This window comes from Pontibacter lucknowensis (assembly GCF_900156415.1).
Lineage (GTDB): Bacteria > Bacteroidota > Bacteroidia > Cytophagales > Hymenobacteraceae > Pontibacter > Pontibacter lucknowensis.
In genome coordinates this window covers 230687-288357 of the sequence record NZ_FTNM01000001.1, presented here as the reverse complement: position 1 = coordinate 288357, position 57671 = coordinate 230687, and the positions used below count along the sequence as shown (strand labels likewise).

Below are 57671 nucleotides of genomic sequence, written 5' to 3'. Positions count from 1 at the left end.
GTGTGTCCTCGTTAGGCGAAAGAGTCGGCTGTGAGTCCCAGGACGGGCTGTTCACGTTAGGCCCCAGGTTCTCGATCTCGTGCCAGCTGCCGTCGGGCTGAAGGGTAGCCTTGTAAATGTCGCAATTGCCAAAGCCGTCCGGTGACTCACAGCGGGCGAAGTACAGTGTCTTTCCATCACGGGTAAGTGTGGCGGAGCCTTCGTTGTAAATGCTGTTGATCGGCTTGCCAAATGACTGTGCTTCTGTCCAGTAACCGTTGCTGTTATCAGAATAGTACAGGTCTTCGTTTGGCTTACTCTCTATACCCTGGAAAGTACGCTTTGAGGTGAAGATGAGCTTATTGTTGTCGGCACTAAGGGTAGGGCCATAGTCTTCGTAAGGCGAGTTGATGCTGTTGCCCATGTTCAGGTATACCCCACGTGGTGGCTGGTAAGTCGAGATGGACTTGCGGTACTCCACCAGTTCATAATAGTAACTCAGCGGGACATAGTAGTCTTTGGTGTTTTGCTCCAGCGAATCGTAGTAAGACTGCACCTGACGCACGTCGCTGCGGTGGTGCTTGAGCACGAGGCGGTAGACCTCCATGGCCTGGTCCATCATGCCCTGGCGCTCGTAAAGTTGACCCAGCCTCCAAAGTAGATTCGTATCCTTGTAGAAGTTCTGAATACCAAAATTGCGCACGTAGCGCTCCAGTAGCGGCAGTGCCTGCCCGTATTGCTTGCGTCTCTCCAGGCGCTGTATTTCCGAAAGCTTCTTGGAATCCTTGTAGAAGGTGATCTTGTTGAGGTTGGGGAATTCCAGGTGCATCTCCTGGTTCGGAGCCTTTTTATTCACCTTCACATCAGGTCCGTCTTGCAATGGCGTATGCTTCAGCTGACCTACGCACAGGAGTGGAGCCAGCAAGAGCAGCAGGGTGAAAGCAGGAGTAATAAGTCGTTTCATCGGCACAGAGCATGATACCTGAAACCAAAGATATTATTTTTTAGCCTATGTTCTGAAACGATTTATTAATTATCCCTTATATTTTGTGAATAAGTGCCAACGCTGCTGCCAGTGCGACAATTTGAGCGGGCGGGCGCACTTGGCACAGCTCTTGACTATTATACACTCCACGGGCATAAAGCGGAATTTCCACTATCTTTATGTCAATTTGGCACTGATACAACCTATGAACTATACACTGAAGAACTTTCTCAACCATCTTTTAATCGGAAACATGTCGATAGACGATAGCGACGATCTGATTCCGGTAATCACCACAGACCCTGACGAAGAAATGCTGCCGGAAGATATGCCGGGCGAGCTGCCGATTCTGGCGGTGCGCAATACAGTATTGTTTCCGGGCGTGGTATTGCCAATTACCGTTAGCCGCAAAAAATCGGTGCGCCTGGTGCGCAAAGCCCATAAAGGCGATAAGATCATCGGGGTAGTGGCGCAGCGCAACACCAACAGCGACGATCCTACGGCTGAAGACCTGTACGACATCGGTACCATGGCCAAGATCCTGAAAATGCTGGTATTGCCGGATGGCAACACGACCATTATCATTCAGGGTCAGAGTCGTTTCAAGATTGATGAAGTGACGCAGGAAGACCCCTACCTGTCTGCCAAGGTGAGCTACTGCAAAGACACCTTCCCGAACAAGAAGAGCAAAGAAGTGAAGGCGCTGGTGCACTCGCTGAAAGACGCTGCCGCCAAAATGCTCAAGCTGAACCCTGAGATCCCGCAGGAGGCGCAGGTTGCCCTGGATAACATTGACAGCCCTAGTTTCCTGACACACTTCCTGTCGAGCAATCTAAACGTGGACGTAGCTCAGAAACAGAAGCTTCTGGAAGTAAACGACGGCGTGGAACGCGGTACGCAACTCCTTGAGATCATGCTGCGCGAGATTCAGTTATTGGAGCTTAAGCAGGAGATTCATACCAAAGTACACACCGACATTGACCAGCAGCAACGCGACTATTTCCTGCGACAGCAGATCAAAGTGCTGCAGGATGAACTGGGGCAGGAGGGACCTGATCAGGAGATCGAGCGATTCAGGGAGCGTGCCATGAAAAAGAAATGGCCAGAGCAGATTGCCAAGCACTTTAACAAAGAGATTGAGCGGTTGGCCCGCCTCAACCCACAGGCAGCTGAATATCCGGTGGCGGTCAACTACCTGGAGTTTCTACTGGACCTGCCCTGGGACGAGACCACCAAAGACAACTTTAACCTGAAGCGCACCAAGAAGATACTGGACGCCGACCACTACGGTTTGGAGAAAGTAAAGGAGCGCATCATAGAGTACCTGGCTGTACTCAAGCTGAAAAAAGACATGAAAGCGCCGATTCTGTGCCTGTACGGACCTCCGGGTGTAGGTAAAACCTCTCTTGGCCGTTCGATAGCCACGGCGCTGGGACGTAAATATGTCAGAATGTCACTGGGTGGTGTGCGCGACGAAGCGGAGATCCGTGGTCACCGCCGTACCTATGTGGGTGCCATGCCGGGCAAGATCATCAGCCAGATCAAAAAAGTAGGCTCTTCCAACCCGGTGATTATCCTCGACGAGATCGACAAACTGGCCTCTGACTTCCGCGGCGACCCTTCTTCGGCCTTGCTGGAGGTGCTGGATCCGGAGCAGAACCATACTTTCATGGACAATTACCTGGATGTGGAGTACGACCTCTCCAAGGTGCTCTTCATTGCCACAGCCAACTCTTTGGACACCATTCAGCCTGCCCTGCGCGACCGTATGGAGATTATCGAGCTGACTGGCTATACCCTGGAGGAGAAAACTGAGATTGCGAAGCGCCACCTCGTACCGAAGCAGGTGAAGGAGCACGGACTGGAGGAGGAAGACGTGAAAATGTCGAAAGCCACCATCCAGAAAGTGATCGACGACTATACCCGCGAGTCGGGTGTGCGAAGCCTGGAGCGCAAGATCGGACAGGTAATACGCAACACGGCCAAGCAGAAGGCGATGGAAGAGGAATATACTCCTTCAATCAAGCCAGAAGATGTGGTTAAGATTCTGGGCCCGGAGACTTTCGACAAAGAAATCTACCAGGACATCGATACAGCCGGTGTGGTAACAGGCCTGGCCTGGACCTCGGTAGGCGGCGACATCCTGTTTATCGAGTCCATCCTGAGCAAAGGCAAAGGCAAGCTTACCTTATCCGGCCAGCTGGGCGATGTAATGAAAGAGTCTGCGATGACGGCGATCTCATACTTGAAAGCCCATGCCGAGCTGCTGGAGATCGACTACCGTTTGTTCGACCAATACGACCTGCACATTCACTTTCCGGAAGGCGCTGTGCCGAAAGACGGTCCTTCGGCAGGTATAGCCATTTTCACCTCCATTGCCTCTGTGTTCACGCAGCGCAAAGTGAAATCGCGTCTGGCTATGACGGGAGAGATCACGCTGCGTGGCAAGGTGTTGCCGGTGGGTGGCATCAAAGAGAAGATTCTGGCTGCAAAAAGAGCAGGTATAACGGATATTATTCTGTGTCAGAAAAACCGCAAAGACATCAGCGAGATACCGGAGCAGTACATCAAAGGCCTGCATATCCACTATGTAGATCGTGTGGATGAGGTGGTGCAGATTGCCTTGCTCAAGCAGAAGGTAAAGCATCCGCTGAAGCTGGTGGTGACGGAGAATGGCAGGAGCGAAGACTAAGTCATGAAGCTGGCCGCTGCCTTTTTACTTGCTGTGCTCCTGGGCTTTCCGCTCAGTGGTTGGGCGCAGGTAGGTGGGCAGCGCGGGTTTCCTTTTTTGCAATTGCCCGGTAATGCGCGGGTGGCAGCCTTAGGCGGTGTGAACGTGAGTGCGCCGGGGCATGATGTGAACATGGTGGCTTCGAATCCCGCTTTACTGAACGAAGCCATGGACCGTCAGCTATCCCTGAGCTATGTGGGCTACCTGGCGGACATCAAGCAGAGTAACCTGGCTTATGCCTTCAACACAAGCAGGTATGGCCGCTGGGCTGCGAGTCTGAATTACCTGAACTATGGTGATTTTGTGCAACGCGATCACACGGGTATGGAAGAAGGCAGCTTTTCGGTCAACGACTATACCCTGGGCATAAGTCACTCGCGGCAGGCGGAGGCTTTTACAGTGGGCGCTACCGCCAAAGTAGCTGTCTCTAGTATGGCAGGCGATAAGGCGGTAGGTATACTGGCCGATGTGGGCGGCGCTTTTCAGCACCCCGAGCACGACCTGAGCATAGGAATGGCCTTTAAGAATATCGGTTACCAGGTGCGCCCCTTCACAGGAGTCGACCGGCAGGCGATGCCTTTTGACGTGCAGCTAGGTGCCAGCTATAAACCGGAGCACATGCCGGTTCGTTTGTCGCTCACCGCACACCACCTGTACAAGTTTGACGTTGTATACCTGGACCCTAACGCTACAGGTCGACTTGACGCCAATGGCAACGAGGTGGAGGAGGAGAAAAAGGTCGGTGACCAGATTGCACGGCATTTTGTGGTAGGCACAGAGTTCATATTCAGCAAAAACTTTCAGGTGCGGGCCGGGTATAACCATTTGCGGCGCAAAGAGCTTCGGCTTGACAGCAATGCTGGAGGTGCCGGCTTCTCAGTAGGAGCTATGCTACGGGTTCGGGCCTTCGAGTTGAATTACGGAAGCGCCTTTTTTCATCCGTCGGGCGGCACGCATTATATTACGCTCAGCACTGATACAGGCACCTTTCTGAAACGTAAGAGTAAAGATTAAGGCAGTTGGTACTATGTGTTCAGCTGCCAGTTTTATAAATTTTAAGTATAGAACATGTTAGATTCAATAGAGCATTTAACACCAGCCCAGATTGTTGAGGAGCTGGATAAATATATCATCGGGCAGAAAGACGCTAAACGAAATGTGGCCATTGCGCTGCGTAACCGTTGGCGCCGTATGAACGCTGACGAGAATATCCGTCGCGAGATTGTGCCCAACAATATCCTGATGATCGGTGCAACGGGTGTAGGTAAAACCGAGATCGCCCGTCGTCTGGCCAAGATTGCGGATGCACCATTCACCAAAGTGGAAGCTTCAAAATTCACGGAAGTAGGCTATGTGGGCCGCGACGTAGAGAGCATGGTGCGTGACCTGGTAGAACAGTCGGTGAACATGGTGAAGACCAGGAAAAAGGAAGAGGTGAAGCAGAAAGCAGCCGAGGCCGTTGAAGATATTATCCTCGATGCACTGATTCCTCCAATACAAGGTGGCCGTGCTACGCCAAGCTTCTCGAGTACCTCCGAGTCAAACGGCATGCCCGACAATGACTATGAACTGAACGAGCGCACCCGTGAGAAATTCAGAGAGAAAATCCGCAACGGCGAACTCGAAGACCGTAAGATCGAGATCCGCATTCAGCAGAGCGCCATGCCAGGTATAGGTGCGATGGGGCCAGGTATGGACGAGGCTTCCATGATGAACATCCAGGAGATGATCAGCGGCATGATGCCCAAGAAGACCAAGAAGCGCAAGGTAACCATTGCCGAGGCTCGTAAGATCTTGCTGGATGAGGAAGCAGCTAAGCTTATCGACATGGACGAGGTGAAGGAAGAAGCGATCTTCAAAGCGGAAAACTCTGGCGTAATCTTCATCGACGAGATTGACAAAGTGGCTAGCTCGAGTAGCAAAGGCAGCGGTCCGGATGTGAGCCGCGAAGGTGTGCAGCGTGACCTACTGCCAATTGTAGAAGGCTCTACCGTGAACACCAAGTATGGTGTGATCAACACAGATCATATCCTTTTCATCGCTGCCGGTGCTTTCCATGTGGCCAAACCGTCGGACCTTATACCTGAGTTGCAGGGTCGTTTCCCGATTCGTGTGGAGCTGCAGAGCCTCACCAAGGACGACTTCTACCAGATCCTGAAGTTCCCGAAGAATGCACTGACCAAGCAGTATGAAGCGCTTCTGAAAGCGGAGGACGTAGAGCTCAGCTTTGCTGACGAAGCATTAGATGAAATCGCCAACATTGCCTACGAGGTAAACTCAGAGGTAGAGAATATCGGTGCCCGTCGTCTGCATACCGTTATGAGTCGTCTGCTCAACGACATCCTCTTCGACGTGCCGGATAAGATCGGTGCCAACGCCCACATTGTGGTAAACCGCGAGATGGTGCTCGAAAGACTGTCGGATATGGTGAAGAACCGCGACTTGAGTCAGTATATTCTTTAGAGTTGAGGAGTTTGAGAGTTTAGGAATTACTATGTATAGCTTTGTAGGGACAGGGTGTGACCTAATCTCGTTAACGTTTTGAATATCTCCTCCAACCTGTCATCTCGACGAAAGGAGAGATCTGGATTCTATCAGAGCCTGAGCAATATTTCAGATTTCTCCCTTCGGTCGAAATGACAAATACGGCTTAAGTTGATGGTATCGGGTCGCGACCTTTCCGATTCATGCACAGGCTTTTGGAGGTGGCAGGCACAACAAGATTTTCTATGCCTCTTATATTAAGATTGCTTTAGCACTCGCGAAAGCTGGCGTTTCTGTAAAAGCAGAGGCGCCAGCTTTTTTGTTTAAAGCGAGTTCGCTATATTCAGTAAAGCGATTGATGTATGAAAAGAACCCAATTTGCTCAGCTTGCAGCTGTCCTGACACTTTTTTTGGTTTTGGGTACTGTTTTGTCCTACTTTCTCCTGTTAGATATGTCCACTTCGAAACATCTAAAGGAATTAAGACTATTCTATAAAATTATGGATAGCTGTGAGTCGGCCGCCGCGAAGGCAGAAGCAGACTACGCAAAAGGTGCTGTCAAAATGTATTTCCCAAGCGGTCTCGAAATGGATCAAAATAGATTTCCTTATACATTTTACAGGCAAATAGAGGAGGAATATGGGATCGAAACTATCTATACAGGTGATTTGGGATACCCTTACTTCAGTTGCTACAACCTCAAAATGGATAGCCTGTTATCCGAGAGAATCGGCCAAAATACAATAGAGAGCCTTTATAGGGAGATGCATCGGGAGCAGTACCCGAATTAAAGTATCCCCACCCAAGCCCTATCCGTAATCTGAAGAGTCACTGTTAACCCCTAAACTCCCATGAACTACTACATCATCACCGGAACGAGCAAAGGTATAGGCAAGGCCATCGCCGAGGAACTGCTGCAGGACGAGAACAATTTTGTGATTGGCGTTTGCCGCAATAGCACCATCCAGCACAAGAACTACCGCCACCAGCCGCTCGACTTCTCGGATATACCTGCCGTGGAGCATAACCTGCATAAGGTGTTTGTACCATTTAAAGATGCCGAACGGCTTGTATTGATCAACAATGCGGGCGTGCTGGGTGACATAGGTTATGTGGGGGAAGGAATGCCGAACGAGCGTTTCGAGTTTGTGTTCGATGTGAACGTGATCGTGCCGGCCATGCTGATGAATACCTTCCTGCAGGTATACCAGTCGCTACAGATTCCGAAAGTGATCGTGAATATCAGCTCCGGAGCAGGCAAATATCCGATAGATGGTTGGGCGAGTTATTGCGCCTCTAAGGCTGCCATTGACATGCTGTCGCAGACGATACAGCAGGAGCAGCATGTGCGGGCTTCAGACGTGCGGGTATACGCCCTGTCGCCGGGTGTGGTGGACACCGCTATGCAGGAACACATCCGGGAGAGCGATGCTGCTAAGTTTAGCAATGTGCAGCGGTTTAGAGATTACAAGGAACAAGGTGAACTGGCCTCCCCAGAAGAAGTGGGAAGCAAAATTGCCTGGTTTCTGAACAATACCGATAAATTTGATGAAGTAATTGTGTCCGTGCGGGACATGTAGTTTTGGTACATCGTTTACATACACGATGCTAGAGCCCTGCCCATGTGGCAGGGCTTTTTCGTCAATAACACTGAGGTATAGAAACCGACTGATGTTTATACACGCATAACCTGCTGATACTGATAAAAATAGTTTCTAAAGCATTATTGCTAATTTGTTATAGTTATGCTAAATTGGTATAGTTATTTTTTAGCTATACCTGAGGCTGTTATGAAAAACCCGATCTGCCCGAAATGTAATGCTTTGGAAGTCGTAAAAAGTGGCATCATCAATGATCGACAGCGCTACCGCTGCAAGAAGTGTGGTTATTATTTCACCGTGAACAAGCTCGGGAAGGGCATAGACAGCTACTATGTCACCAAAGCGCTGCAACTCTACATTGAAGGTATAAGCTACCGTGAGATTGAGCGCATTCTGGGCGTAAGCCACGTTTCTATCATGAACTGGGTGCGCAAGTACAAGATCAAGGCCCCGGAGCAAACAGAATATCATCCCACCTACAAGATTCTGAACCATGCTGAACTGGTGGAGCACATGAAAAACAGCGCTAACCTGAAAGGCGCCGGTATGATGATCACCGAGCTTGGTGACAAGTACATGATGATCAAGTGGAAGCGGTTTAAAGACTAATGTATATCAACTTACCAAATATATACACCTCTTTACCCTTTTTCATAAATCTTCCTTAAAATAGATAAAGAATTCGGGGAAACAGCTGACCTCTCTTCACCTTAACATTTAGTATTCCAAATGAAAAAACTGTTACTATATGTAGCAGCAGGGCTGGTGCTTTGCTGTGTCGGGAGGAGTGCGTCTGCACAGGGCTCCACAGAGTATGGCGCTGGTATCAAGCTGCCTATTAACGAAGACGGATCTAAGTACATCCGCTTCATCACTTGGCATCAGGTATGGGTCAGGTATAACGAGCACAACTCGGGTACCATTCGCAATGGCGAACCGGTTGATAATACCCTGGACTTTGGTTTGCGCCGTTCCCGCTTCCTTACCTACTCCCAGATCTCACCGCGTTTTCTGGTGTTGTTACACTTTGGTATTAACAACCAGAATGCGATCAGCGGCGGCGTGAACCCAGCGTTGGATGGTAAGAAGCCGCAGATCTTTATTCACGATGCCTGGACGGAATACAAGGTGTTCGACAAGGCGCTTTCAATCGGGGCGGGTCTGCATTACTGGAACGGCATCTCGCGGATGTCAAATGCCAGCACCCTCAACTTCATGACCATCGATGCGCCTATCTTCAACTGGGCCACCATTGATGCCGCTGACCAGTTCGCCCGTATGCTGGGCGTGTATGCCAAAGGTAAACTCGGCAAACTGGATTACCGTGTGGCCGTCAACGACCCCTTTCTGACCAATACGGCAGAGGCGATCGGGCCGGCAGCCAATTACAATCCGCAGAACAACAACAAGGTATACCAGGGCTATTTCAACTGGCAGTTCCTGGACCAGGAGTCTAACCTGTTGCCGTTCATGGTAGGCACGTATTTGGGCACCAAGCGTGTGTTTAACATCGGTGCCGGCTTCATGCACAACAAAGATGGCATGTGGCGTGAGCAGAATACCATCAACGGATTTATTGTAGAAAAAGAAAACATCAACCTGTTTGGCGTAGATGCCTTTCTGGACCTACCGCTCAATACCGAACAAAATACCGCTCTGACAGCCTATGGCGTGTACTACAACTACGATTTCGGCAGAGACAACGTGCGCAACATCGGCATCATGAACCCAGCACAGGGTGGCGGTGGCCTGCGCGGTAATGCATTCCCGACCATCGGCACAGGCGACATCCTGTACGGTCAGGTAGGCTACTTACTGCCCAAAGACTTAATAACTGAAAAAGCCCGTCTACAGCCCTATGCCGCCTATAGCTACGGCAGTCTGGATGGCGTGCAGAACAGCCGGGGCGAAAAAGTGCCTGTGAAAGTGCTTGACCTTGGCGCGAACCTCTTGCTTGAAGGACATCACTCCAAACTTACGCTCAACTACCGCAACCGTCCGGATTTTACCAACCCGAATAACCTGAAGTACCGTCCGGAAATCACGCTGCAGGCCATGATTTACCTGTAAGAACCTTAAAAAAACTAAACTATATACCCATGGAAAATAACAAGAACAGAATGCAGGAGTACTGGCAGCGCAACGTCCGGATACTGCTGACGCTATTGGGCCTTTGGTTCGCTGTTTCATACCTATTCGGCATTTTGCTGGTCGACGAGCTTAACCAGTTCCGCCTTGGGGGCTTTAAACTCGGTTTCTGGTTTGCGCAGCAAGGCTCCATCTATGTGTTTGTGGTCATCATCTTCATCTATGTATGGCTGATGAACAGACTGGACCGCGAGTTTGACGTGCACGAAGACTAATCTCCCACCATACAATAGCTAAGACAATGGATATCTTAACCTGGACATACATCATCGTGGGCCTCACGTTCGCCCTGTATATTGGTATCGCCATCTGGTCGCGTGCCGGCTCTACAAAAGAATTTTACGTGGCAGGTGGTGGCGTTTCGCCGCTAGCCAACGGCATGGCAACGGCCGCTGACTGGATGTCGGCCGCCTCGTTCATCTCCATGGCCGGTCTGATCTCGTTTATGGGCTACGACGGCTCGGTATACCTGATGGGCTGGACGGGCGGTTATGTGTTGCTGGCTCTCTTGCTGGCGCCATACCTGCGCAAGTTCGGTAAGTTCACCGTGCCTGATTTCGTGGGCGACCGCTACTACTCCAAAACCGCCCGACTGGTGGCGGTAGTCTGCGCTATTTTCGTGTCATTTACCTACGTGGCCGGTCAGATGCGCGGCGTGGGTATCGTGTTCTCCCGCTTCCTGGAAGTGCAGATCGAAACGGGTGTGATCATCGGTATGATCATCGTGCTTTTCTATGCTGTGCTTGGCGGTATGAAAGGCATCACCTATACCCAGGTGGCGCAGTACTGCGTGCTGATATTTGCCTACATGGTACCGGCTATCTTTATCTCGATGATGCTGACCGGCAACCCGATTCCGCAGCTTGGCTTGGGTGGCACATTGGCCGATGGCACCTACCTGTTGGATAAACTCGACGGTTTGCTCCCTGAGCTTGGGTTCACAGCCTATACCGACGGCAGCAAAGCAACGATAGACGTGTTCTTCATCACTGCTGCCCTGATGGTAGGCACCGCCGGTCTGCCACACGTAATTGTGCGTTTCTTCACCGTTCCTAAAGTAAAAGATGCCCGTAAGTCGGCGGGTTATGCACTGGTGTTCATTGCCATTCTGTATACTGCTGCTCCTGCTGTAGGTGCTTTCGGTATGTATAACATGCTGCAGACTACCAGTAACCAGCCGATTGCGAGCATGCCGCAGTGGGTAAACAACTGGGAGAAAACAGGTCTGATTGGCGTGGACGATAAAAATGGCGATGGTCGCATTCAGTATGTGAAAGACCCGGCCGTGAACGAACTCAAGATCGACAAAGACATCATGGTACTGGCCAACCCGGAAATTGCACAGCTTCCAAACTGGGTGATTGCCCTGGTAGCGGCGGGTGGTCTGGCAGCGGCCCTTTCCACGGCGGCAGGTCTCTTGCTCGTAATCTCCACATCTATCGCCCACGACTTACTTAAGAAATCTGTGATGACAGGTATATCCGAAAAGCAAGAGCTGATTGCGGCCCGTATCGCGGCAACTTTTGCGGTTGTAATCGCAGGCTATTTCGGTATCAACCCGCCAGGCTTCGTGGCCGAGGTGGTGGCCTTCGCCTTCGGTCTGGCAGCGGCATCGTTCTTCCCGGTGATCATCATGGGTATCTTCTCAAAACGCATGAACAAGCAAGGCGCCATTTGGGGAATGATTTCCGGTCTGTTGTTTACGATCAGCTACATCTCCTACTTCAAATTTATCAACCCGGCCGCTAACCTGCCAGAGAACTGGTTCATGGAGATCTCTCCGGAAGGTATAGGCACGGTAGGTATGATCGTGAACTTCATCGTGTCATTCATCGTGTCACGCTTCACCCCAGCCCCGCCAGCCCACATTCAGGAGCTGATCGAAGACATCCGCATCCCACGTGGTGCCGGAGAGGCAGTGGCCGGGCATTAAGGTTGAATTGTTAATTGTAGAATTGGTAAATTGTTGGATGGTTGATTCGGTGGGAATACCATCGGTCAGCCATTCGGCAGTTTGCTGGCTTCCCAGCCCTCGCTCGCGTCCCGCGAGTGTGAGGAATTGGGTGGCGTCTCGCCACCTGTGCCTGGAGGCACAAATTTGCGGCCAGAGTCCGCTGGATAGCTCACACTCGCGGGACGCGAGCGAGGGCATAAGCAGCGACGAAGCTACTTGACTTATGCCAAAAGCTAACTTTCTAACTCACTAAATCACTCAACCACTCAATCACTAACTAAACCCCATGCGTGACCGCTCCAAAGGCAGACGACTCTTTTTCATCAGCGCCCTGTTCATGGTGCTGTTGAATTTTCCGTTGCTTTCGATTTTCAATTCGACGGTGAGCGGCGTGCCGGTGCTATACCTATACCTGACGGTGGTTTGGCTGGCATGCATTGTGGCGATTGCGTTTTTCATTAACCGTCAGGACCCGCGTAAACAGAAGAAATAACCATGAACTACTGGCTTGTCATCGGTGTGTCGTTTTGCTACCTGGCTTTGCTCTTCGGGCTGGCTTCGTGGGCGGAAAGGCGTTCGGCTGCGGGAAGAAGTTTCGTGGGCAACCCCTACATCTATGCGCTTTCCATGGCGGTGTACTGCACCGCCTGGACCTATTACGGTTCGGTAGGCAGAGCCGCCACGACCGGCTTAGGCTATCTGGCTATCTATATCGGTCCGACATTGATGGCACCGCTCTGGTGGGTGGTGCTGCGCAAGATCATCCGCATCTGTAAGGTGCAGCGCATTACCACTATCGCCGATTTCATCTCGTCGCGCTACGGCAAGAACATCACGCTGGGCAGCATTGTCACCATTATCTGCGTGCTCGGCATTATCCCTTACATTTCCATCCAGCTCAAGGCTATTGCCAGTAGCCTGGATATACTCACCGGTATGAATGAAGTGGGCCGGAGTCCGCTCTTCGGCGACACGTCTTTCTACATCGCGCTGGGCCTGGGCCTGTTCACCATCGTGTATGGCACACGGCATGTGGAGGCCACCGAGCGCCACGAAGGGATGGTGACGGCCATTGCCTTTGAGTCGCTCTTCAAGTTGGTGATCTTTATCGTGGCAGGTGTCTTTGTGACCTACGGCCTGTTCAATGGCTTTGGCGACATCATGCAACAGGCCACCCAACTACCCGACTTCGAGCGGTTGATGACCTTCGATAACGACAGCGGTTTTTCGCAGTGGTTCTGGATGGTGGTGCTCTCCATGCTGGCCATCCTGTTTTTGCCGCGCCAGTTTCAGGTGGCTGTGGTCGAGAACGTAAATGAACAGCACCTGAACAAGGCCATGTGGCTTTTCCCGCTATACCTGTTCGCCATTAACATTTTCGTGCTGCCGATTGCTTTTGGCGGCGACCTGTTATTCGGAAACGCAGGTATAGACGCCGACATGTTTGTGCTGGCAATCCCTTTGAGTGAAGGACAATCGCTGCTTGCCTTGATGGTATACCTGGGCGGATTTTCGGCGGCAACCAGTATGGTCATTGTGGCTACGATTGCCTTGAGTGTGATGGTGAGCAACAACCTGGTGATGCCGCTTCTGGTAGCTATACCTGCGGTTAAAAACCAGTATCAGAACCAGCTTACGAAGATCTTACTCTTCAGTCGTAGGCTCGGTATTTTGGTCATTCTCTTGCTGGCCTACCTATACTACAAGGGGGTGGCAGAATACTACTCGCTCGTGGAAGTCGGGCTGGTGTCTTTTGCGGCAGTGGCGCAGTTTGCTCCGGCCATTATCGGGGGGATTTTCTGGAAGGAAGGCACTAAAAACGGGGCGCTGGCAGGTATAGTGGTCGGTTCTGTGCTCTGGTTCTATACCTTGGTGGTGCCATCGATGGTGGGGGTGGGTATGCTGCCAAATAGCATTCTGGAGCATGGTCCGTTAGGTATAGCCTGGCTCAAACCCTTTGAGTTGTTCGGCCTTCAGGGCATGGACTATATCTCCCATGCTATGTTCTGGAGCATGTTCCTGAACGTGGGTTTATACATAGGTGTGTCGCTTTTAAGCAAGCAAACGTCTCAGGAGCGCAATCAGGCAGAGGTGTTCGTGGATATCTTCAAGTACTCCACCGTGTTCGAAAGCTCGATTGTCTGGAAAGGCACAGCCTACATACCTGACATCAAATCCTTGCTGGTGAACTTCCTAGGCGAGAAAAAAGCCGAGGTGGCCATGAAAGCTTACAAGCGCAAATATCCCGAGCCGGAAGACGAAAGCGGTAAGGCGGACCCGAAACTCGTGACTTATGCCGAGAAATTACTGTCAGGTGTCATCGGCTCTTCTTCGGCCCGCATCATGGTGTCGTCGGTTGTGAAAGAGGAGGAGATCAGCATTGACGAAGTGCTTAACATCCTGAAAGAGTCGCAGCAACTGATCTCGATCAACAACGAACTCCGGCGCAAGTCCATGGAGCTGCGCCGCGCCACCGAGCAACTCCGCAGCGCCAACGAGCGACTCAAGCAACTAGACCAGCTTAAGGACGAGTTCCTGTCGACAGTCACGCACGAGCTCCGCACGCCGCTGACTTCGATTCGGGCCCTGTCTGAAATTCTGTATGACAACCCTGAAATGGAGCGCGAGGACCAGGAGCATTTCCTGCAGACCATTGTGAAAGAGTCGGAGCGGTTGACAAGGCTGATCACACAGGTGCTTGACCTGGAGCGCTTTGAGTCGGGCAAGCAGAAACTTAATCTGGGACCTGTGCACATCGAGGAGGTGGTGCGCGAATCAGTGCAGGCGCTGGAGCAACTGGTACAGGAGAAAAACATTGATCTGGTGGTGGACGTGCAGCACAATCTGCCGAGTATAAACGGCGACAAAGACCGCCTGATACAGGTGCTGGTCAACCTGATTTCCAATGCCATCAAGTTCTGCAACCCGGAGCACGGCCGCATTATCGTGTCGGGTTACTACATCGACGGCGACATCAAAGTGAATGTGGTGGACAACGGCAAGGGCATTGACCCCGAGTTTCACAAACAGATATTCGACAAGTTTTACCAGGCGCAGAACCAGAACATCCGCAAACCCGAGGGTAGCGGACTAGGACTGGCTATCAGCAAGAAGATAATTGAATCGCACCAGGGGCGCATTTGGGTGGAGAGTGAAGTGGGCAAAGGCTCTAAATTTTCGTTCGTGCTTCCCGTGAAAGTAAATGTGCCCGCAAACGTATAAAACTATGAGTAGCAAAGAAAAATTGAAGGTGTTGGTTGTGGATGATGAGCCGAGTATACTGATGCCGCTGGAGTTCCTGATGCGCAAGAGCGGCTATCAGGTGTTTGTGGCCCGCAACGGTACCGAGGCCATGGAGAGTGTAGACAAGGAGCGCCCCGATGTGGTGTTGCTTGATATCATGATGCCCGACGTGGACGGCTACGAGGTATGCCGTCACATTCGCGGGCAGGATAATATGAACGGAGCCAAAGTGATTTTCATGAGCGCCAAGACCAAGGACGCCGACATCAAAAAAGGTTATGACGTGGGGGCAGACCTGTACATTCCGAAGCCCTTTTCGACACGTTTTCTGATGGAGAAAATCAAGGAGCTGACGCAGAGTTAATCGCAACAAAAGAATTGGAGATATGGAGACAGCAACCCAAACTTACCGCTCGTATGCCGAGGCCTACGAAAAAAGCATCCAGGATCCGGAAGGCTTCTGGGGCGAACAGGCGCGGCAGATTGCCTGGTTCGAGGAGCCGAAGCAAATCCTGACCACCGACGAAAATGGCTTCTACCGCTGGTTTGCGGGCGGCAAGCTCAACACGGCCTACCTGGCGCTGGATTACCATGTGGAGAACGGCCGCGCAGACCAGACTGCCCTGATTTACGACTCGCCGGTAACCAACACCATCCGCAAGTACAGCTACCGCGAGTTCCGCGACATGGTGGCCCGATTTGCAGGTGCGCTGCACGGTTTGGGTGTGGGCAAAGGTGATACAGTAGTCATCTACATGCCTGTGATACCGGAGGCAGTAGTCGCCATGCTGGCCTGCGCAAGGTTAGGTGCCATCCACTCGGTGGTATTCGGCGGCTTTGCCCCGCACGAGCTCACGGTGCGTATCGACGACGCCCGTCCGAAGGTGGTTATCTCCGCCTCCTGCGGCATCGAGTTCGACAAGCATATCCCTTACAAGCCATTGCTCGACAAAGCTCTGAATGATAGCAAGCACAAACCCGAGCATACCATTATTTTGCAGCGCCCCTATGTGGTGGCTGACATGCAGCCGGGCCGCGACCTCGATTACGTAGATGTGCTGCAGAAGGCCCAGCCAGTCGAACCGGTGCCGGTAGACGCCCACGACCCGCTGTACATCCTCTATACCTCCGGCACCACCGGCAAGCCCAAAGGCATTGTGCGTGACAATGGAGGCCATGCTGTAGCGCTCAAGTTTAGCATGAAAGCCGTATACGGCGTTGATCCGGGCGATGTGTTCTGGGCCGCTTCGGATGTGGGATGGGCTGTGGGGCACTCGTACCTGGTATACGCTCCGCTGATCCATGGCTGCACCACGGTGCTCTTCGAAGGCAAACCGGTACGCACGCCGGATGCGGGTACATTTTGGCGCATCATCATGCAACACGACGTGAAAGTGCTTTTCACAGCTCCGACAGCCATTCGCGCCATCAAGAAGGAAGACCCCGAAGGTATAGAGAAAATCAAGTATGATCTGCCCTCACTCAAGTACCTGTTCCTGGCTGGCGAGCGCTGCGACCCTGCTACTTACTACTGGGCTAAGGATTTGCTGCGCATACCTGTGGTCGACCACTGGTGGCAAACCGAATCAGGCTGGCCGATGGTGGCGAACATGGTGGGCTATGGATTGAAACCAGCCAAGCCGGGCTCAGCGGGACTGCCGGTGTGCGGGTACAAAGTAGAGATCTTGGGTGAGGAAGGGCAGGAGCTTATACCTGCGCAGGAAGGGTATGTGGCGGTAAAGCTGCCCTTGCCTCCCGGTTGCCTGCCCACCTTGTGGGAAGACAATGACCGCTTCTACAAATCCTATCTTGACCGCTTCCCTGGCTATTACATGACCGGCGATGGGGGCTATATGGATGAAGATGGCTATATTTATATCATGGGACGCATAGACGATGTGATCAACGTGTCCGGTCACCGCCTCTCAACCGGAGAGATGGAAGAGATGGTTGCCTCGCACCCCGCGGTAGCCGAATGCGCCGTGGTAGGTATAGCCGACGACCTGCGTGGACAGCGCCCCATCGGCCTGGTCGTGCTCAAGGACGGACAGAACATCAGCGAAGAACAAATCGAGCAGGAACTGATTGCGATGATTCGGGAGAAAATAGGGGCCGTGGCTTATTTCCGCAACGCCCTGATCGTGAAGCGCCTGCCCAAAACCCGCTCCGGCAAAATTCTCCGCAAAATCCTGCGCAACATTGCCGACGGCGTACACTACGCTATACCTTCTACTATCGACGATCCGGCTATACTCACCGAGATTCATGATGACCTGAAGGAGCGGAAGATTGGGAATGCTTTTTTGGAGTGAGTTTGCTCTTATGAATAGGGGAGATATCTTATAACTGCCAATTGGCAGCTACAGGCGAAGTCCCCCTTTGAAGGGGGTAGGGGGATAACAATCGTTCCCGATTTATACCCGAAGGAACAGGTCGCGACCTATGCGAATCGCGCACCACTAACAATCGAAATAAACCTTAAACACCATAAACAAACCGATATCATGCCTAATATTCAAATCAAATCTTATCAGGAATACGAAGAGGCCTATAAGCGAAGTGTGGAAGACCCGGAAGGGTTCTGGTCCGATATAGCGAGCACCTTTACATGGCGCAAGAAGTGGAACACGACACTGGAATGGAACTTTGAGGAGCCGAATGTGAAGTGGTTTAAGGGCGGCAGACTGAACATCACCGAAAACTGCCTGGACCGTCACCTTAAAACCCGTGGCAACAAGCTCGCCCTGATTTGGGAGCCAAACGACCCGAAAGAAAGATTTGTACGCTATACCTACCGCGAACTCCACGAGAAGGTATGCCAGTTCGCCAATGTGCTCAAAAAGAACGGTGCCAAAAAAGGCGACCGCATCTGCATCTACATGCCCATGATCCCGGAGCTTGCTTTCGCCGTGCTGGCCTGCGCCCGAATCGGTGCCATTCACTCGGTCGTGTTCGCCGGTTTCTCGGCCGTGGCCATGGCAGACCGCATCAACGACGCGCAGTGCAGCATGGTGCTCACCTCCGATGGTCTGAACCGTGGTGCGAAGCAGATTCCGGTGAAGCGTGTGGTAGACGAGGCGCTCGAGCGTTGTGACTCAGTGAAGAAAGTGATTGTAGTCGAGCGTCTGGGCTGGGCCGTGAACATGGTCGATGGCCGCGACGTGTGGTACCACGACGAGGTACAAGGTGTAAGCAAAGACTGCCCTGCCGAAGAAATGGATGCCGAAGACATGCTCTTTATCCTGTATACCTCTGGCTCAACGGGCAAACCAAAAGGTGTGGTCCATACCTGCGGCGGTTACATGGTCTACGCCCAGTACAGCTTCAGCAATGTGTTCCAGGTACAGGAAAACGACATTTACTGGTGCACCGCCGACATCGGCTGGATCACCGGCCATACCTATCTGCTCTACGGTCCGCTCTTGTCAGGCTCTACTTCATTGATGTTTGAAGGCGTGCCAACTTTCCCGGACATGGGCCGCTTCTGGCAGGTAGTCGACAAGTTCGGCGTGAACATTTTCTACACTGCCCCAACTGCCATCCGCTCCCTGATGGGTGGTGATATTGATGATGTACTATCCTATAGCCTCGACTCCCTTAAAGTGCTGGGCTCGGTGGGCGAACCGATTAACGAAGAGGCCTGGCACTGGTACCATACCCACGTTGGCAAGGAACGCTGTCCGCTGGTGGATACGTGGTGGCAAACCGAAACCGGTGGGATCATGATCTCGACCATTGCTAGCATCACCCCGATGAAGCCAAGCCACGCCGCCCTGCCACTGCCAGGTATACAGCCGATTCTGGTAGATGCCGAAGGCAAGGAAATTACCGACAATGAAGTAGAAGGTTACCTCTGTATGAAGTTCCCTTGGCCAAGCATTATCCGTACCACCTACGGCGACCACGAGCGTGCCCGCCTGAGTTACTTCTCGACTTACAAAGGCCTGTACTTCACAGGCGACGGTGCCAAGCGTGACAAAGACGGCCTGTACCGCATCATCGGCCGTGTGGACGATGTGATCAACGTATCAGGTCACCGTTTTGGAACAGCCGAGATTGAAGAAGCCATCAACCACAACTCGCACGTAGTGGAGTCGGCAGTGGTAGGCTATCCACATGATGTGAAAGGGCAGGGAATCTATGCTTTTGTGATTTGCAAAGACGTGCCGGAGCGTGAGGATTACCTGCGTGCCGAGATTATCGAAACAGTAGTGGAGAAGATCGGTAAGATCGCCAAGCCTGACAAGATCCAGATCGTAAACGGTCTGCCGAAGACCCGCTCGGGTAAGATCATGCGTCGTATTCTGCGCAAAGTAGCGGAAGGTGACACCTCTAACCTGGGCGATACCTCCACTTTGCTTGATCCGGATGTAGTGGATGAGATTAAAGCGGGTGCTTTATAGAATTTAGATTGATAAGTTTAGTTGAATGCGTAAAGTCCTGCGACGTTTGTTGCAGGACTTTTGCGTTTTGTAAATACCGCCAGTTTAACGTCAGCGCAACTGGTGGTCCTGCATAAGGCCATTTTGTAACTGACATAGTTAAAGTTTTCAGATATAGGTGACCCTGTGCGAAAATCCTGATTCAGGCAATTGCAATCCTCTGCCCAATCCTGTATCTTCAACAGGTATAACCCGAAGCTATGAAGCCCTCCAATGTCATACAGGAACGCGTGCACGAGTTCTTGAATACCTACCCGCCCTTTAACCTGATTGACCCGGAAAAACTGCGGCAATTGGCCAGGCAGGTGCGGGTGCTATACCTGGAGCCGGAGCAGGTTCTGTTCTCGCAGGACGATCCCGCCCACGAACACTTTTATGTTGTACGGCAAGGCTCTGTTCGATTGGAGCAAAAGACGGAGGGTGGCAATCCCAAATTGCTGGATGTGTGCGACGAAGGAGATGTGTTTGGAGTACGGGCACTGATCGCTAAGAAAAACTATTCCTCTACCGCTACCTCAGCCGAAGAATCACTGGTATACGCTATACCTATCGAGGCTTTTGAACCTATCCTCACCGAAAATCCACAGGTAGCGCTTTACTTCGCGGCGGGTTTTGCGGCGGGGCAGCCGGTGCGTAACCCTACCTTGCGCGATGCGCAAAGGGCACGGGTCGGGCTGAGTACCATTGCACCTTCGTCTATACCGCTGCACCTTGAAGACGCCCTTAAAATCGATACGGCTAAAAGCATTGTTGCTTGTCCGCCTGACACCTCCATCCGGCTGGCCGCCCAAATGATGAGCGACAAGGATTCCAGTTTTATGATGGTAGTGGACGGTGAGGCACGACCCTTGGGAATTCTGACCGACACCGACCTGCGCCGCCAGGTGGTAGCCGGGCATGTGGCCATTGATGATCCGGTAGAGGTGATCATGTCGTCGCCGGTGATTACGACCGTTCCCAATCCGCCCATGGCCGATGCGCTGATCAACATGATCCGGAACAAAGTGAAGCACCTCTGCGTGACCACTGACGGGACTGTTGACTCTAAAGCCCTTGGGGTGCTCACCGAACATGACCTCCTACTGGCCCAGGGCAACAATCCGGCCGTGCTGATCTCTGAGATTCGCCAGACACGCGACATAAGTTCACTTCCTGCCATCCGCGACAGGGCTGAGGAGCTGTTACTGAAGTACCTGGAGCAGGAGGTGAGCATTTCGTTTATCGCCAATATCATCACAGAAATTAACGACGCTATCATTGTGCGGGCGCTGCAGCATGCCGAGAAAGAACTGGGTGAGCCGCCGCTGCATTATTGCTGGCTCTCACTGGGTAGCGAAGGCCGTGAAGAGCAACTCCTGCGCACCGATCAGGACAATGCCGTGGTGTTCGAAGATAAAAATGCTGCGCTCGAAAAAGAGCACCAGGCTTACTTTCTGAAACTAGGTGCTATTGTGCGGGATATTCTGGTGCAATGCGGTTTTGAGAAGTGTCCCGCCGACATGATGGCCAGTAACCCGAAGTGGTGCCAGCCGCTGCATACCTGGAAACAGTACTTTTATAACTGGATACACGAGCCCACCGAAGAGGCACTGATGCATACCTCTATTTTCTACGACTACCGCCCCGTATACGGTGACTTTAGTCTGAGCAGGCAGCTGACGGATTATATTTACGAGAACATCCAGCAGGAGCGCATTTTCCTGCCTTTCCTGGCCAAGCATGCGTTGCAGAGTCCACCGCCACTGAGTTTTTTCCGCAACTTCATTGTGGAGCGGGGAGGGGAGCACAAAAACGAGTTCGATATCAAACTGCGGGCCATGACACCACTCGTGGATGCCGCCCGCGTGCTCACGCTCGACAATCGTGTGGCCGGAGAGAACAACACTTTCAAGCGTTTCGAGAAACTGGCCGAGTTGGAGCCTCAAAACGCGGAGCTATACCGTGAGGCCGCGATGGCATACGAGATCATGATGCGTTTCCGGGCGCTCAGCGGCCTGCGCAACAAGAACTCCGGCCGTTACCTCAACCCCAACCAGCTTAACAAACTCGAGCGGCAGACGCTGCGCAGCACCTTCAAACCGATCAGCGACATACAGGAGCTCCTGCAAGTACGCTTTCAACTTAACTACCTCGGCTAATGGAGTGGCTGAAGGAGTTAATAAACCAGCTGCAACCGGTAGACAAGAATGCGCCGGCTTTTTGGCACAGGTATAGCGCCGCACTGAAAGAGCAACCCTCAAGAGATACTCCCTTGTCAGAAGCCGAATTTGTAGTGTTCGACACCGAAACGACCGGGCTGGACCAACGCAGGGACAAAGTGCTTTCCATCGGGGCAATAAAGGTAAGGGGGCTGCAGGTACTGGTATCGGACACTTTTGAGTGTTTGGTGCAGCAGGAAGGGGCACCAGCTACCAAAAGCGCTGAAGTGCATGGTCTGCTTTCAAGTCAGCTGGAGGGAGGTATACCGGAGCGGGAGGCGGTGGAGGGCTTTATCGACTTTATCGGTAATGCTGTGCTGGTCGGGCAGCATGTGGCTTTCGACATCGGCATGATCAACCAGATGCTGAAGCGGCAAGGTATAAGCGGCAAGCTCCGCAACCGCTCCGTCGACACAGCACACCTGGCCATACGACTGGAGCGCCGCCATGCCGACAGCCATACCCTGAAAACCGCCGAGTACAGCCTCGACGCTCTCTGCGAAAGGTATAATCTGCCCACCGAAGATCGTCACACCGCCTCCGGCGACGCCTTTGCCACAGCCCTGCTATTGCTCAAACTGCTCTCACTAGCTAAAAAGCGGGGCATTACAACATTGGGTGAGCTGATGAAGGGCTAACGTAATTATTCAGCCAAAATCTATCACTGACGTACATGCTTAGATGATCAGTCTATTTTTCAAAATGAAAACACTTTTCCTGGGTTTGGCTCTGTGCTTAACCTTCGTTGGTGAAACTCTTGCGCAAAACACCATCCAGCTGAAAGAATATTTCAGAGAACTGAAGCAGGTAGACGTTACCATAGCAGGGCAGCCCTACACCTTCTTATTCGATACGGGAGGCGGCCAGACCTTTGTATCCCCGGAAGTGGCACAGAAAATCGGTCGACAACCTTATGGCAGCGCAACTGCCTTCCGCATGAACGGGGAGATGTTTCGGTACCAAAAGCTGGATTCAGTTGAAATCAGGGTCGATAACGTTCCGCTTTTTCATGTGACCGTTGGGGTATGGGATCTGATGAGCATACTGCCAGAAGGCCTTCCGAAAGTAGATGGGGTGATCTCGTTGAAATCCTTTCAGGACAGGATTGTGACTGTCGACCTGGCGGCCAGTAGACTCCAGATTGAGACGTCAGCCACTCTTAGAAAGCAACAGGGCAGGCTAACGCTGCTGCCCAGCCGTTTCGCCAATGGGCTAGATGGTAGCGAGCTGACCATTTTCCTGGGTATACCTCATCAGGACCGCTCATACTGGTTTCTGTTAGACACAGGCAATATAAGCGAAGTGCTGCTTTCGCACCAGACAGCCTCCGGGTGGGGCCTACAAAGCGATACGACAGTCCAGCGCACAGCCCTGAACCCGATTGCGATTCAACTTGGCAGGCGAAAACTGGTCAGCAAGGCCGCTGCAGAAAATATCATCTATGACGGGGTACTGAACTACGATGTGATCCGTCAAACCAGAATGACCATTAACTTCCCGGCAGGGCAGGTATGGATGCATTAAAATGGCGAAATTCCTGCATTGCCAGTGTGCCTGGAATATACACAACAGGATAGCAGCAGGGATATCTGTACAATCAATAATTGAATGAAGCTGATATGATGAAAAAGTATCTTCTAACCTTCGCCCTGGGCGCTTTTCTGATGGCCAGCTGTAATAGCACGCCTGATACCGAGGAGACAACTATAACCCAACCAGAACCTGACACGGCACCCGCCGATACAGCTGGCGTGGAAAAAGATAATACCAGGGTTGAAACAGAAGAGGCTGATCGCCTCTGAAAAAATCATCTATACCTTGTTATCTTTGCCCGCAATTAGATCTTAAACAAGCTCAACGCCTGCCCGGAAAAGCCTTCAGTGCTGATGGAGCAGTGGCTGTAGGCCGTGCCATCATCGGGGTGACTTCGCTGCCGTTGGGGGCGCAGGTAGAGATCAAAATGATCGCCAAAAGAAAATAGCATGAAAATCGACGAACAACATAACCCCTGGACCACCCTATCCAGCAGGCAGGTATACCAGAATCCCTGGATAGAAGTGCGTGAAGATCAGGTGCTCAACCCCAATGGTGGAGAGGGGATCTACGGTGTGGTCAGCTTCAAAAACAAAGCCATTGGCATTATACCTGTTGATGACGAAGGCTATACCTACCTGGTAGGGCAGTACCGCTATGCGCTCAACGAGTACAGTTGGGAAATACCAATGGGCGGCGGCCTGATCGAGAACGACATACTCGAGTCGGCGAAGCGGGAACTACAGGAAGAGACTGGTTTTACAGCCGAAAAGTGGACCAACATCGCCCGCCTGCATACCTCCAATTCCGTAACGGATGAGGAAGGCTTTGTTTTCCTGGCACAGGAACTAAAGGCCGGTGAAACAGCTTTTGAAGAAACGGAGGAGCTTCACATCCGGCGGGTGCACTTTGAGGAGGCTGTGCGTATGGTGATGGACAACGAGATAACGGACGCCATCAGTGTGGCAGGTATACTCAAGGCAGCTATACTTTTGCAGCAAGGCGGGTAAGCGTTGAGAAGGCCAACGAGGTGAAGCTCCCCGATTGATAACTGGTGGATTATTCTTACATTTGAAGGCATGAAAGCGCTTAAATACCTGTCCCATCGCATTTATACAACCTGGTGTGTCACCTGGTTTGTGATGCCCTTTGTGGTCACGTATCCGTTTCAGGCAGTGCTTATACGCAAGCAGCGCTGGTATCCGCGCGTGCACAGCATTAACCGCTTCTGGTCATCATCGGCCCTGCGCATGTTCCTTACGCCTTTGCGGGTAGAGTGGCGTATGCGTTTCAATCCTGGCAAGCAGTATATCTTTACGCCTAACCACAGCTCATACCTCGATATCCCGCTATTGCTGCATGCCATTCCGGGTTTTATTAACTTTGTCGGGAAAAGCTCGCTTACCAAAGTGCCGTTGTGGGGAAAAGTGTACGAAAAGCTATACATTGCCGTAGACCGTAAGAGTGCGATCAGCAGTGCCAAGAGTTACATCCAGTCCGTGCGCACGCTGGAGCAGGGCCGCAACCTGGTGATCTTTCCGGAAGGTACCATACCACCCACGGCAGGAGAGGAGCTGCTGGCATTCAAGGATGGCCCTTTTCGACTGGCTATTGAGAAGCAGTTGCCGGTAGTGCCGGTGACGATGCCCTATAACCACAAATTTTTGCCTGATCTGGATGGGAAGCTGAAAGTGCGCTGGCACCCGCTCAAGATCATCATACACGAGCCGATCGAAACCAAAGGCATGACGCTGCAGGACCTTCCTGCGCTGAAGCAGGAAGTATTTCATATTATTCAGGAAGAACTTAAGAAACACAATACGATAGATGTCAACCGATATACAAACCATTAGAAAGATCGCGCACCTGGCCCGACTGGAGTTCAATGAAGAAAAGGAGCAGGAGATGCTGCAGGACCTGAACAAGATACTGAACTGGGTAGACCAGCTTCGCGAACTTGACACCGAAAGTGTGGAGCCGCTTATTCATATGTCAGAAGAAGTGAATGTGATGCGCGAGGACCTGGCACAGAATACCGTATCGCACGACGAAGCGCTGAAAAATGCACCTAGAAAAGACTCCGATTATTTCAGAGTACCGAAAGTGCTCGAATAGTCCGACGGTTTGTCTATGAACAAAATTAAGTTTTGGAACAGTTGGGATGCCGATACCAGGTATCCCTATCTGTTTTTGCTGATCGTGGCTGTGCTGGCGCTCATGCTGGGGGTATACCATTACTTCACCGGCGAGAGCAATTTTATGGCCTGGGATAAGCTGCCTGAACTGCAGGTGGTGCAGGTGCCGGTGCACGAGTTTTCCCGTCTGCTGGAGCCCTTCACCCTGTACGCCGATGGCTACCTGCTCACAGAGCAGTACGATGTGGCAATGCCTGCCCTCAACAAGTTTGCCGCAGTAGCACTGGTGCTGTTGCTGGCTCTCTGCCTGGCATTCTACACAGCTGCCATTACCACCATGAAGCGCATCCCTTATTTTGCAGGTATGCTGCTGCTCATGATGCTGCTGGCTTCCTTCAACCTGGACCTCCTGGGTGTGATCGGGAGCAATACCGGGCAGACCACGTTGCTGGTATTCATCGTTTTCTTTGCTTTGGCCAGCTATGCTTTTCAGGCTTTTTATCAGCAGGTTTCCTTTAGTGTCAGGGTAATGGTGATGATCGCGCTGGTGAGCTTGCTGGGCTCCTTTGTGTACATGGAGTCAGACTTTCCGCCGCTGTTGACCACCCTGCATCTGGCCAACTACAGTTCGCTTGCGCTTATGGTAGCCTCCCTGCTCTTTATGATCTGGGTCGGGTACGAAAACATCAATGCCCTGCTTTGGGTCAACACACAGGCTGCCAAGCCGGAACGTCGCTTTAGTATATGGCAGTTTGTGCTCGTAAGCGTGCTATACCTGGTTACTTTGGTACTGTTATACCTGCGCCATGTGGGCTATGTGAAAGGCGATTTGTTTTACATCAACGCTTTTGTCATCCTACTGATCTCTGCAGTTGCCGGCTTTTGGGGCATGCGTCAGCGCGAGGTATTGTATGGCAGACTGTTCCCCTTTAAACCCACAGGTGCCATCATCTACCTGGTATTTGCAACCATTACCTTTCTGAGCATTGGCTACGCCTATGCCACCGCCAACGACTCCGCTATATCAGTTTTTCATAACCTGATCGTATACACACACCTGTCCTTCGGAGCCTTCTTTTTTGTGTATGTAATGGTGAACTTCGGGGACCTGATCAAGCAGCGACTGGCCGTTTACAAAGTGGTGTACGAACCCCGCAAACTGCCTGTGTATACCATTTACACCATGGGGGCTATTTTGCTGGCCATCCTGGTGATGCGTACCCAGTTCAGGGTGTACTTCAATGCCTATGCCGGTTACTACAGCTACCTCGGCGACCTGTACCAGAGTTCCGACAATTCGATTCTGGCAGAACGTTTCTACAGAGAAAGCGATCTGTTCGATAACCACAACATGAAGGCGAGCTTTAGCTTGTCGGCCATGTATCGTGCCCAGAACGAGCGCAACAAAGAAATTCTGAGTCTGCAGGAGGCACTGGAACGGAGCCCGAATCCGAAGCTATATATCCGTTTGGCGAACCTGTACGACCGCAAGCAGTACTTTTTCGAAAAGCTGTATGTGCTGCAGCAGGGGGCGGAGGCTTTCCCTAAAAATGGGGAGATCTACAACAACCTGGCCCTGCTTTATGCCCAGACCAGTGTGCACGACAGTGTCGCCTACTATTTTGACCTGGCACAGCGTCATGCAGAAAACCAGGATCTGGTGCGCAGCAACCGCCTGGCTTACTATACCCGCCAGGCTATGCCGGATGAAGCCAAGGAGCTGATCACGGAGATCCGATCCACAAAATACAAGCCACTGCGCAGCAACATGGCTGCACTTAACCAGCTGCTGGGACAGACTTCTGATCTTAAAGAAGACGACTTTGTGGCGGATTCGCTGGAGCGGGTAGAGGACCTGACACTATTCTACAACAAAACCATTTCCAGTGTGAACAATGGCGATACATCGCTGTTGAAGCCTATCAACCGCTATCTTGGTTCTCAGGAGAACAGACTCTTTATGGAAGACCTGCTATACCTGAAGGGCCTGGTGCACCACTACGATGGCAGGCCGAAAGAGGCACGCAGCGTAGTTGAGAACCTGGCGCTGGCCGCAGGGGAGCGCAGCGGTTATTATTACAATGCGTTGGGGCATTGGATGATGGAGGAAGAGAACTACGGTGCCGCCGCCCATTATTTCAAGGAGGCCAAAGACAGAGGCTTTACGCAGGCCTTCCTGTCCCATGCCTATGCGCTGGCCCTCAATCACCAGACCGATGAGGCTGTAGAAGCTCTCCGCGAAGTTGCCTTTACAGAGATAGAGTCGGCGGTTGCGGTGGCACAGTCGCTGGAAGAGGTGCTGGAACAGGCGCCATCTACCATCATCACCCAGGCCCCGGACCACGACAAGGTGCAGTATCTGATCGCATACCTGCCTGATTTGCTGCCCGAAGATGTAGACCGCATCGTGAAGAGCGTGCAGGAGAAAGACCTGCGCCGTGAGGCATTGGTGGCCAAGGTAGACTATTTTATGGGAAGACGGGAGTGGAAGCAGGCCAATGAGGCCATAAAAGAGGCAGCTACCGCCCTGCGACCAGAAGGAGAGCTCCGCTCAAAACTTAACCTGCAGCAAATGCGCCTGTGGCTGAATACTAAGAACCACGAGGTGCTGGTGAAACGGATGGACAACCTATACCTGACACCGAAGGATAAGCGGCAGAAACTCTACTTCAGGGCTAAAATTGCTGAGATAAAGGGGCGTGACCGTGAAGCTGCCGAGCGTTACAGCCAGGCACTCAAAATGCTGTTGTACGATGAGCAGGTGGTAGAGGACGCCGCCGCTTTCTTTGCCCGATACAGTCCCGCTGAGATGCAGGCTTATAACATTCTGCTGGACGGAATCACCTATAATCCATACTCTGCCAGGCTCTACAAAGCCTATGCGCTTGAGAGTGTGAACAGGGGACTTGTCAGCTACGCAGACCAGGCACTTGTTTCGCTTCGCAGCTTGCTTCCTGCTTCGGAATATAGTACTTTTAAAGAGAAATTTGATAAACAGCGCCGAGCTAAGGAGGCAGAGGCGGACCAGTGGCAACTCTAAAACAGGTTCTATGAGCACCATCATCGAGACACACGATATTTCGAAAGTATACCGCATGGGAAGCGAAACCATCCATGCGCTCAAGTCCGTGTCTATCAAGATAGAGCGAGGAGAGTATGTGGCGTTTATGGGTCCTTCTGGTTCCGGGAAGTCAACGCTTATGAATATCATTGGCTGCCTGGACACCCCTTCCGGAGGGCAGTACATCCTGAACGGGAATGATGTGAGTAACATGACTGACAATGAATTGGCCGAGGTTCGGAACAAGGAGATCGGTTTCGTGTTTCAGACCTTTAACCTGTTGCCGCGCCAGAGCTCTTTGGAGAATGTGGCCCTTCCGCTTATTTATGCCGGGTATAACAAATCTGCGCGTGAGGAGAAAGCCCAGCAAGCGCTGGAAAGTGTGGGCCTCGGTAACCGTGGCAAGCACAAGCCAAACGAACTGTCGGGTGGACAGCGGCAGCGTGTGGCTATTGCCCGTGCGCTTATCAATGACCCAAGTATCATCCTGGCCGACGAACCGACCGGTAACCTGGATACCAAGACCTCTTACGAGATCATGGAACTGTTCGAGAACCTGCACGCCAAAGGAAACACCATTATCATGGTGACGCACGAAGAGGACATCGCCAAATACGCTCACCGTATTGTGCGCCTTCGCGACGGACTTATAGAATCAGACGAAATCAACCACGATGTGACAACGCATGCAAATCTAAACGCTGCGCAATAGCTCATGAAAATTTACACCAAGACAGGCGACAAAGGCACCACTTCACTTATAGGAGGTACTCGTGTAGCCAAGTCGCACCTACGCATAGAAGCCTACGGCACCGTAGACGAACTTAACTCATACATCGGACTGGTACGCGACCAGGAAGTAAACAAGAGCCGGGCCGACATCCTGAAAGAGATACAGGACCGCCTCTTCACCATCGGCTCCACACTGGCCACCGACCCTGACAAGAACACCAAAATGGTGACCCCCGACCTGCATGCAGAGGATGTCACCCTGCTGGAGCAGGAAATAGACAAGATGACGGCTGAAGTGCCTCCGCTGCGCTCCTTTGTGCTGCCAGGCGGTCATCAGTCTGTTTCATTTGGCCATCTGGCCCGCTGCGTGTGCCGCCGCGCTGAGCGCCTGGCCATCCGCCTGCAGGAAGAGTCGCCGGTAGACGATCTGGTGATCATGTACCTCAACCGTCTGTCCGATTATCTGTTCGCTCTTTGCCGCAAAATGACGTATGAGTTACAGGCTGAGGAAATTGCCTGGAAGCCACGCGTCTGATTACATTGTTCAACTAATAATTCCCTTTATTTATGTCAGTTGATACCCTAACTATACCTACTCAGTGCGTCCCGCAGAGCCGCATTTCTGAGCTGGACTTCAATAATATTGAATTCGGGAAAATCTTCGCCGACCACATGCTGGTAGCCGACTACAAAGACGGCGCCTGGCAGAACCCCGAAATCAAGCCCTACGGCAACATGTCGCTTAGTCCGGCAACCTCAGCCCTACACTACGGCCAGGCTATCTTCGAAGGTATGAAGGCTTATAAAAACGCAGACGGTGACATCCTGCTGTTCAGACCGCTCGATAACTTCAAGCGACTGAACATTTCTGGAGACCGCATGTGCATACCTGAGCTGCCCGAAGAGATCTTCATGCAGGGGCTGGAGCAATTGCTGCGCCTGGACGCTGCCTGGGTACCGCCAACAGCTGGTTGTGCACTGTACATCCGTCCGTTCATCTTCGCAACGGATGAGTTTATTGGCGTGCGTCCATCATCCAGCTACCGCTTTATGGTGTTCAGCTGCCCGGTAGGCGCCTACTATGGTCAGCCGTTGCGCGTTGCCATTGAGCCAAACTATGTGCGCTCAGCAGAAGGTGGTGCCGGTTATGCCAAGGCCGCTGGTAACTATGGCGCTGCCCTATACCCTGCACGCAAAATGCAGGAACGCGGCTATCACCAGCTTATCTGGACTGACTCGCGCGAGCACAAGTACATTGAAGAGTCCGGTACCATGAACGTGATGTTTGTGATCGATGACAGGATTGTAACGCCTGCTGTAAGCACCACGATCCTGTCAGGCATCACCCGCGACAGCGTGCTGCAGATAGCCCGTGACAAAGGTATACCTGTAGAGGAGCGTAAGGTAGCTGTGAGCGAGATTGTGGAGGCTCACAAAGCCGGCAAGCTACAGGAAGCATTCGGTACGGGTACCGCTGCTACTATTGCCCAGATCGCCACCATACATTACAACGGCGAGGACATGGACCTGCCGGCAATAGAAGGTCGCGAGATCTCCAATGGCATTGCAGCAGAGTTGGATCGCATTAAGACAGGTCAGGCACCTGACCCGCACAGCTGGATCTATAAGATCAGCCTATAGTAATCAGATAAAAGTAAATGCTGGACTGGAAGCGTATACGGCTTTTGGTCCAGCATTTTAGCGTTAAATAAAAAACAGAAAACATGACTTCAGAACAATTGAAGGAATTAAAGGCTCGTGTTGAAGCCTTGAGGAGGTATCTTTGACTACGATAACAAGAAGCAACAGATAGCCGAGACAGAAAGGCAAACACTGGCACCTGACTTTTGGGACGACCCGAAAGCAGCTGAAAAAGTACTTAAAGAGGTAAAATCGCTGAAGGTATGGACTGACCACTATGAAGAAGTGGAGAAAACGGTTTCTGACCTGGAAGTGCTTTTCGATTTCTACAAAGAAGGCGATGTGTCGGAGGAAGACATAAAGCTGGAAGCGAAAAAGGTAGAAAGCGCTATTGAAGGGCTGGAGTTCAAGCGCATGCTAAGTGGCGAAGAGGACCAGTTGAGCGCCATTCTGGAGATCAACCCGGGTGCAGGCGGTACCGAGAGCCAGGACTGGGCCGAGATGCTGATGCGCATGTACATCATGTGGGCCGAGTCGCATAATTTCGGCGTGAAGCAGGTCAACTACAATCCGGGTGAGGGAGCAGGTATAAAGTCAGCTACCCTGGAGATCACCGGCGACTTTGCCTATGGCTATCTTAAATCTGAGATAGGGGTACATCGTCTGGTTCGTATCTCCCCATTCGACTCAGGCGGACGACGCCATACTTCCTTTGCTTCTGTATTTGCCTACCCTGTGGTGGACGATACGATCAACATCGAGGTGAACCCGAGCGACATAGAGTGGGATACCTTCCGCTCAGGAGGCGCCGGGGGCCAGAACGTAAACAAAGTGGAGACTGCAGTGCGTTTGAAGCACAAGCCGACAGGCATCGTGATTGAGTGCCAGATCGAGCGCTCACAGCTCATGAACAAAGAGCACGCCCTGCGTATGCTTCGCTCACGCCTTTACCAGATAGAAATAGACAAGCGAAACGAAGAGCGGGACCGTGTGGAGAGTACTAAAAAACGCATCGACTTTGGCTCCCAGATACGCAACTATGTGCTGCACCCTTACAAGCTTGTAAAGGATATCCGGACAGGCGTAGAGCGTTCTGATGTGCAAAATGTGCTGGACGGTGACCTGAATGAATACATCAAGGCATTCCTGATGCAGGCATAAGGAGAGATTGAGGCTATACCTGACTCCACAAAAAAGAGGCTCCTGAAAGGGAGCCTCTTTTTTGTGGAAAATATCGGAATTTACTGTGTATCTGGCTGTCCATCTACCCACCATACAGGGTCGGAGAATATCTGCGTGCCCCTGATGTTTGGAACATTTGCCTCATTGGTGTCCAATTCGTTTTGCGCATATGGAAAACGAACTGGTGGAGGTGAGATCTGGTGTTGGGCAACAAAGCCAGGAATGCCCGTTCTTCTCCAATCGTTGTAGGCCTCAAAGGGCTGGAACAGCCAGAAAGCAATCCACTTCTGGAGGATAATAGCCTCCTGTGATACAGTGCTGGCGTTTGCTGCTATATATGCATCAATTGCTGCAGCTGGTGCATTTATTTGTCGTTGCATGGCAGCCCTGATTCCATTTTGATAAGCAGTAAGCGCTTCGCCTGTATTGCCTAACCTCAGCTGTGCCTCTGCCTGTATGAAGAGCAATTCGTCATAAGTCATCATTGGCATAGGCGCGGTCGCATTAAGCACAGCCGCTGTTGGATCAGAGAAGGCTCTGTTTGCCTGGTCGTTTATCTGTGTTCCATTGGGAGCCCCTGTGATAACTCCCGGATCACGGGCTGGTGCCACCATGGCCTCCAGGCGTGGGTCGTTCAGGTTTTGAAGCGTAGTCACGAAAGATTGGCTTACAGCGTGGTGACTACGGTCATTCGATTCCTGGTACCACGGATGTTCACCGATTGCTGCGGCAGTGTATCGCCGGAAGACGAGGTTGTCTGCAGCGCTCTGAAAACCCTGTGCAGCCGCTTCCAGCGCAGCCGTTGCAGATCCCTGCGGGTCAATATTGCTCAGGCGGTTATAATAACGTGCCTTCAGAGAATAAGCAGCCCTTGTCCATAACTCAGCACTGCCCCCATAAATCAAATCCTGGTTGCCAGGCGAGGGAGCCGTTGTTGCTAAGTCAACGATCGCCTCATCTAGCAGGCTTTGTATCTGCGTATAAACTTGTTCCTGCGAATCGTATGTAGGAGTGCGGTTCTCGACTCCCTGCCCAGCCTCTGCAGAGGGTACAGGTCCCCAGGCATCGGTTGCTACAGATAAGGTATAGGCTTTCAAAACTTTTGCTATACCTACGTGCCTGAAGTTTCCTTCCTCCTCACCGCCTGCAGAACCTCTTTCAATAATGATGTTAAGGTCAGGTAGCACGCCCGCATAAATGTTGTTCCACATGTTATTCACCAACGTGTTATTCTGGAGACCAGACCGGCGATCTGCCTCCTGTAACTGTGCGTGCACACCGGCGGTATGCTGTACAAAAACAGATGAATACCAGGCTAAGTCAGCCCCTGTAACAGCTGTAGGTACGTTTACTGTTACCTGTGGGAGCAGTAGGTTGACCGAGACTTGTTCCGGGCTATTGGGGTTGGTGTCAATTTCGTCTAATTTATCCTCGTCGCAGGCAGTGCCTCCTATAATAAGAGCTGCTGCTATGAGAAAGCTGTAAAATCTATACTTCTTCATGATCGTGTGATTTCTGTCCATTAAAATGTTAACCTTAAACCAGCACCAAAGCTCCTTGCCTGAGGAAGCGTCACATACTCAAGTCCCTGGAAGTTAGTACCGCCACCCACGCTTGTCTCCGGGTCAAAGTTCGGGTAGTCTGTTATGAGAAAGAGGTTGCGGCCTGTCAGCACGATAGAGGCATTCCTGATGAAAGTGCGTTCTAGCAAGCTTGTTGGCAGGGAGTAGCTTAGAGCCACTTCTCTGAGCCTTACAAAAGAAGTAGAGTAGACGTTTGATTCGTCGATGGCGTCCATGGCACTGGACCAGAAGTTCTGTCCTCTAACGATTTCAATGTCATTGTCTCCTTCTACGACAAGGTCACCATTGGTATCCAGGAAGCCTTTCACGCCAGGATAGACATAAGGACTTTCACGGTCTTCTGTAATTTCAGCCATACCGTACAGCTTCAGAAGTCTTGTATTGCCTGCATACATATTGCCACCCTTTCTCCAGTCTACCTGTGCAGTCAGATTGATGCCGCCGAAGGTGATGCCGTTTGTAAAGGATATTTCGAAGTCTGGCTGCACATTGCCTATGTTTTTAGCCTCACCAGCCAAAGGCATGCCGTAGAATGGATTTGGATTACCACCTATGGTTTCACGACTATCCACTACAACGTTGCCATTATTGTCCCTCACGAATGAGGAGCCAAAAATGATGGGGTATAAAGCTCCCGCCTCGGCTCTTACGTTAGGTGTAACGAAGCCTCCCAGGAAGATACTCTCAACACCCTCGGCCAGCTCGACTACTTTGTTTCTGTATCGGGTAAAGTTTGTGGTGAACGTCCATTCGAAGTTGTCGTTTCTTATAGGGATAAGATTGAAAATCAACTCATGGCCTTTGGTTTCCAACCTACCGGCATTTCTAAACTCAGATGTAAAACCAGATGATGCGGCAACAGGGACGCTGAATATTTGGTCTTCTGTTGTCTGCACATAATAGGTGTAGTCTAAGGTGATCCGGTTGTCCAGGAATCTGAAATCGCCACCAAACTCAATTGTTCTGGTGTTTTGTGGCCTTAGCTCTTCTGTTCTGAATACGGCGCTACGGGTATAACCAATTGTGTTGTTGAATGGGAATTGGATACCGTCATTCAGGAAACCGCCCACGTTCAGGGCACCGCCAGGTATGAAAATGTTTCTGGTTATGTAAGCCTGGTCAGGGGCCTGACCTGCCTCAGCATATGAAGCCCTTAGTTTACCGAAAGTAAGGATGTCGTTCTGAAGCTCGAAGGCATCTGTAAATGCAAAGCCAATGCCCACTGAAGGATAGAAGAAAGTACGGTTGCCACGCGCCAGGTTAGACACATAATCCTGACGGGCAGATGCGTTTAAGAACAGATAGTCTCTGAAACCTACTTCGGCGTTGGCATAAAAACCAGCTACTCGTCTGCGGGTAATGGTCTCGCTGGCGTTCTGCACAACAGTGTTGCCAATGTTACGGAAACCACCTTGTGCAATACCACGGCCTACCGTTGATATCAAACGGTTTCTGATGTCATATACCTCATTGCCAAGCAGCAGGTTGGCACTAAGATCCTCTGAGAAATCACGGTTAAAACTAACAGAGAGGTTAGAGTTGATCTGATTCTGATTGAAGGCATAGTCATTTATTTGGCCACCGCTTGGCTGTGCAGTTCTACCTCCTGTAAAGCCTGATCCAAGCTCGTATACCTCTTTACCATCTGTGATAAAAAAGTCTCCGCCAAGTCTATAGTTTAGAGTTATCCAATCGAGCGGTTTGTAGGAAACGTTTGCAGTGCTGATAATGCGGCGGGTATCTTCATAGAATTGGTTATTGGCCAATGCCCAGCGTGGATTATCGATCGCACCTCGGTAGTTGAACTGTCTGTATGGGTTGAGTGGATCAGCAAAAGGGAGCCCCCACAGGTCAAAGTTTCTCGGTGCTGCATACAATGTGAAAAGCGGATTGGAAAGGTTAGATCCCCCGGGCACCTTATCAATGTGTACATCCGAATAGTTTGCAGAAGCACCGATCGTTACTTTGGGGTGAACATTAAATTCACCGGCAACCTTGCCGTTAAAACGCTCCATACCCGTTGTCGGAATTATGCCTTCCTGATCTGTATAGCCTAAAGTGACAGCGTAGTTGCCTATCTGGCCGCTGTTGGCGATCGTGAGACTGTTTGTTGCCGTATGGCCAGTCTGGAAGAAGGGGTCCACGTTGTCAAAGACCCTGTTTCCTGGCGCGGTTTCCCCTATGGCGTTGGTCACATCGCCGAGCTCGCTTATTCTTGGTCCCCAGGATAGCGAGGAGTTGTTTGAGTATTGCCCTCCAGAGCCCTGGGAGTAGGTGCTTTGTAAGTCTGGAAGCCGTGAGGCACGGTCTATCTGATAGTCAGAAGAGAATGTCACTGTAGCAGCTTTTCTTTCCTCCAGGCCCCTGCCTCTCTTGGTAGTAATAATAACCACCCCGTTGGCAGCACGGACCCCGTACAAGGCTGCTGCTGCACCGCCTTTCAGCACAGATATCGATTCGATGTCATTTGGGTTGATATCTAGTGCACGTGCTGAGGCATCGGTGCCGCTCACACCGCCAACACCTATACCTGCACCACCTGCTTGCTGGATGGCATCACTTTCGATTGGCATGCCATCGACTACATACAGAGGCTGGTTGTTGCCTACCAAGGAGCGTGCCCCCCGAATCGTGATTTGCGATGATGAGCCCGGCATACCACTAGACTGGCGCACTACTACGCCTGCCACCTTGCCTTGGAGAGCATTGGTGACGTTCGGGTGGTTAGCACGTGTTACGGCTTCACCTTCTACCTGCTGCACCGAGTAACTCAAAGCTCTTTCTTCCCTTTCAATACCAAAAGCCGTCACAACAACTTCGCTCAGTTGCCTGGTGTCTACGCTTAAGGCTACATTGATTGTGCTCTGATTGTCGATATTGCGTGAAACGGTGGCATAGCCAATGAAGCGGTAGGTAAGTGTATTGGAGCCAGCCGGCACATTGATGGAGTATTCTCCGTTGGCTCCGGTAGCGGTGCCGACGTTGGTACCTTGTACCAGCACTGCGACACCGGGCAGTCCTTGCCCTGTTTCCTGATCTGTCACGGTACCCGTAACCGTTCTAGTCTGGGCCATGCCTTGTTGAAAAAGGGCGAGCACCAGAATAAAACTTACTAGTAGTAGTTTGTTCATGTTCCCAAAAAGTTTTGGATTCAGAAGATGTATAAAATCAATTCGGCAAAAGTGCCAGAAGCTAAGGCACTTAGTGGTGAGGAAGGATTAGAAGAGTCTTTTCTTTAAAAAGGGACTCTGTAATGCTCAATAGAATGTTAAAACATTAAATATAGTAGTGTATTGATTTTTTAATGTTAAAATTCAATTTACTAATCATAACATTATACGTGTTAAATTTTAATTGGCACTTGATTTATAGCATTTTAACTAAAAAACAATGTTGTAATATTGAGTTTCTGTTATTCATATATTTATATTTTTAATGTTGTAATGCAGCTGTTTGGCTATAATCTGAGGGAGAGTGATCAGGAAGCAGGGGAGAGAAGTGCGCTTAGAAGCGCTTTTCAAATTTTGTAGCTACGCTCCGCACCATGAAGTATGTGTCAAATGCTTCTGAGTAGGTTTGGGACTGCCAGTTGTGAAGTTATGCTGGCCGGAATCTGGCTGTATATAGAAAAGGATACCTATTGTGGTTCCAGTTTGGGTTAGAGGTTGAAGAATTAAGGCTAAAGATGATTTGGGGTGCTGATAAAATGGTGTGTGTTATAACACTGAATAAGAATAACTTATGAGTATTGCGATTTGATGTGTATTAATTGTTTTGGTGATATGTTGAGGTTGTATTTCGAGGGAGTAGGTTGTAGTTGTGTGAAATTCAGTGTATTATATATAAATACGCCTATTCTGTGATGTTGATAATTTGTAATAACACAAGATGAAGGGTTAAATGGCTGAAAAAGACCTAGATAAGGTTGGAGAATTTTGAATAGCAGTTTTGTATATATTGAAAAAATATTCTTAGTTTGGAGCATCCAAATAGTCTGTAAAGTTTGCTTAAGTACTAAACAAGCTTGATTTATTTCTGTTGAGAAGCTAAATACCGGCACACTTTTATGCAGCTTTTTTACCAGTTAATTAACGATACTCTACGTGTACAGGCCAGCATATGCGATATGCTGATTGTAAATCTTAAACCTTAAATCTTAACTACTATTTATCTTTCACCTCAATTAACAGACCAATGAAAAAACTACTACTATTGAGTTTTGCGCTGGTATTCGTCGTGCTTCAACAGGCATTGGCGCAGGGCAGAACTGTTACGGGTACTGTGACTGACCAGTCGACTGGCCAAGGCCTTCCTGGTGTAGCAGTGCTTGTAAAGGGCACTAGCTCCGGTACGGCTACCGGTGCTGACGGTACTTATTCTATTAATGTGCCGGCAGACGGCAACACGCTCGTTTTCCGCTTCCTCGGCTACAGAACAGTAGAGCGTCCTATTGGGACAGCCGCTACTATTAATGTGGCACTTGAAATCGACCAGAGACAACTGGATGAAGTTGTAGTGGTTGGTTACGGTACACAGCAGAAAAAAGACGTTACCAGCTCTATCGCGCAGGTAAAAGGTGAGACAATTGCCAACCTGGCAACGCCATCTTTTGACCAGCAGCTGGCAGGTCGTGCTTCTGGTGTACAGATCACGCAGCCTTCAGGTATCCTGGGTGCGCCTCCAAAGATCAACATCCGCGGTGTAAACTCAATCTCTTCCAACACGCAGCCACTTATCGTAATCGATGGTGTACCTGCTACGTCTGGTAACCTGGGTGGATTTACGCCTTCTAACGCACTTGCTGACATCAACCCGAACGATATCGAGTCTTTCGAGATCCTGAAGGATGGTGCTGCTACAGCGGTTTACGGTTCACGTGCCTCTAACGGTGTAATTCTTATTACTACCAAGCGTGGTAAGTCAGGCCAGGCTAAGTTCTCTTATGATGGCTGGGCAGGTTCTGCCAAGGCAATCGAACTGCATGACCTGCTGAACGCACGTGAGTTCGTTGAAATCACAAACGAGAAATATGCAAACCTTGGTCAGACTTCTCCAGCTGCGCTGGGTGATGCCGACACTGACTGGAACGAGGAAGTATTCCGTAGAGCTTTCCAGCACAGCCATGCATTCTCTGCAAGCGGTGGTACTGACAAAACAAACTACTACTTCTCACTTGGTTACTCAAACCAGGAAGGTATCGGACGTGCGAACAGCCTGGAGCGTTATTCAGTTCGCACAAACCTGCAGACGAAAGTAACCAGCTTCCTTGATTTCGGTTTACAGGCCGGTTTGACCAATCAGATCAACTCTGGTCCGCTTACTGGCTCTAACAACCTGTCTGGTAACATCTTCGGTGTAATCCGTATGCACCCTAACGTACCGGTATTTAACCCGGAACACCCAACTGGTTACAACATCGACTTCCAGGAGCCTAGAGCACTTGGCCGCGGACCGAACGCTGGTATCATCGCCAACGGTATTCCAAACATCCGTTTCGTGTTGGATAACAACGTACGTAGAGCTACTACTTACCGCGGTCTGGGTAACGTATTCCTGGATTTCAAACTGATTGACAACCTGCGCTTCAGAACACAGCTTGGTGCTGACTTGACACTGGTTGACGACTTCCTGTTCAACGACCCACGTCATGGTGACGGTCAGGGTTCTGGCGGTGTCGTTTCTCAGGCTTACTCTCCACTTAAGTCATGGAACTGGCAGAACATCCTGAGCTATAACAAGTCATTCAACGAGGTGCACAACCTGGATGCGACGTTAGTACAGGAATACAACAAAACAAGATCTAGCTTCTTCCAGGCACAGGGTACTGGTCTTTCTGACCGTTTCTTCAACGAAAACCTGGTATCTGGTGCATTTGCTAACCAGTTTGCCTTCGGTGGTATCGGTGAGAATGGTCTTGCCTCTTACCTGGGCCGTTTCAACTATAACTATGCCAGCAAGTACTATATCGGTGCTTCTATGCGTGCTGACGGTCTTTCTAAGCTATCAGAAGATAACCGTTGGGGTTACTTCCCTGGCGTGTCTGCTGCCTGGAGAATCTCTGAAGAAGAATTCTTCAAGAACTCTTCTGCACTTAGCGTTATCTCTGACCTGAGACTGCGTGGTAGCTTTGCTGAAGTAGGAAACATCGGTATCCAAGGTAACTATCCATATTTGGGTTCATTCGGTGCTGCTCAGTACGGTACTTTCAACGGTATTGCCTTCAGCAACACTGGTAACCCTGACCTGCGTTGGGAAGCACAGAAGATCACCGACTTCGGTATCGACCTGGGCTTGTTCGACGGACGTCTGAATGTTGAATTGGCTTACTGGATGAAGAACAACTCTGACATCGTTCTTCAGGCTCCAACTCCTCCATCACTGGGTGTGCCTAACAACTATATCACGCGTAACATCGGCCGCGTTGATAACAACGGTATCGAAATTGGTATCTCTGGTACAATAATCGACAAGTCTAACTTCAGCTGGAACTCTAACTTCAACTTCTCTACACAGAATAACGAAGTGAAGTCACTGGTTGACGGTCAGGACATCGTGTACGAATACACGATCCACCGCGAAGGTGAGTCTATCAACTCTATCTACGGTTACCAGTACGAAGGTGTGAACACTGCAAACGGTAACCCAATCTACCGCAAAGGTGATGGCTCACTGGTACAGGGTAACATCTCTGGCAACGGTGGTTCTGCTGGTGTATACTACGGTTATGACCCGGCTAACCCAAGCGCACTGGGTGCACAGTCTTCTCTGTCATCTGCTGACAAAGTGATCCTAGGCAACACACTTCCTAAGTGGTTCGGTGGTTTTGATAACAACTTCAAACTGGGCAACTTCGATGCAAACGTATTCCTGCGTTTCTCTGGTGGCAACAAGATCATGAACCGTACGCGTCAGGACCTTTTGACAATGGCGTTTGAGAACAACGGTCGTGAGATCCTTGGCAGATGGCAGTCTCCTGAAAACCCAGGTGACGGACAGACTCCAAGACTGGCTGCTGGTGCTAACTACGGTAACTTCATCAACACAAACGGTGAGTCTTCTTCACGTTTCGTTGAGAGCGGCGACTTCCTGAAAGTGAGCAACCTGTCATTGGGTTACACACTGCCTAAGGCACTGTCTGAGCGCATCAGCGTTGACCGTCTGAGAATCTATGCTCAGGTACAGAACGCTTTCGTAATCTCTGATTACACAGGTCTTGATCCAGAAACTTACACTAACCTGAACAACAACAACCTTGGTGTAGACTGGAACGGTCAGCCACAGCAGCGTGTGTTCACAGTTGGTTTAAATCTTGGCTTCTAATTTCTTAATTCCCTTAAAATGAAAAATAGATCATTCATCAAAAATAAACTGAAGTTAGCGTTGCTCGCCCCTGCGGTGTGCTTCTCCCTGATGCTGACTTCGTGCGAGAAAGACGTAGTGGAGCTAGATCCATTTGACCGTCTGACTGAAGCAAGTGCCTTTACAACCCCTGAGCGTGTAGAGTTGGCTGTAGCCGGTGTGTATGACGCTGCTCAAAGTGGTTTCTATGCTGGTGGCGCTGTGCGTGGCTATCCGTTCGGTGCGGCTCACATAGAGCAAGGCGATAACCGTGGTGAGGACATGCTGAACCTGGAGGCGTTCTACGCCATCACGTACGGCTCTACTTACAACGCGGCCTCTGCGAACAACGTGTACCACTTTGAAACGCTTTACTCAGTAATCAACAAGGCAAACATTGTGATTGAGGGTGTTGATAAAGCAGTAGCAGATGGTCTGATCACAGCTGAAGTAGGCAATGCCTACAGCGCTGAGGCTCGCTTCCTGCGTGCACTTTCTAACCACGAACTACTTATTCACTTCGCTCGTCCTTACAACCACACAGCTGATGCTTCTCACCCTGGAGTTCCGATCAGAACAATTCCGGTGAACACACCAGCTCGTGTTGAGGAAGCAAGACAGCAGGGCCGTGACTCTGTAAGAGATGGTTATGCTGCCATCCTGGCGGACCTTGACTATGCTGAGACTAACCTGCCTGAAACTCGTGCAGCCGGAGGTAAAATCTCAAGAGCTACAAAAGGTGCTGCTATTGCGATGAAGTCTCGCGTTAAACTGCACATGCGTGACTGGCAAGGTGTAGTGACAGAGGGTAACAAACTGATCTCAGGTACTGAGTCTTTCACAAGCCCTATCGGTGGTTACGCTTTGACTGCTTCTGCTGATGGTCCTTGGGCCAACAACTCTGGCAACTCTGAGTCGATCTTCTCTTTCATGAACACGGCTAATGATAACGCCAGTGTGAACGGTTCATTGGGTCAGATGTACAATGCCCTTCCTGGAGGTCGTGCGCTGGTAGCAATTAGCCCACTTATCTGGAACGCCGAATTCTGGCCAGCAGATGACGACCGTCGTGATATCACAACGACGACTGCACGTGCTATCTTTAGCAGAAAGTACAGAGATGCTGGTACACAGTCTGACTGGTCGCCAATCATCCGTTATGCAGAGGTGCTGCTGAACGTAGCAGAGGCTGAGTCAAGACTTGGTAACAATGACAGAGCGCTTGCACTTCTGAACGCAGTTCGTGGCCGCTCAACTGACCAGACTTACACTGGCCTGACTGGCAATGCCCTGACACAGGCAATCGTGAACGAACGTCGTATTGAATTCGTGGCGGAAGGTATGCGCTGGAAAGACATCCACCGTCTGGCAAAAGAAGGTGTGTTCGGTCCGGCTGGTATACCTGCTAAGGTAGCCTCTACCTCAAACCACATCCCGCAATACAATGCAGGAAGCGGTACGATGCCTGCTACCACGATACCGTTCATTCCTTACGAGGACTTCCGTTTCATTTGGCCAATTCCGGTATCTGAAGTAGCATCTAACCCTGTGTTAGCTGCGCAGCAGAACCCTGGGTACTAAGCCATACGGATAGTATAGATTTAAAAAGCCCTGTCAGCGCAAGCTGGCAGGGCTTTTTGTTTTATTTTTGTCATTCAGATTTCTCTTGATGCTATGGCACTTCTACCTAACTACAGTGGCTATACCTTGGAGGCCGGTATAGACGAGGCCGGCCGCGGCTGTTTGGCAGGCCCTGTGGTGGCCGCTGCTGTTATACTGCCACCAGACTATAGCCATGCCCTATTGAACGATTCAAAGCAGCTCAGCCACAAGCAGAGGCTGCAGCTGCGGGTCGACATCGTGCGTGATGCGGTAGCCTGGGCGATTGGTGAGGCAAGCCCTGCGGAGATTGACCAGATCAACATTCTGCAGGCCACCTACCTGGCCATGCACCGGGCTATTGAGGGACTGGAACTGACGCCGGAGTACCTGATTGTGGACGGTAACAGGTTTAAGGCATACGGCGCACTGCGCCATACCTGTGTGGTAAAGGGGGATGGAAAGTATCTGTCTATTGCGGCAGCCTCGGTGTTGGCCAAAACGTATCGTGATGAGCTCATGTGCACACTGGCAAAGGAGCACAGCCATTATGGCTGGGAGCGCAATGCAGGCTACCCGACGAAGGAGCACCGTACTAGTATTGCGCAGTTTGGGGCTACGCAGTACCATCGGCAATCCTTTAGGTTGCTGTCAGAAGAGCAATTGATGCTGTTTCCTAAATAAGAGTAACAGGACCTCTATTTAAGTTTGATAAGGTCGAGAAACAGGGTGAAGTTATCGAGCGATGATGGGCTGGCTTCGAAGTTATCAAAGCTCATCGGCTTGACGATATAACCTGACACATTGAGCCGCTGAGCAGCCATACGATCCGTTTCTTCGTTCGAAGTGGTCATGATAAACACCGGAATGTGGCTGAATTCCGGCTCACGGCGCAGCTCGGTTAAAAACTCCAGACCATTCATGCGCGGCATGTTGATGTCGAGCAGAATCACACTGGGAGCAGGCGATATTTTGGGCACGCCACTTCCGCGCAGCATATCAAGTGCTTCACGACCATTGCGGGCCACATGGATTGGGTGCGTAATGCCTATTTTTTTAAGTTCACGTTCCACATTCATAATATCCAGGTAGTCATCTTCTACTAAAAGGATATTAACTTCTTTATTTATCATAGCGCTTGTCGAAATTCAATGATCAAAATTAATATAAATCTTTCAATTACGCCTGGTTTTTAGGCCAGGTAAAACTGAAAGTAGCCCCTTGGCCGGGGCTGGAGGCCACCCAGATGTTCCCTCCGTGTCGCTCTACGATCTTTTTTACTATAGCCAGTCCCACACCTGTACTTTCGACCGCGTCACGTTCCTGCAGTGTCTGGAAGATCACAAATATGCGCTCGTGGTACTCTGGGGCTATACCTGGACCATCGTCTGAAACCGAGAAGGTATAAAAGTTTTCTGCCTCCTGGCAAGTGATGTCGATATGCCCATCCTCCCGGTCATGGTACTTGATCGCATTGGAGATCAGGTTAAGAAAAACCTGATGCAAATGCACCCGCTCTGTGTATATTTCCGGCATTCCGGGACCGATGTTTATGGTAAACCCATTGGGTGCCGAAGCCATATCCGTAACCTCTGTTAAGAGTTGCCGGACATCCACCACTTCCTGCACGTAGCTGTTCCGGTCAACACGGGCAAGTGCCAGTATGCCGTTGATCAGGTTTTCCATGCGGTGTACCCGCACACGCATCATCAGTAGGTACTCTTTAATGTTATCAGGCAGATTCTGCCCCATGTCTTCTTCTACCCACCGCGAGGCAACCTCTATACCCCTTAAGGGCGCCTTCAGGTCATGCGACACCACATAGGCAAACTGGTCCAGCTCTTTGTTCTTGCGATCAAGCTCCGAAAAGGTCTCGTCAATCGTGGCTGACATCCTGTTCAGGGAGTGAGACAGCTGGCTGAGTTCGTCCTTGGAAGTATCTATGATCTGGGTCTGGTAATCTCCTTTTGAGATCTTCTCGGCCAGTGTCACCATTTTCATGATACGGTTAGAGATGATCCGGGTGATGTACCATGCCCACCCGAGACCCAGTAACACCGATAATATGGTAAGAACGGTGGATACTTGCCTTGTAGTATTGATACTGGTGTTCAGCCGGTCATTTCTTTCCCCACGCAGAGTATACTCATGCGAGTTGAACACGCGGAAGTCACTTCGGATGGTGTCCATCAATACTTTTTCGCCCAGCACCAGTGTATCGAGTTTCATGTCGAAGGCCCGTGTGGAGACTTCCAGTGTGTCGCTTCTTTTCATCTCGATAAGCGGCTCTGCATATTGCGTTATCCAGTCATCATGCGTCCTGATGATTTTATCCAGTTTCTGCTTCTGGCTCTCAGAAGCGGTATAATTCCGTACATCTTCCCGAAGCCTGGTCAGTAGTCTTTTCGCTTCGTGATAAGGCTCCAGAAATACTTCGTTCCCGTTGAGCAGGTAGCCGCGCAAACCCGATTCCATGTCGATGATGTTGCGTTGCAGCGAAGCAGAGTTTCGGACCACGATCTGAGAGCGTGTTACCCAGCGCATGTTTTCGATCACATCCTCCGACAACCTGAAGTTTACGATGGCAACAGTGGTGAAAAGCAGTGAAATCAGGACAAACCCGATAAACAGCTTGGTTGATAGCTTCATGGACTATTATCTGATTAGCGCCAGACTGAGCTTTTGGTTAGACAGATGATATCCTGCTAAATTAGCAAAAATGGAGCGAAGCAAAATAAAGCGCCAGGCAAAACGGGTGGTCAGGCTTGGCAAAGTCAGATTAAAATCAGGCACACTTTTCCTGCGTGCGAAGGTGAAATAAGAAGTAGATGGCATGTTCCTTTTGGCTAAAAAAGTGACGGCTTGGTTTACGTGCCGGATCAGACAAGGTTATGCACATACGGATGTGGAAAAACGGTTGCAGGCGATCAGTGACAGGTAGGTTTCCTGATTAATAGCTTTTGGGCTATATAAATCCTGTTCCTACATAAAATTTCGGAAGCGGTTTTATTTTACTTAATTTTGGGCATCTACTTTATTAGCAATCAAATCTGATATGGAACTGAAGAAAATAGCTTTGAATGATGTGCACGAGTCGCTGGGTGCGAAGATGGTGCCTTTTGCAGGGTATAACATGCCTGTGCGTTACTCGTCTGATCTGGAAGAGCACAACACTGTGCGCAATGGCGTAGGTATATTCGACGTGTCGCACATGGGCGAATTCCTGGTTAAAGGCCCCGAGGCACTTGACCTGATCCAGCGCATCACTTCAAACGACGCTTCTAAACTGACCCCGGGCAAGATCCAGTACTCTTGCTTCCCGAACGAGGATGGCGGCATCGTGGACGACCTGCTGGTGTACTGCATGGCCGAGAACGAGTACATGCTGGTGGTGAACGCCTCTAACATCGAGAAGGACTGGGCCTGGGTGAGTAAGTACAACACCAAGGGCGCGGAACTTGAGAACATTTCAGATAAGATGTCGCTGTTTGCCGTGCAGGGACCCAAGACAGTAGAGGCACTGCAATCGCTTACGTCTGTAGACTTGGGCAGCATGGTATACTATACCTTTGAGAAAGGTGAATTTGCCGGTGTGCCCGATGTTATACTCTCTGCCACAGGCTATACTGGCTCTGGTGGATTTGAGATTTATGTAAAGAATGAGGATGCCGAGAAGGTGTTCCATGCGATCATGGAAGCTGGTAAAGAGCAGGGCATCAAGCCGATTGGTCTGGGCGCCCGCGACACGCTGCGCCTCGAGATGGGCTTCTGCCTCTACGGCAACGACATAAACGACACGACTTCGCCATTAGAGGCTGGTCTGGGCTGGATCACCAAGTTTGACAAGGAATTTGTAAATTCAGAAAACCTGAAGGAGCAGAAAGCGGCCGGTGTCAGCAAAAAGCTGGTGGGTTTTGAGATGCTGGAGAAAGCTATACCTAGAGCGCATTACGAGATCGTGAACGCAGAGGGCGAGCAGATCGGTGAAGTAACCTCAGGTACCATGTCGCCATCATTGGGCAAAGGCATAGGGATGGGTTATGTGCAGACCGAGTACAGCAAGCCAGGCACTGAGGTATTCGTTCGCGTTCGCAACAAGGACATGAAAGGCCAGATCGTAAAGCTACCATTTGTAAAGAAATAACAATTAAACAATGCCGAGTATAGATGTGTGCTACAGCCCGGAGCTGTTGCACTTGTACGAACTGGAGGGGAAGGCAGTGGTGGCTGTGGATATTCTGCGTGCTACCTCTACGATGGTAACGGCCTTTGCACATGGCGCCACTGATATTATACCTGTGATGCAGCTCGAGGAGTGCCGTGCTTATGCCGAGCAAGGCTGCCTGACCGCAGCGGAGCGAAATGGCATCAAAGCCGAAGGCTTTGACCTGGGTAACTCGCCTTTTGCTTACATGAATGGGCAAGTGAAGGACCGAACCGTGGCCATTACGACTACAAACGGCACCCGTGCCATCCGCATGTCAGAAGCAGCGCAGGAAATCATAGTAGGGGCTTTCCTGAACCTGGAGGCTGTGGCGCAGCACCTGCGCGAACTGCAGTTGGATGTGCTGGTGGTATGTGCCGGCTGGAAAGGCAAGTTCAACCTCGAAGACACACTGTATGCCGGAGCCCTTGCCGAGCGCCTGCAGGGTGAGTTTGAGTTTGAGAACGACGCCACACTGGCTTCGCTATACCTGTACCACGCCGCTAAGGATGATATGGTCACGTTCCTGCGTCAGTCCTCTCACGTGCGCCGCCTCGAAAATCTCGAGATCCACAAGGACATCGAATTCTGCCTCCAGCACGACACCTACAACGTGTTGCCGGTATGGAAAAGGGATAGGTTGGTAAACCTGAAAGAGTTTGAGAGTTTGGGAGTTTAGGAGTTGGGGAGTTTAAGAAATCAGAAGTACTCTATCCGGAAAATTAAAATCCATAAAAACAGAGCAGGAACCATCTTAATGGGGTACCTGCTCTGTTTTTATTTTAACTCTTTCCTTTATCACTCTTAAACTCCCCAACTCCTAAACTTACTTCAGTTTCTCGTTCTGCCTGTGTCTTTCGCTATCGCGGGATGTTTTCTTCTCCAGGTTTTTGCGAAGGGCTTCGGTGAGGTCGATGCCTGTCTGGTTGGCGATGCAGATGAGCACAAAAAGCACGTCAGCCAGTTCGTCGGAAAGCTGCTTGCCTTCATCGCTTTTCTTAAAAGACTGCTCGCCGTACTGCCGTGACATGATGCGGGCTACTTCACCTACCTCTTCTGTAAGGATAGCCATATTGGTCAGTTCGTTGAAATAGCGAACACCGTTTTCCTTGATCCAGTTGTCAACGATGGTTTGGGCTTCTGCGATGGTCATAAAGCGTTCTCTGTAGATTTAAATTATTCCCGATTTTTGGAGTCGATTGTGATGGTAACCGGACCGTCGTTGAGCAGGGCTACTTTCATGTCGGCACCGAACTCGCCGGTCTGTACTTTTTTACCCAAAGCCTCTTCAAGCATTACTACAAATCGCTCGTACAGAGGTATAGCTACTGCAGGAGGAGCGGCCTGGATGTAAGAGGGGCGGTTGCCTTTTTTGGTGAGCGCATAGAGGGTAAACTGGCTGATCACAAGCAGGTCGCCCTGCACATCCTGCACACTCAGATTCATTTTGTCATCGGTGTCGCTGAAGATGCGAAGCTGCACCACCTTGTTGGCAATCCATTTCAGATCTTCTTCGGTGTCGTCGTTGGTGAAACCTGCCAGCAGCAGCAGACCAAGGCCAATTTCGCCTTTTACCTGATTGTCGATGGTAACGGAAGCTTGGGTAACGCGTTGGATGACGATGCGCATGGGGTATACCTTTGGTTCAGCATCAAAGGTAAGGTTTCTGAATCACTTATGCCCTGGGCGGTTTTTGTTAATCAACATAGCCCTCATACCTGATCCGGTTCACTTTGCCGTTTTTCAGGAAGAAGCGCAGCGAGATAGGAGCACCCTCCACGGAGGTAGCTACAATTTCGGAATTAGTCTGCAGGATGCGCACGTCGAAGTTTTTGAGCTTGGTCATCAGCTCCGGCTGGCTCATACCTACCTTCATGTTGTTGCGCAGGGCAATGCCCGCATTGCGGATGTCGGCTACCTGCAGCAGCAGGTCACCGGTTTGAGTAGGGGCGTAGAGCTCGATCACCGATTCACCAAAGCGGATGGTATAGATCGTGTCCGTAATGGCCGGACGGTGTATGTTCTCCACCGGGTCGGCATCGAGTGTGAAGTCGGTGCTGATGCGGGCGAAGTAGGCGTCCAGCTTCTTGCTCTGGCGGTAGTCTGACAGAAATGGGTTGCCCAGAAAATCAATCGTAGCCGCGGGTCCGCCCGTGGACCGTCTGGCCAGCATGGTGTCGGGCTCTATGTGCTGCGGGTTCCGCTCCTGTGGTTCGTCCGAGTGCTCGTCGTGCGTGCCTTCAGTGCTGCAGGCACCCGCCGTGGTCGTGATCAGCAACAGCAGAACCAGCAGGCGTACAGAGAGGCTGTACCTGTGTCGTAGGCTGAGGCTGATAAGATGTAACATGGTGTAGATTAAAAAGCGGGCAAGCAAATTATACTTTACATACGAGAACTGACGTTCTTAAAGTTTTCACTAATTGGAAATTTATTCTGTAGCTTCTGCGGGCTAGAAAGTATAATTTTGCGCAAATATCATTATTTATGTCATTACAACAAATAGCTTTGGTCACTTGTCAGAGCTTAGGCGATTATACTGCCAATGCCGATAGCGAAGATGAGCGTCTGTACCGTTATTTAGCCGAAAAAGGCCATAAAATTTCTTTTCAGGTATGGGATGATGAGCAGGTGGACTGGACCGCTTTCGACGCCATTATCATCAAATCGCCCTGGGATTACTTCGATAAAATAAACGCCTTCTATACCTGGCTTGATAAGCTGGAAGCAATGGGTTGCCCGGTACTCAACCCCGTGAGGACACTGCGATGGAACGCAGACAAACAGTACTTTAAAGATATGCAGGCGCAAGGTGTTAAGATTGTGCCAACCGTATGGCTGGAGCAGGGTAGTACCTTCGATGCAGACAGCGTCTTCACTGCGATCGGGCGTGACAAAATCATTGTGAAGCCGCGGGTAAGCGGTGCCGCCAAGAACACCCTGGCCATTAGCAGAGAAGAGGTTGGCGCTTACACGGATCGTGTCAATGCCCTGCTACAGCATGAGCCATTCCTGGCACAGCCCTTTCTTGAGGAGATCAGAACACAGGGTGAGTGGTCCTTCCTTTTCTTTAACGGCAGGTATAGCCATGCCGTGCTCAAAACAGCCAAGTCAGGTGACTTCCGGGTACAGCACTTCTTCGGTGGCAGCGTGCATACGCCAACGCCCCCGGCAGGTATGCTGCAAACCGCCACCACCATCGTGGAGCAGTTTGCACATGACTGCCTGTACGCCCGCGTAGACGGAGTGGAGCTGAACGGCGAACTCGTGCTGATGGAACTCGAACTGATCGAGCCTTTCCTGTTCCTGAGTACCAGCGAAGGTGCTTTGGATCGCTACTACCAGGCCTTGCAGCAATTGCTGGAGCAACCTGTGGAGGGTAAAGCCTAAACCCTGCTGTGGAATACCAGCACTGGCAGGGGCGCATGCAGCACCATCTTTTTGGCCAGACTGGGGTTAAACAGCGACTCAAACGTACTGCGCTCCTGTGTGGTGAGAGCAAGCAGGTCGATGCTTTCGCTGCGGGCAAAGTCCTGCAGGGATTGTGCTACATCGTCGCCTTCGAGTAGGGCATAGCGGATGTCACTTTCAGGGGCTTGTTGCAGGTTTTGCTGCAGTTGCAGCAACTTTTCGCGGTCTTCTTCCGGATCGTCTGAAATGTGCACACAGTAGATCATGGGCTGCAGGTGGCTGAACAACTGCCGGATGCGGTCCATGTCGCTAACATCTGTCTTGCCGAAGTTTGTGGCGTAGAGGATACGGCTGGGTATAGCGCCCTCATAGTGGTTGGGTATTGTCAGGATGGGTACATTGGTTTCCTCCATCACCTTGGTGGACACTGTGCCGAATACAGCACGGCCAATGCTGGACTCGCCTTTCGTGCTCATCACCACCAGTGCGGGCCGGAAGCGTTCTGCCTGTTCCAGTATTTCTTCTTCCGGAAGACCGTGTATAAAAGCCCGCTCCATTTGCAGGTTGCTACCCAGGCTGCGCACTTTCGGGAGTAGCTCCTGGTACAGTTCTTCAAGCTGTTCCTGTGCCTCCAGTTCATTACGATGCAACACGCGTTCTGCAATTTGATCAGATGGGCTGAGACCAGCGGCGCTGGCAGGTACGGGATCGCCATCGGCCAGGTAATCCTGGAAGCAGTGCAGCAACAGGAGCTTAGCTCCAGGCACGCCGGCGGCAAGCTGCAGAGCGTAGTGGCAGGCTTTGGTAGAGCCCTCCGAAAAATCAACGGGTATAAGAATGCGATACATAGATGGCTGTGATGGGTTGGCCCATATATACGCACGCGCTGGTACCGGGTATACCTGCCATGGCCAAAATTGGATAAATCTGGATGTTTTATGTAAGGAATAGCACTGTAGCAGTTTGACTCGGGTGATTTCTAATTTTTTCGGTTAATTTGTAACCTCATACACCTTCGCTATGCCGCAACGCATTGTCTTTTACTTCATCGCATTTGTAGTGCTGGCCTCTCTGGTCTATTATGGCTTTAGCAGGTGGCAGGACTCCCGACTGAAGGTGGACCTTTGGACGCTGGTACCTGAGACGGCGGCTTTTGTGGTGGAGACAAACAACCACAGCGAGTTGAGAGAGCACCTGGAGGAAACCGCACTATGGGAAAGTTTCTCGCTGCTTCCGGTAACGCAGCGCTTTCAGGAGAATATGGCCATGCTCGACAGTGTGGCCCCCGGCAACCAGCGCCTCGATCGTTTCCTGGACAAAAAGAACATACTCACCTCGATCCATGTGCTGGGTAAAACTGATGTAGAATTTGTATACTACATACCGGTCGTGTCAGTGGGGGAGCACCGCTTTCTGCGCACACTCACCGAAAATATTGTCAAGAGTCCGGCATTTACGGAGCAGAGCAGAGAGTACCAGGGCATGCTCCTGACCGACGTGACCAATACGCAGCTAGGCACCAGCTTCAGCTACTTTTCTTATCACAATAACATCATTCTGAGTGCCTCGCCGGTGCTGGTAGAGGAGATCGTGCGCCGCATCAACCGGGGAAAGCTTACTTCCATCGCAGCTGATTATAAAAAGGTGAATTACCTGAGTCAGGCTGATGTGTATGCCAACGTGTTTGTGAACTACCGTGCCCTGCCTGACCTGCTGGGACTCTTTGTGCAGGAAGACCTCATGCCGCAGGTGCGCTACCTGAGCAGCTTTTGCCGCAATGCCATGCTGGAGCTCAAGCTCGACCGGAACAAGCTTTTCCTGAACGGTTTCTCAAATCCCGAGACACTCGAAGGCTCTTTTCAGGCGCAACTCCATCCTTCCAAACCGCGCCCGCTCGAAATCAAGCTGCTGCTGCCAACCCGCACGGCCATGCTGATGCACTTTGGGGTAGGGGAGGTGGCGCGTCTGCGCGATGGCAAAGCTCCCAAAGATGCGTATAGCCCCACCATCGATAGTCTGGCCCGGTCCTTCAATCAGGAGATCGCACTGGCTTACATGGAGTCATACAACATGAACACGAGTCCCGACAAAATGGTCATTGCCCGCATGGAAAGCAGCGGCAAAACCGGGGCTCGCCTTCAGGCATTGGCACAACAGCTAAGCAAAGCCCAAAGCGAGAAGATCTATACCGAGCAGTACGGCAACTATACCTTACAACTGCTGGACTTGGAAGAACTGCCCGCCCGCCTGTTTGGCAGCCTGTTCTCCGGCTTTGAACAGAGCTACGTGCTGCAGCTCGACAATTACATGATCTTTTCACCGGATATCGCCAGCCTGCGTGCGCTTATCGACGACATCAATGCAGGTGAGGTATGGGGACGCTCGGTGGCACAAAAGTCTTTTCTGGAGGAAACGCTGCAGGAAGGTAACTTCAGTCTGTACCTGAACACTGTGAATGCCTGGTATATCCTGAACCGCTATGTGCAGGAGGAGAATCGCGAGGACCTGCTGCAGAACTCCAGCCTGATCAGGCGCTTTAACCAGGTTAGTGTACAGTTTGCCCGCGCCGAAAACCAGTACTATACCAGTGTGCTGTTCAGAAGGCAGGAGCGCAACACCGATGGTGGACAAGAAGGCTTTGAAGAAGAGCTGACCATCCCATTTGCCAGCCGCCTGATATCCCCGCCTTATCCGATTCAGAACGCCATAGACCGCAGTCGTGAAGTGGTGGTGCAGGACTCTATGCAGGTGCTGCACAATATTACCGCCACCGGCAGCCGCGGCTGGACCGACTCCTTGCAAACTCAGGTGCGGGGCGCCCTGCAGCAAGTGGAGCTCGGCAACGACAAGCGACTTCGCTACGTGTTCGCGACTGCCAACCGCATACAGGCCATCGACAACCTGGGACGTAACCTGGAGCACTTCCCTTTTAACGTAGGCGACACGCTCCGCCTGCAGCGCCTGGCCGTGTTCGATTTCGAGAAAAACCGTGATTACCGCTTTCTGGTGGATGATGCCCTGGGCAACCTGTACATGTTCGACACACGCGGTAACGCTATACCTGGCTGGCAGCCCCGCCGCATGGACTACCGTCTGGCCGCTACCCCGCAGCATGTGCGGGTTGGAGGTCGCGATGTCATCCTGGTGTTGCTAGAAAACGGCTATGTGTACGCCCTGAACACCAAAGGCGAAACCTACCCGGGCTTCCCCTTCAGTTTGCGGGTGCCGATCACTTCGGAAGGCGTCATTCGGGCAGGTGCTGACCTGCGTCGATCTGTGGTAACGGTGGTGACGCGCTATGGTGAGGTGGTGGAGTTTAACCTGCAGGGACAGGTGGTGAAACGGGAGCAGCTGCCGCGCCCAAGCAAGAGTGCCATGTTCGACCTCGTGCCCGATGCCAGCGGCCGCTCTTATATCATTGTGCGGCAGGACCAGGGAAAAGTAGCTGCCTTCGACCAGGACCTGGAGGAGCTATTTGAGAAACGCTACGTGACCTCAACCCCGAAGATCGTGCAGTACTTCAACTTCGGGGGGGGCAATCAGATATACGCCATCACCGAAACCGGCCCGCAGAAAACATACCTATACGGTCCGGATGCCCGCCTGATAGGGGGCAGGTCGCTGGAAAGCAACCAAGCCGTGAGCATCCATTACAATGAGGTGGGCAACAACTACTCTGTGTACAAAGTGTTCCGCAACGAACTGCAGAAGCTCAATTTTAAGCTGCCTAACTAGAAGCTCTTAAACCAGCCTTTCTTATAAAACAGGTATAGCTGTACCAGCACCAGCGTGGTCATCAGCATCATCAAAATTGGATAACTGTAGGGCTGGTATAGCTCGGGCATGCTCCATCGGAACACTTCGCCTGTTTCAGGGTCTTCTCGCGAGAAATTCATACCATATACCCCGGCGATAAAGCTCAGCGGGATAAAGATACTGGAGATGATGGTGAGCACTTTCATGATCTCATTCATGCGGTTGCTCACTGTGGACATGTAGAGCTCCACCAAACTCGTCGACATTTCCTTGTGGCTGTCGATCAGGTCGATCAGCTGGATGGTGTGATCGTAAGCATCGCGGAAGTATACCTTCAGGTTGTCAGGTATAATGTCCTCGTCCATGCGCAGTAGTTCATTCATTTTATCGCGCTCCGGCCAGGCGATACGGCGCAACTTGATCAGCTCGTTTTTCAGATCGAGGATCTCCCGCAGGGTCTGCTTTGAAGGCTTATCCAGGATCTTCTGCTCCAACTCCTCAATGTAAGTGCCGATGGCTCCCATTACAGGGAAGTAATAGTCGAGCACCACGTCCAGTATGGCATATACCACATACATCGGCGGTCGCTGCCGGATAATGCCTTTGCCAACCCGAATACGCTCACGAAGCGGATCAAGACAATCGTCGTAGTCACTCTGCAGGGTAAGCACATAATTAGGACCTGAGAAAACCGACAGCTGCACATCGTCCAGGGTATGGTACTCTTCCTTCCAACGCAGCATGCGGGTGATGATGAAGAGACGGTCGTCAAGTTCGTCTACCTTCGGGCGCTGGTAGTCATTGATCACGTCCTCCATCTGCAGCGAGTGTATACCGAAGTCCTGCTTGAGCAACTCCAGCATAGTCAGGTCGGCATAGCCCCGGATGTCGATCCAATGTGTGGCGTTGGGTTGGGACTGTACCTGCTGCAACAGTTCGGCATAAGAAACGAATTCCTGCTCTTTGAATAGCTGCTCGTTAAACGACATCAGAAAGTAGCGTGGGGCGTGCGACTCAGTAGGTATAAAGAGCGTACCCGGGCTGATGCCGAGCTTACGGTCAAGTATTTTATGTCTGGAGCGGTGTCGTTTTTTCTTAGCCATAGGGTTGTCAGGGTGTACTGCAGCTGTACAAGTTAATAAAAATAAGGTTTTGCTCTGCTACTCCACTACCTCTACAGTAACTCCGTCTATACCTTCCAGCTTTCCGCTTACCTCTTCCTGCAGCTTCCTGCGCACCTCCAGCGTCATGCGGCAGTCGAGTTCAAATTGCTGGTCTTTCACGCCGAGTTCGTATTCTTTCACCAGACTCATCACGTCGTTCATCTGGGGGTAGGCAAAGTGTACCTGCAGCAACGTCGTTTCGTGCTTTTCAATGATCGTAGCGTTGCTGAGTGCTTCTGCAGTGGAGGTCTTGTAGGCGGTGATGAGCCCACTGACGCCGAGTTTAGTGCCTCCGAAGTAGCGCACCACTACTACGAGCACATTGCTCAGGTCAAAGGAGCGGATCTGGCCCAGGATGGGGTCGCCGGCGGAGTGATTGGGCTCGCCGTCGTCGTTGGCGCGGTAGCGGCTCTTGTCGGCGCCCAGGCTGTAGGCATAGCAGTGATGGCGGGCATCGTAATACTGTTTGCGCAGGTCGGTTAAGACCTCTTTTACTTCCTCTTCCGAGTATACGGGGTAGGCTAAGGCGATAAACTTGCTGCCTTTCTCTTTGTAGAGGCCTTCGGAGGGGGACTCGATGGTACGGTAGGTATCTTCCATAAATTAAAACAGATTGGCGGCTAATTCCTGATACGAAAGCAGCACCAGGGCCAGCACTGCCAGTGACAGACCGACGAGGTTGATCGCACTCAGCCGCTCCCCGAATATCATTACAGCTCCCAGTGCCCCCGCCATGATGATGCCCATGTTATTGACGGGGTAGAGGAAAGCACCATCGTTGCCAAAGGCTGAGAGGGCCATGATCAGGAAAAAGATAGAGAAATAGTTGGGCACACCCAAGGCTATACCTGCCCAAATGCTCTTAGCCCTGAATGAGGTACTGCCAGTGAAAAGTTGGTAGAGCAGCACCACCAAACCGAGTACGGCGGAGGCCGTGAAGGTCAGCATCGTAAACTGGCTGGCTTCATGGGCCTGGAGGTGATACTCGTTTACGTAGTTGATAAGCGAATCTGCAAAGCCACTGCTCAGGAAAATGATGAACGGCAGCGCGAAACTGAGCAATCGAGCAGTGGGTTTTCCGCCCTCGGAGCCGGGGCGTACAGATGAAAGCACAATCGCCACCAGCGCCAGGCCCATGCCCACGTAGTTGATCACCGAATATTCCTTCACGCTGTTTTGCAGTACCAGCAGGCTAAACAGCACCGGAATGACCAGCGAGATTTTAGCTGCCACGGAGGTAGCAGTTACGCCCACTTTTTGGGTAGAGAGTGCAATCAGGTAGAAAGCCCCGATAAAAATAGCACCGAGCACCAGCGCATGCAGCGCCCAGGGCTTCTGAAACACACCCGCCTGCAGCACATCAGTACCTCCCGGAAAGGCCAGCCCAACCAGGATACAGACAACGTAATTGACAACGATGGCCTGAAACGTATGTACATTGAAGCGCTGGTAAAGCTTGAAGATAAACACGAGCGAAACGCCCGATAGCACACTCAGGATCAGGTATAGCATAGGTATAGCATCAAGGGCCTGCAGCAGGACCTGATTTGCAAAAGTAACAGAAGCGCCAGCAAGCGCCAAGCCATGCCCCTTTTATAGGCACATTAACCGAAAATGTTTTAATTTGTGGCTGCACTAAATTTTTCCATTTGTCTGCCACGCCATACCTGATCCACTTAACCGAAACCGGTAACCAAGAGATAGGCTTTATAGCCTCTACACAGCTGGCTCAAAACATACCTTTTGAGATCAAACGGGTGTTCTGGACTTACGGTACTCCGGCAGGTGTGCTGCGCGGGCAGCATGCCAACAAAGCCACCGAAGAGGTGCTGGTAGCCGTGACGGGAAGCATTACCGTTGAGACAGACAATGGTCGCAGTAAGGAGACCTTCGTACTGGACAATCCGGCAATAGGGCTGTACCTGCCGGCCATGTGCTGGACTGACCTGCATTTTGCTCCGGGCACCATAGCGGTCTGCCTGACTTCCACCGATTTCGAAGATTCCGACTACATCCGCGACTACGCCACGTTTAAGCGCCTGGCCGCACACCTGGCCCTGTAAAAGCTATACCTATGTCTACAACCCAGGTCCCATACTTCGTCTTCCGTGACTACCCTGCAGGTATAAACCAGCAGGTGGAGGAGGCGCTGTTGGGTGCCTTACGTGCTCAGCAGTACATTTTGGGCGAAGCGGTGGAGCAATTCGAGGGTGAGTTTGCGAAGTACGTGCAGGCAGGTATGACCATCGGCGTGGGCAATGGCTACGATGCTTTGGTGGTGGCTCTGAAAGCGGCAGGTATAGGCGCAGGCGACGAAGTGATTGTGCCGGCTAACACCTTCATTGCAACTGTGAATGCCGTAGTGTGGGTAGGCGCTATACCTGTGCTGGCCGAACCCGACCGCCATACCTGCAACCTGACTGCTGCTGTGGCCGCTACTCACATAACACCCCGCACCAAAGCCATTATACCTGTGCACCTGTATGGGCAAGCCTGCGAGATGACGGGGTTTTTGGAGTTAGCCGAACAACACCACCTGGTCCTGATCGAAGACTTTGCCCAGGCACAGGG

General features: G+C 51.3%; 49 protein-coding genes (2 of these 49 running past the window's edge). 35 read left to right on the top strand and 14 right to left on the bottom strand.

Annotated elements, in window-relative coordinates; all coding sequences use genetic code 11:
• On the bottom strand, window positions 1–943 hold the beginning of the coding sequence (locus BW972_RS01245) for an OmpA family protein (protein WP_076420539.1). 1043 nt of this gene lie to the left of the window's left edge; 943 of the gene's 1986 nt are visible here — the first part of the coding sequence; it begins with the start codon at window positions 941–943; its stop codon lies beyond the left edge, outside the window.
• 226 nt (window positions 944–1169) lie between these two features.
• On the opposite strand from BW972_RS01245, the gene lon reads away from it, so the two are divergent.
• The 18 genes from lon (at window position 1170) to BW972_RS01155 (ending at window position 23567) form a co-directional block, all read left to right on the top strand.
• Window positions 1170–3656 carry an endopeptidase La gene (gene lon, locus BW972_RS01240; protein WP_076420537.1) on the top strand — a complete coding sequence of 829 codons (2487 nt, stop codon included), beginning with the start codon at window positions 1170–1172 and terminating at the stop codon, window positions 3654–3656.
• Between the two features lie 3 nt (window positions 3657–3659).
• A complete protein-coding gene (porQ, locus tag BW972_RS01235) occupies window positions 3660–4709 on the top strand; it encodes a type IX secretion system protein PorQ (RefSeq protein WP_076420535.1) in 1050 nt (349 codons plus the stop codon).
• A 54-nt stretch (window positions 4710–4763) separates the two neighbouring features.
• A complete protein-coding gene (gene hslU / locus BW972_RS01230) occupies window positions 4764–6158 on the top strand; it encodes an ATP-dependent protease ATPase subunit HslU (RefSeq protein WP_007654458.1) in 1395 nt (464 codons plus the stop codon).
• A gap of 383 nt (window positions 6159–6541) precedes the next feature.
• The gene (locus BW972_RS01225; RefSeq protein WP_076420533.1) at window positions 6542–6970 is read left to right on the top strand and encodes a hypothetical protein; all 429 of its coding nucleotides are present in this window, start codon (window positions 6542–6544) and stop codon (window positions 6968–6970) included.
• A 60-nt stretch (window positions 6971–7030) separates the two neighbouring features.
• A complete protein-coding gene (locus BW972_RS01220) occupies window positions 7031–7759 on the top strand; it encodes an SDR family NAD(P)-dependent oxidoreductase (protein WP_007654456.1) in 729 nt (242 codons plus the stop codon).
• Window positions 7760–7969: 210 nt separating this feature from the next.
• Window positions 7970–8389 carry an IS1/IS1595 family N-terminal zinc-binding domain-containing protein gene (locus BW972_RS01215; RefSeq protein WP_007654454.1) on the top strand — a complete coding sequence of 140 codons (420 nt, stop codon included), beginning with the start codon at window positions 7970–7972 and terminating at the stop codon, window positions 8387–8389.
• Window positions 8390–8509: 120 nt separating this feature from the next.
• Complete coding sequence (locus BW972_RS01210; RefSeq protein ID WP_076420531.1) at window positions 8510–9850, top strand: hypothetical protein; 1341 nt, start codon at window positions 8510–8512, stop codon at window positions 9848–9850.
• 29 nt (window positions 9851–9879) lie between these two features.
• Complete coding sequence (locus BW972_RS01205; RefSeq protein WP_007655160.1) at window positions 9880–10143, top strand: DUF4212 domain-containing protein; 264 nt, start codon at window positions 9880–9882, stop codon at window positions 10141–10143.
• A 26-nt stretch (window positions 10144–10169) separates the two neighbouring features.
• Window positions 10170–11861, top strand: coding sequence for a sodium:solute symporter family protein (locus BW972_RS01200; protein WP_007655158.1), 1692 nt, complete (start codon window positions 10170–10172; stop codon window positions 11859–11861).
• A 307-nt stretch (window positions 11862–12168) separates the two neighbouring features.
• A complete protein-coding gene (locus BW972_RS01195; protein WP_007655156.1) occupies window positions 12169–12375 on the top strand; it encodes a hypothetical protein in 207 nt (68 codons plus the stop codon).
• A gap of 2 nt (window positions 12376–12377) precedes the next feature.
• A complete protein-coding gene (locus BW972_RS01190) occupies window positions 12378–15104 on the top strand; it encodes an ATP-binding protein (protein ID WP_076420529.1) in 2727 nt (908 codons plus the stop codon).
• Window positions 15105–15108: 4 nt separating this feature from the next.
• Window positions 15109–15489, top strand: a complete 381-nt coding sequence (locus BW972_RS01185) for a response regulator transcription factor (RefSeq protein ID WP_007653688.1) — start codon at window positions 15109–15111, stop codon at window positions 15487–15489.
• Window positions 15490–15511: 22 nt separating this feature from the next.
• A complete protein-coding gene (locus BW972_RS01180; RefSeq protein ID WP_076420527.1) occupies window positions 15512–17437 on the top strand; it encodes a propionyl-CoA synthetase in 1926 nt (641 codons plus the stop codon).
• Window positions 17438–17596: 159 nt separating this feature from the next.
• On the top strand, window positions 17597–19528 hold the full coding sequence (gene acs / locus BW972_RS01175) for an acetate--CoA ligase (RefSeq protein ID WP_262502645.1): 1932 nt from the start codon (window positions 17597–17599) through the stop codon (window positions 19526–19528).
• 239 nt (window positions 19529–19767) lie between these two features.
• Window positions 19768–21705 (top strand): DUF294 nucleotidyltransferase-like domain-containing protein, encoded by a 1938-nt coding sequence (locus BW972_RS01170; RefSeq protein WP_076420523.1) that lies wholly within the window; start codon window positions 19768–19770, stop codon window positions 21703–21705.
• Window positions 21705–22403: a 3'-5' exonuclease gene (locus tag BW972_RS01165; protein WP_076420521.1), complete on the top strand. Its 699-nt coding sequence runs from the start codon at window positions 21705–21707 to the stop codon at window positions 22401–22403. The genes BW972_RS01170 and BW972_RS01165 overlap by 1 nt, the downstream gene beginning before the upstream one ends.
• 64 nt (window positions 22404–22467) lie before the next feature.
• Window positions 22468–23289 carry a retropepsin-like aspartic protease gene (locus tag BW972_RS01160; protein ID WP_159439833.1) on the top strand — a complete coding sequence of 274 codons (822 nt, stop codon included), beginning with the start codon at window positions 22468–22470 and terminating at the stop codon, window positions 23287–23289.
• 98 nt (window positions 23290–23387) lie between these two features.
• Complete coding sequence (locus tag BW972_RS01155; RefSeq protein WP_143731793.1) at window positions 23388–23567, top strand: hypothetical protein; 180 nt, start codon at window positions 23388–23390, stop codon at window positions 23565–23567.
• 35 nt (window positions 23568–23602) lie between these two features.
• Here the strand turns inward: BW972_RS01155 and BW972_RS19780 are convergent, their stop codons facing one another.
• On the bottom strand, window positions 23603–23749 hold the full coding sequence (locus BW972_RS19780) for a hypothetical protein (protein ID WP_155800512.1): 147 nt from the start codon (window positions 23747–23749) through the stop codon (window positions 23603–23605).
• Here BW972_RS19780 and BW972_RS01150 point away from each other — a divergent pair.
• The 8 genes from BW972_RS01150 to prfB all read left to right on the top strand — a co-directional run bounded on the left by BW972_RS01150 (window position 23748) and on the right by prfB (window position 32028).
• Window positions 23748–24308 (top strand): NUDIX domain-containing protein, encoded by a 561-nt coding sequence (locus BW972_RS01150; protein ID WP_076420515.1) that lies wholly within the window; start codon window positions 23748–23750, stop codon window positions 24306–24308. The genes BW972_RS19780 and BW972_RS01150 overlap by 2 nt on opposite strands.
• Window positions 24309–24377: 69 nt before the next feature.
• Complete coding sequence (locus BW972_RS01145; RefSeq protein WP_143731791.1) at window positions 24378–25151, top strand: lysophospholipid acyltransferase family protein; 774 nt, start codon at window positions 24378–24380, stop codon at window positions 25149–25151.
• Window positions 25126–25413 carry an Asp-tRNA(Asn)/Glu-tRNA(Gln) amidotransferase subunit GatC gene (gene gatC, locus BW972_RS01140; protein WP_007653720.1) on the top strand — a complete coding sequence of 96 codons (288 nt, stop codon included), beginning with the start codon at window positions 25126–25128 and terminating at the stop codon, window positions 25411–25413. Before BW972_RS01145 ends, gatC begins: the two co-directional genes overlap by 26 nt.
• Window positions 25414–25428: 15 nt before the next feature.
• Window positions 25429–28473: a tetratricopeptide repeat protein gene (locus BW972_RS01135; RefSeq protein WP_076420513.1), complete on the top strand. Its 3045-nt coding sequence runs from the start codon at window positions 25429–25431 to the stop codon at window positions 28471–28473.
• A 10-nt stretch (window positions 28474–28483) separates the two neighbouring features.
• Window positions 28484–29206 carry an ABC transporter ATP-binding protein gene (locus BW972_RS01130; RefSeq protein WP_007653723.1) on the top strand — a complete coding sequence of 241 codons (723 nt, stop codon included), beginning with the start codon at window positions 28484–28486 and terminating at the stop codon, window positions 29204–29206.
• 3 nt (window positions 29207–29209) lie between these two features.
• On the top strand, window positions 29210–29761 hold the full coding sequence (locus BW972_RS01125; RefSeq protein ID WP_007653725.1) for a cob(I)yrinic acid a,c-diamide adenosyltransferase: 552 nt from the start codon (window positions 29210–29212) through the stop codon (window positions 29759–29761).
• Between the two features lie 32 nt (window positions 29762–29793).
• Entirely contained in the window at window positions 29794–30867 is a 1074-nt protein-coding gene (locus BW972_RS01120) for a branched-chain amino acid aminotransferase (protein WP_007653726.1), read from the top strand.
• An 83-nt stretch (window positions 30868–30950) separates the two neighbouring features.
• A protein-coding gene (gene prfB / locus BW972_RS01115; RefSeq protein ID WP_143731789.1) for a peptide chain release factor 2 occupies window positions 30951–32028 on the top strand; the annotation gives its coding sequence in 2 pieces (ribosomal slippage) (window positions 30951–31010 and window positions 31012–32028; 1077 coding nt in all).
• Window positions 32029–32108: 80 nt separating this feature from the next.
• Here prfB and BW972_RS01110 read toward each other — a convergent pair.
• Both BW972_RS01110 and BW972_RS01105 read right to left on the bottom strand, forming a co-directional pair.
• Window positions 32109–33551, bottom strand: coding sequence for a SusD/RagB family nutrient-binding outer membrane lipoprotein (locus BW972_RS01110; RefSeq protein WP_159439832.1), 1443 nt, complete (start codon window positions 33549–33551; stop codon window positions 32109–32111).
• A gap of 20 nt (window positions 33552–33571) precedes the next feature.
• Window positions 33572–36763, bottom strand: coding sequence for a SusC/RagA family TonB-linked outer membrane protein (locus tag BW972_RS01105; RefSeq protein ID WP_083674044.1), 3192 nt, complete (start codon window positions 36761–36763; stop codon window positions 33572–33574).
• A gap of 1063 nt (window positions 36764–37826) precedes the next feature.
• Between BW972_RS01105 and BW972_RS01100 the strand changes: the two genes are divergently transcribed.
• The 3 genes from BW972_RS01100 (at window position 37827) to BW972_RS01090 (ending at window position 43253) form a co-directional block, all read left to right on the top strand.
• Complete coding sequence (locus BW972_RS01100) at window positions 37827–40952, top strand: SusC/RagA family TonB-linked outer membrane protein (RefSeq protein ID WP_040574225.1); 3126 nt, start codon at window positions 37827–37829, stop codon at window positions 40950–40952.
• Between the two features lie 18 nt (window positions 40953–40970).
• Window positions 40971–42551, top strand: a complete 1581-nt coding sequence (locus tag BW972_RS01095) for a RagB/SusD family nutrient uptake outer membrane protein (protein ID WP_076420507.1) — start codon at window positions 40971–40973, stop codon at window positions 42549–42551.
• Window positions 42552–42644: 93 nt separating this feature from the next.
• The gene (locus BW972_RS01090) at window positions 42645–43253 is read left to right on the top strand and encodes a ribonuclease HII (RefSeq protein ID WP_076420505.1); all 609 of its coding nucleotides are present in this window, start codon (window positions 42645–42647) and stop codon (window positions 43251–43253) included.
• A gap of 14 nt (window positions 43254–43267) precedes the next feature.
• Here BW972_RS01090 and BW972_RS01085 read toward each other — a convergent pair whose 3' ends face one another.
• From BW972_RS01085 to BW972_RS19690, 3 genes are read right to left on the bottom strand one after another with little or no spacing between them, the layout of a single operon-like run.
• A complete protein-coding gene (locus tag BW972_RS01085) occupies window positions 43268–43702 on the bottom strand; it encodes a response regulator (RefSeq protein ID WP_076420503.1) in 435 nt (144 codons plus the stop codon).
• A 46-nt stretch (window positions 43703–43748) separates the two neighbouring features.
• Complete coding sequence (locus tag BW972_RS01080) at window positions 43749–45218, bottom strand: sensor histidine kinase (RefSeq protein ID WP_076420501.1); 1470 nt, start codon at window positions 45216–45218, stop codon at window positions 43749–43751.
• A gap of 6 nt (window positions 45219–45224) precedes the next feature.
• Window positions 45225–45404: a hypothetical protein gene (locus BW972_RS19690; protein WP_143731787.1), complete on the bottom strand. Its 180-nt coding sequence runs from the start codon at window positions 45402–45404 to the stop codon at window positions 45225–45227.
• A 220-nt stretch (window positions 45405–45624) separates the two neighbouring features.
• Here BW972_RS19690 and gcvT point away from each other — a divergent pair, with 220 nt between their 5' ends.
• Together gcvT and BW972_RS01070 are read left to right on the top strand one after the other, a co-directional pair.
• A complete protein-coding gene (gene gcvT, locus BW972_RS01075) occupies window positions 45625–46713 on the top strand; it encodes a glycine cleavage system aminomethyltransferase GcvT (protein WP_076420499.1) in 1089 nt (362 codons plus the stop codon).
• Between the two features lie 10 nt (window positions 46714–46723).
• Window positions 46724–47452, top strand: coding sequence for a 2-phosphosulfolactate phosphatase (locus tag BW972_RS01070; protein ID WP_076420497.1), 729 nt, complete (start codon window positions 46724–46726; stop codon window positions 47450–47452).
• A gap of 147 nt (window positions 47453–47599) precedes the next feature.
• Here the strand turns inward: BW972_RS01070 and BW972_RS01065 are convergent, their stop codons facing one another.
• The 3 genes from BW972_RS01065 to BW972_RS01055 all read right to left on the bottom strand — a co-directional run bounded on the left by BW972_RS01065 (window position 47600) and on the right by BW972_RS01055 (window position 49120).
• Window positions 47600–47926 (bottom strand): nucleotide pyrophosphohydrolase, encoded by a 327-nt coding sequence (locus tag BW972_RS01065; protein ID WP_076420495.1) that lies wholly within the window; start codon window positions 47924–47926, stop codon window positions 47600–47602.
• A 23-nt stretch (window positions 47927–47949) separates the two neighbouring features.
• Window positions 47950–48402, bottom strand: a complete 453-nt coding sequence (dtd, locus tag BW972_RS01060; RefSeq protein WP_076420493.1) for a D-aminoacyl-tRNA deacylase — start codon at window positions 48400–48402, stop codon at window positions 47950–47952.
• A gap of 67 nt (window positions 48403–48469) precedes the next feature.
• The gene (locus BW972_RS01055) at window positions 48470–49120 is read right to left on the bottom strand and encodes a hypothetical protein (protein WP_076420491.1); all 651 of its coding nucleotides are present in this window, start codon (window positions 49118–49120) and stop codon (window positions 48470–48472) included.
• A 137-nt stretch (window positions 49121–49257) separates the two neighbouring features.
• Between BW972_RS01055 and BW972_RS01050 the strand changes: the two genes are divergently transcribed.
• Entirely contained in the window at window positions 49258–50160 is a 903-nt protein-coding gene (locus BW972_RS01050; RefSeq protein ID WP_076420489.1) for an ATP-grasp domain-containing protein, read from the top strand.
• Here BW972_RS01050 and BW972_RS01045 read toward each other — a convergent pair.
• Window positions 50157–51029: a universal stress protein gene (locus BW972_RS01045; protein WP_007657019.1), complete on the bottom strand. Its 873-nt coding sequence runs from the start codon at window positions 51027–51029 to the stop codon at window positions 50157–50159. The two genes, BW972_RS01050 and BW972_RS01045, sit on opposite strands and share 4 nt — an antisense overlap.
• Window positions 51030–51201: 172 nt before the next feature.
• On the opposite strand from BW972_RS01045, the gene BW972_RS01040 reads away from it, so the two are divergent.
• Window positions 51202–53916 carry a PQQ-binding-like beta-propeller repeat protein gene (locus BW972_RS01040; protein WP_076420487.1) on the top strand — a complete coding sequence of 905 codons (2715 nt, stop codon included), beginning with the start codon at window positions 51202–51204 and terminating at the stop codon, window positions 53914–53916.
• Here BW972_RS01040 and corA read toward each other — a convergent pair.
• The 3 genes from corA to BW972_RS01025 are packed head-to-tail and all read right to left on the bottom strand — an operon-like array spanning window position 53913 to window position 56681.
• Complete coding sequence (gene corA, locus BW972_RS01035; RefSeq protein ID WP_007657017.1) at window positions 53913–55040, bottom strand: magnesium/cobalt transporter CorA; 1128 nt, start codon at window positions 55038–55040, stop codon at window positions 53913–53915. The two genes, BW972_RS01040 and corA, sit on opposite strands and share 4 nt — an antisense overlap.
• 57 nt (window positions 55041–55097) lie before the next feature.
• Window positions 55098–55700, bottom strand: coding sequence for an IMPACT family protein (locus BW972_RS01030; protein ID WP_076420485.1), 603 nt, complete (start codon window positions 55698–55700; stop codon window positions 55098–55100).
• A gap of 3 nt (window positions 55701–55703) precedes the next feature.
• Entirely contained in the window at window positions 55704–56681 is a 978-nt protein-coding gene (locus tag BW972_RS01025) for a hypothetical protein (protein ID WP_007657009.1), read from the bottom strand.
• 68 nt (window positions 56682–56749) lie between these two features.
• Between BW972_RS01025 and BW972_RS01020 the strand changes: the two genes are divergently transcribed.
• Both BW972_RS01020 and BW972_RS01015 read left to right on the top strand, forming a co-directional pair.
• Entirely contained in the window at window positions 56750–57163 is a 414-nt protein-coding gene (locus BW972_RS01020) for a sugar 3,4-ketoisomerase (protein ID WP_007657007.1), read from the top strand.
• A gap of 11 nt (window positions 57164–57174) precedes the next feature.
• A protein-coding gene (locus tag BW972_RS01015; protein WP_076420483.1) for a DegT/DnrJ/EryC1/StrS family aminotransferase crosses the window boundary here: on the top strand, window positions 57175–57671 show its start. 625 nt of this gene lie beyond the right edge of the window; the window shows 497 of its 1122 coding nt (coding positions 1–497); it begins with the start codon at window positions 57175–57177; the stop codon falls past the right edge of the window.

Coding starts and splice junctions, on each gene's coding strand:
- lon (WP_076420537.1), top strand. CDS start 1,170: ATGAACTATACACTGAAGAACTTTCTCAACCATCTTTTAATCGGAAAC.
- porQ (WP_076420535.1), top strand. CDS start 3,660: ATGAAGCTGGCCGCTGCCTTTTTACTTGCTGTGCTCCTGGGCTTTCCG.
- hslU (WP_007654458.1), top strand. CDS start 4,764: ATGTTAGATTCAATAGAGCATTTAACACCAGCCCAGATTGTTGAGGAG.
- BW972_RS01225 (WP_076420533.1), top strand. CDS start 6,542: ATGAAAAGAACCCAATTTGCTCAGCTTGCAGCTGTCCTGACACTTTTT.
- BW972_RS01220 (WP_007654456.1), top strand. CDS start 7,031: ATGAACTACTACATCATCACCGGAACGAGCAAAGGTATAGGCAAGGCC.
- BW972_RS01215 (WP_007654454.1), top strand. CDS start 7,970: ATGAAAAACCCGATCTGCCCGAAATGTAATGCTTTGGAAGTCGTAAAA.
- BW972_RS01210 (WP_076420531.1), top strand. CDS start 8,510: ATGAAAAAACTGTTACTATATGTAGCAGCAGGGCTGGTGCTTTGCTGT.
- BW972_RS01205 (WP_007655160.1), top strand. CDS start 9,880: ATGGAAAATAACAAGAACAGAATGCAGGAGTACTGGCAGCGCAACGTC.
- BW972_RS01200 (WP_007655158.1), top strand. CDS start 10,170: ATGGATATCTTAACCTGGACATACATCATCGTGGGCCTCACGTTCGCC.
- BW972_RS01195 (WP_007655156.1), top strand. CDS start 12,169: ATGCGTGACCGCTCCAAAGGCAGACGACTCTTTTTCATCAGCGCCCTG.
- BW972_RS01190 (WP_076420529.1), top strand. CDS start 12,378: ATGAACTACTGGCTTGTCATCGGTGTGTCGTTTTGCTACCTGGCTTTG.
- BW972_RS01185 (WP_007653688.1), top strand. CDS start 15,109: ATGAGTAGCAAAGAAAAATTGAAGGTGTTGGTTGTGGATGATGAGCCG.
- BW972_RS01180 (WP_076420527.1), top strand. CDS start 15,512: ATGGAGACAGCAACCCAAACTTACCGCTCGTATGCCGAGGCCTACGAA.
- BW972_RS01170 (WP_076420523.1), top strand. CDS start 19,768: ATGAAGCCCTCCAATGTCATACAGGAACGCGTGCACGAGTTCTTGAAT.
- BW972_RS01165 (WP_076420521.1), top strand. CDS start 21,705: ATGGAGTGGCTGAAGGAGTTAATAAACCAGCTGCAACCGGTAGACAAG.
- BW972_RS01160 (WP_159439833.1), top strand. CDS start 22,468: ATGAAAACACTTTTCCTGGGTTTGGCTCTGTGCTTAACCTTCGTTGGT.
- BW972_RS01155 (WP_143731793.1), top strand. CDS start 23,388: ATGAAAAAGTATCTTCTAACCTTCGCCCTGGGCGCTTTTCTGATGGCC.
- BW972_RS01150 (WP_076420515.1), top strand. CDS start 23,748: ATGAAAATCGACGAACAACATAACCCCTGGACCACCCTATCCAGCAGG.
- BW972_RS19780 (WP_155800512.1), bottom strand. CDS start 23,749: ATGCTATTTTCTTTTGGCGATCATTTTGATCTCTACCTGCGCCCCCAA.
- BW972_RS01145 (WP_143731791.1), top strand. CDS start 24,378: ATGAAAGCGCTTAAATACCTGTCCCATCGCATTTATACAACCTGGTGT.
- gatC (WP_007653720.1), top strand. CDS start 25,126: ATGTCAACCGATATACAAACCATTAGAAAGATCGCGCACCTGGCCCGA.
- BW972_RS01135 (WP_076420513.1), top strand. CDS start 25,429: ATGAACAAAATTAAGTTTTGGAACAGTTGGGATGCCGATACCAGGTAT.
- BW972_RS01130 (WP_007653723.1), top strand. CDS start 28,484: ATGAGCACCATCATCGAGACACACGATATTTCGAAAGTATACCGCATG.
- BW972_RS01125 (WP_007653725.1), top strand. CDS start 29,210: ATGAAAATTTACACCAAGACAGGCGACAAAGGCACCACTTCACTTATA.
- BW972_RS01120 (WP_007653726.1), top strand. CDS start 29,794: ATGTCAGTTGATACCCTAACTATACCTACTCAGTGCGTCCCGCAGAGC.
- BW972_RS01110 (WP_159439832.1), bottom strand. CDS start 33,551: ATGAAGAAGTATAGATTTTACAGCTTTCTCATAGCAGCAGCTCTTATT.
- BW972_RS01105 (WP_083674044.1), bottom strand. CDS start 36,763: ATGAACAAACTACTACTAGTAAGTTTTATTCTGGTGCTCGCCCTTTTT.
- BW972_RS01100 (WP_040574225.1), top strand. CDS start 37,827: ATGAAAAAACTACTACTATTGAGTTTTGCGCTGGTATTCGTCGTGCTT.
- BW972_RS01095 (WP_076420507.1), top strand. CDS start 40,971: ATGAAAAATAGATCATTCATCAAAAATAAACTGAAGTTAGCGTTGCTC.
- BW972_RS01090 (WP_076420505.1), top strand. CDS start 42,645: ATGGCACTTCTACCTAACTACAGTGGCTATACCTTGGAGGCCGGTATA.
- BW972_RS01085 (WP_076420503.1), bottom strand. CDS start 43,702: ATGATAAATAAAGAAGTTAATATCCTTTTAGTAGAAGATGACTACCTG.
- BW972_RS01080 (WP_076420501.1), bottom strand. CDS start 45,218: ATGAAGCTATCAACCAAGCTGTTTATCGGGTTTGTCCTGATTTCACTG.
- BW972_RS19690 (WP_143731787.1), bottom strand. CDS start 45,404: ATGCCATCTACTTCTTATTTCACCTTCGCACGCAGGAAAAGTGTGCCT.
- gcvT (WP_076420499.1), top strand. CDS start 45,625: ATGGAACTGAAGAAAATAGCTTTGAATGATGTGCACGAGTCGCTGGGT.
- BW972_RS01070 (WP_076420497.1), top strand. CDS start 46,724: ATGCCGAGTATAGATGTGTGCTACAGCCCGGAGCTGTTGCACTTGTAC.
- BW972_RS01065 (WP_076420495.1), bottom strand. CDS start 47,926: ATGACCATCGCAGAAGCCCAAACCATCGTTGACAACTGGATCAAGGAA.
- dtd (WP_076420493.1), bottom strand. CDS start 48,402: ATGCGCATCGTCATCCAACGCGTTACCCAAGCTTCCGTTACCATCGAC.
- BW972_RS01055 (WP_076420491.1), bottom strand. CDS start 49,120: ATGTTACATCTTATCAGCCTCAGCCTACGACACAGGTACAGCCTCTCT.
- BW972_RS01050 (WP_076420489.1), top strand. CDS start 49,258: ATGTCATTACAACAAATAGCTTTGGTCACTTGTCAGAGCTTAGGCGAT.
- BW972_RS01045 (WP_007657019.1), bottom strand. CDS start 51,029: ATGTATCGCATTCTTATACCCGTTGATTTTTCGGAGGGCTCTACCAAA.
- BW972_RS01040 (WP_076420487.1), top strand. CDS start 51,202: ATGCCGCAACGCATTGTCTTTTACTTCATCGCATTTGTAGTGCTGGCC.
- corA (WP_007657017.1), bottom strand. CDS start 55,040: ATGGCTAAGAAAAAACGACACCGCTCCAGACATAAAATACTTGACCGT.
- BW972_RS01030 (WP_076420485.1), bottom strand. CDS start 55,700: ATGGAAGATACCTACCGTACCATCGAGTCCCCCTCCGAAGGCCTCTAC.